The 50,333-nt window shown below is 58.4% G+C and carries 54 protein-coding genes (1 of these 54 only partly in view); 15 read left to right on the top strand and 39 right to left on the bottom strand.

Annotated elements, in window-relative coordinates; all coding sequences use genetic code 11:
* The coding region (locus ACYVIA_RS17940) for a transposase (RefSeq protein ID WP_460839700.1) at positions 1-103 on the bottom strand (103 nt) is incomplete at its 3' end.
* On the opposite strand from ACYVIA_RS17940, the gene ACYVIA_RS17935 reads away from it, so the two are divergent.
* From ACYVIA_RS17935 to ACYVIA_RS17925, 3 genes are read left to right on the top strand one after another with little or no spacing between them, the layout of a single operon-like run.
* Positions 103-1,185, top strand: coding sequence for a hypothetical protein (locus ACYVIA_RS17935; protein WP_460843209.1), 1,083 nt, complete (start codon positions 103-105; stop codon positions 1,183-1,185). The two genes, ACYVIA_RS17940 and ACYVIA_RS17935, sit on opposite strands and share 1 nt — an antisense overlap.
* Before the next feature lie 2 nt (positions 1,186-1,187).
* Positions 1,188-2,132 (top strand): hypothetical protein, encoded by a 945-nt coding sequence (locus tag ACYVIA_RS17930; RefSeq protein WP_460843206.1) that lies wholly within the window; start codon positions 1,188-1,190, stop codon positions 2,130-2,132.
* Positions 2,133-2,176: 44 nt separating this feature from the next.
* Positions 2,177-2,482: a hypothetical protein gene (locus tag ACYVIA_RS17925; RefSeq protein WP_460843204.1), complete on the top strand. Its 306-nt coding sequence runs from the start codon at positions 2,177-2,179 to the stop codon at positions 2,480-2,482.
* A 71-nt stretch (positions 2,483-2,553) separates the two neighbouring features.
* Here the strand turns inward: ACYVIA_RS17925 and ACYVIA_RS17920 are convergent, their stop codons facing one another.
* The 7 genes from ACYVIA_RS17920 to mltG all read right to left on the bottom strand — a co-directional run bounded on the left by ACYVIA_RS17920 (position 2,554) and on the right by mltG (position 7,772).
* Positions 2,554-3,237, bottom strand: coding sequence for an ankyrin repeat domain-containing protein (locus tag ACYVIA_RS17920; RefSeq protein WP_460843202.1), 684 nt, complete (start codon positions 3,235-3,237; stop codon positions 2,554-2,556).
* Complete coding sequence (locus ACYVIA_RS17915; RefSeq protein WP_460843221.1) at positions 3,234-4,016, bottom strand: TatD family hydrolase; 783 nt, start codon at positions 4,014-4,016, stop codon at positions 3,234-3,236. The genes ACYVIA_RS17920 and ACYVIA_RS17915 overlap by 4 nt, the downstream gene beginning before the upstream one ends.
* 133 nt (positions 4,017-4,149) lie before the next feature.
* Positions 4,150-4,647 (bottom strand): GNAT family N-acetyltransferase, encoded by a 498-nt coding sequence (locus tag ACYVIA_RS17910; protein ID WP_460843201.1) that lies wholly within the window; start codon positions 4,645-4,647, stop codon positions 4,150-4,152.
* Positions 4,648-4,665: 18 nt separating this feature from the next.
* Entirely contained in the window at positions 4,666-5,058 is a 393-nt protein-coding gene (locus ACYVIA_RS17905; protein WP_460843199.1) for a PilZ domain-containing protein, read from the bottom strand.
* Positions 5,059-5,084: 26 nt separating this feature from the next.
* Positions 5,085-6,128, bottom strand: coding sequence for a DNA polymerase III subunit delta' (locus tag ACYVIA_RS17900; RefSeq protein ID WP_460843198.1), 1,044 nt, complete (start codon positions 6,126-6,128; stop codon positions 5,085-5,087).
* Positions 6,129-6,147: 19 nt separating this feature from the next.
* Complete coding sequence (tmk, locus tag ACYVIA_RS17895; protein ID WP_460843196.1) at positions 6,148-6,756, bottom strand: dTMP kinase; 609 nt, start codon at positions 6,754-6,756, stop codon at positions 6,148-6,150.
* A 32-nt stretch (positions 6,757-6,788) separates the two neighbouring features.
* Complete coding sequence (gene mltG, locus ACYVIA_RS17890) at positions 6,789-7,772, bottom strand: endolytic transglycosylase MltG (protein WP_460843195.1); 984 nt, start codon at positions 7,770-7,772, stop codon at positions 6,789-6,791.
* A 151-nt stretch (positions 7,773-7,923) separates the two neighbouring features.
* Between mltG and ygfZ the strand changes: the two genes are divergently transcribed.
* The 3 genes from ygfZ to ACYVIA_RS17875 are packed head-to-tail and all read left to right on the top strand — an operon-like array spanning position 7,924 to position 10,030.
* Positions 7,924-8,967 carry a CAF17-like 4Fe-4S cluster assembly/insertion protein YgfZ gene (gene ygfZ / locus ACYVIA_RS17885; RefSeq protein WP_460843193.1) on the top strand — a complete coding sequence of 348 codons (1,044 nt, stop codon included), beginning with the start codon at positions 7,924-7,926 and terminating at the stop codon, positions 8,965-8,967.
* 59 nt (positions 8,968-9,026) lie between these two features.
* Positions 9,027-9,314 (top strand): DUF4936 family protein, encoded by a 288-nt coding sequence (locus ACYVIA_RS17880; RefSeq protein ID WP_460843191.1) that lies wholly within the window; start codon positions 9,027-9,029, stop codon positions 9,312-9,314.
* A complete protein-coding gene (locus ACYVIA_RS17875) occupies positions 9,305-10,030 on the top strand; it encodes an NRDE family protein (protein ID WP_460843189.1) in 726 nt (241 codons plus the stop codon). Before ACYVIA_RS17880 ends, ACYVIA_RS17875 begins: the two co-directional genes overlap by 10 nt.
* On the opposite strand, the gene ACYVIA_RS17870 is transcribed toward ACYVIA_RS17875, so the two are convergent.
* The 9 genes from ACYVIA_RS17870 to ACYVIA_RS17830 form a co-directional block, all read right to left on the bottom strand.
* The gene (locus ACYVIA_RS17870; protein ID WP_460843188.1) at positions 10,027-10,461 is read right to left on the bottom strand and encodes a GNAT family N-acetyltransferase; all 435 of its coding nucleotides are present in this window, start codon (positions 10,459-10,461) and stop codon (positions 10,027-10,029) included. The two genes, ACYVIA_RS17875 and ACYVIA_RS17870, sit on opposite strands and share 4 nt — an antisense overlap.
* Positions 10,458-10,898, bottom strand: coding sequence for an acyl-CoA thioesterase (locus ACYVIA_RS17865; protein WP_460843186.1), 441 nt, complete (start codon positions 10,896-10,898; stop codon positions 10,458-10,460). The genes ACYVIA_RS17870 and ACYVIA_RS17865 overlap by 4 nt, the downstream gene beginning before the upstream one ends.
* A gap of 77 nt (positions 10,899-10,975) precedes the next feature.
* A complete protein-coding gene (locus tag ACYVIA_RS17860; RefSeq protein ID WP_460843185.1) occupies positions 10,976-11,872 on the bottom strand; it encodes an alpha/beta fold hydrolase in 897 nt (298 codons plus the stop codon).
* A gap of 43 nt (positions 11,873-11,915) precedes the next feature.
* A complete protein-coding gene (locus ACYVIA_RS17855) occupies positions 11,916-12,821 on the bottom strand; it encodes an SDR family oxidoreductase (protein ID WP_460843183.1) in 906 nt (301 codons plus the stop codon).
* Between the two features lie 54 nt (positions 12,822-12,875).
* Positions 12,876-13,871 carry an NADP-dependent oxidoreductase gene (locus tag ACYVIA_RS17850; RefSeq protein WP_460843181.1) on the bottom strand — a complete coding sequence of 332 codons (996 nt, stop codon included), beginning with the start codon at positions 13,869-13,871 and terminating at the stop codon, positions 12,876-12,878.
* 96 nt (positions 13,872-13,967) lie between these two features.
* A complete protein-coding gene (locus ACYVIA_RS17845) occupies positions 13,968-14,402 on the bottom strand; it encodes a PaaI family thioesterase (protein ID WP_460843179.1) in 435 nt (144 codons plus the stop codon).
* Complete coding sequence (locus ACYVIA_RS17840) at positions 14,402-15,187, bottom strand: SDR family oxidoreductase (RefSeq protein ID WP_460843177.1); 786 nt, start codon at positions 15,185-15,187, stop codon at positions 14,402-14,404. The genes ACYVIA_RS17845 and ACYVIA_RS17840 overlap by 1 nt, the downstream gene beginning before the upstream one ends.
* Positions 15,188-15,228: 41 nt before the next feature.
* The gene (locus ACYVIA_RS17835; RefSeq protein ID WP_460843175.1) at positions 15,229-17,043 is read right to left on the bottom strand and encodes an acyl-CoA dehydrogenase; all 1,815 of its coding nucleotides are present in this window, start codon (positions 17,041-17,043) and stop codon (positions 15,229-15,231) included.
* Positions 17,044-17,176: 133 nt separating this feature from the next.
* Positions 17,177-18,355, bottom strand: coding sequence for an acetyl-CoA C-acyltransferase (locus ACYVIA_RS17830; protein ID WP_460843172.1), 1,179 nt, complete (start codon positions 18,353-18,355; stop codon positions 17,177-17,179).
* A gap of 343 nt (positions 18,356-18,698) precedes the next feature.
* Here ACYVIA_RS17830 and ACYVIA_RS17825 point away from each other — a divergent pair, with 343 nt between their 5' ends.
* Both ACYVIA_RS17825 and purT read left to right on the top strand, forming a co-directional pair.
* The gene (locus ACYVIA_RS17825) at positions 18,699-20,363 is read left to right on the top strand and encodes an MFS transporter (protein ID WP_460843170.1); all 1,665 of its coding nucleotides are present in this window, start codon (positions 18,699-18,701) and stop codon (positions 20,361-20,363) included.
* A gap of 184 nt (positions 20,364-20,547) precedes the next feature.
* The gene (purT, locus tag ACYVIA_RS17820; RefSeq protein ID WP_460843167.1) at positions 20,548-21,759 is read left to right on the top strand and encodes a formate-dependent phosphoribosylglycinamide formyltransferase; all 1,212 of its coding nucleotides are present in this window, start codon (positions 20,548-20,550) and stop codon (positions 21,757-21,759) included.
* 23 nt (positions 21,760-21,782) lie between these two features.
* On the opposite strand, the gene ACYVIA_RS17815 is transcribed toward purT, so the two are convergent.
* Positions 21,783-24,209 carry a penicillin acylase family protein gene (locus ACYVIA_RS17815; RefSeq protein ID WP_460843165.1) on the bottom strand — a complete coding sequence of 809 codons (2,427 nt, stop codon included), beginning with the start codon at positions 24,207-24,209 and terminating at the stop codon, positions 21,783-21,785.
* A gap of 110 nt (positions 24,210-24,319) precedes the next feature.
* On the opposite strand from ACYVIA_RS17815, the gene nadB reads away from it, so the two are divergent.
* Positions 24,320-25,921, top strand: coding sequence for an L-aspartate oxidase (gene nadB, locus ACYVIA_RS17810; RefSeq protein WP_460843163.1), 1,602 nt, complete (start codon positions 24,320-24,322; stop codon positions 25,919-25,921).
* Between the two features lie 75 nt (positions 25,922-25,996).
* On the opposite strand, the gene nadC is transcribed toward nadB, so the two are convergent.
* The 3 genes from nadC to ACYVIA_RS17795 all read right to left on the bottom strand — a co-directional run bounded on the left by nadC (position 25,997) and on the right by ACYVIA_RS17795 (position 28,516).
* Positions 25,997-26,863 (bottom strand): carboxylating nicotinate-nucleotide diphosphorylase, encoded by an 867-nt coding sequence (nadC, locus tag ACYVIA_RS17805; RefSeq protein ID WP_460843161.1) that lies wholly within the window; start codon positions 26,861-26,863, stop codon positions 25,997-25,999.
* Entirely contained in the window at positions 26,860-27,999 is a 1,140-nt protein-coding gene (gene nadA, locus ACYVIA_RS17800) for a quinolinate synthase NadA (protein WP_460843160.1), read from the bottom strand. The genes nadC and nadA overlap by 4 nt, the downstream gene beginning before the upstream one ends.
* A gap of 184 nt (positions 28,000-28,183) precedes the next feature.
* Entirely contained in the window at positions 28,184-28,516 is a 333-nt protein-coding gene (locus ACYVIA_RS17795) for a hypothetical protein (RefSeq protein WP_460843158.1), read from the bottom strand.
* Here ACYVIA_RS17795 and ACYVIA_RS17790 point away from each other — a divergent pair.
* The gene (locus ACYVIA_RS17790) at positions 28,499-28,909 is read left to right on the top strand and encodes a hypothetical protein (protein WP_460843156.1); all 411 of its coding nucleotides are present in this window, start codon (positions 28,499-28,501) and stop codon (positions 28,907-28,909) included. The two genes, ACYVIA_RS17795 and ACYVIA_RS17790, sit on opposite strands and share 18 nt — an antisense overlap.
* Positions 28,910-29,013: 104 nt before the next feature.
* Here ACYVIA_RS17790 and ACYVIA_RS17785 read toward each other — a convergent pair whose 3' ends face one another.
* From ACYVIA_RS17785 to ACYVIA_RS17770, 4 genes are all read right to left on the bottom strand, one after another.
* Positions 29,014-30,612 (bottom strand): ABC-F family ATPase, encoded by a 1,599-nt coding sequence (locus tag ACYVIA_RS17785; RefSeq protein WP_460843154.1) that lies wholly within the window; start codon positions 30,610-30,612, stop codon positions 29,014-29,016.
* Positions 30,613-30,708: 96 nt separating this feature from the next.
* A complete protein-coding gene (locus tag ACYVIA_RS17780) occupies positions 30,709-31,338 on the bottom strand; it encodes a 2-dehydro-3-deoxy-6-phosphogalactonate aldolase (protein WP_460843151.1) in 630 nt (209 codons plus the stop codon).
* Between the two features lie 9 nt (positions 31,339-31,347).
* Complete coding sequence (locus ACYVIA_RS17775) at positions 31,348-32,256, bottom strand: 2-dehydro-3-deoxygalactonokinase (RefSeq protein WP_460843149.1); 909 nt, start codon at positions 32,254-32,256, stop codon at positions 31,348-31,350.
* Positions 32,257-32,368: 112 nt separating this feature from the next.
* Positions 32,369-33,145, bottom strand: coding sequence for an SDR family NAD(P)-dependent oxidoreductase (locus ACYVIA_RS17770; RefSeq protein ID WP_460843148.1), 777 nt, complete (start codon positions 33,143-33,145; stop codon positions 32,369-32,371).
* Positions 33,146-33,249: 104 nt separating this feature from the next.
* Here ACYVIA_RS17770 and ACYVIA_RS17765 point away from each other — a divergent pair, with 104 nt between their 5' ends.
* The 3 genes from ACYVIA_RS17765 (at position 33,250) to ACYVIA_RS17755 (ending at position 36,848) form a co-directional block, all read left to right on the top strand.
* Positions 33,250-34,971, top strand: coding sequence for an IlvD/Edd family dehydratase (locus tag ACYVIA_RS17765; protein ID WP_460843146.1), 1,722 nt, complete (start codon positions 33,250-33,252; stop codon positions 34,969-34,971).
* A 73-nt stretch (positions 34,972-35,044) separates the two neighbouring features.
* Positions 35,045-35,941 (top strand): SMP-30/gluconolactonase/LRE family protein, encoded by an 897-nt coding sequence (locus ACYVIA_RS17760; RefSeq protein ID WP_460843144.1) that lies wholly within the window; start codon positions 35,045-35,047, stop codon positions 35,939-35,941.
* 10 nt (positions 35,942-35,951) lie between these two features.
* Positions 35,952-36,848 (top strand): aldose 1-epimerase, encoded by an 897-nt coding sequence (locus ACYVIA_RS17755; RefSeq protein WP_460843142.1) that lies wholly within the window; start codon positions 35,952-35,954, stop codon positions 36,846-36,848.
* Here the strand turns inward: ACYVIA_RS17755 and ldcA are convergent.
* The 9 genes from ldcA to guaB form a co-directional block, all read right to left on the bottom strand.
* A complete protein-coding gene (gene ldcA / locus ACYVIA_RS17750) occupies positions 36,831-37,772 on the bottom strand; it encodes a muramoyltetrapeptide carboxypeptidase (RefSeq protein ID WP_460843141.1) in 942 nt (313 codons plus the stop codon). The two genes, ACYVIA_RS17755 and ldcA, sit on opposite strands and share 18 nt — an antisense overlap.
* A gap of 211 nt (positions 37,773-37,983) precedes the next feature.
* A complete protein-coding gene (locus ACYVIA_RS17745; protein ID WP_460843139.1) occupies positions 37,984-38,796 on the bottom strand; it encodes an esterase/lipase family protein in 813 nt (270 codons plus the stop codon).
* A 44-nt stretch (positions 38,797-38,840) separates the two neighbouring features.
* Positions 38,841-39,752: an alpha/beta fold hydrolase gene (locus ACYVIA_RS17740; RefSeq protein ID WP_460843137.1), complete on the bottom strand. Its 912-nt coding sequence runs from the start codon at positions 39,750-39,752 to the stop codon at positions 38,841-38,843.
* A 514-nt stretch (positions 39,753-40,266) separates the two neighbouring features.
* Positions 40,267-40,755 carry a tRNA adenosine(34) deaminase TadA gene (gene tadA, locus ACYVIA_RS17735; protein ID WP_460843136.1) on the bottom strand — a complete coding sequence of 163 codons (489 nt, stop codon included), beginning with the start codon at positions 40,753-40,755 and terminating at the stop codon, positions 40,267-40,269.
* Positions 40,756-40,760: 5 nt separating this feature from the next.
* Positions 40,761-41,210, bottom strand: coding sequence for a 6-carboxytetrahydropterin synthase QueD (gene queD, locus ACYVIA_RS17730; protein ID WP_460843133.1), 450 nt, complete (start codon positions 41,208-41,210; stop codon positions 40,761-40,763).
* A 5-nt stretch (positions 41,211-41,215) separates the two neighbouring features.
* The gene (queE, locus tag ACYVIA_RS17725; RefSeq protein ID WP_460843132.1) at positions 41,216-41,851 is read right to left on the bottom strand and encodes a 7-carboxy-7-deazaguanine synthase; all 636 of its coding nucleotides are present in this window, start codon (positions 41,849-41,851) and stop codon (positions 41,216-41,218) included.
* Positions 41,852-43,432: a glutamine-hydrolyzing GMP synthase gene (gene guaA, locus ACYVIA_RS17720; protein ID WP_460843130.1), complete on the bottom strand. Its 1,581-nt coding sequence runs from the start codon at positions 43,430-43,432 to the stop codon at positions 41,852-41,854. It abuts the gene before it with no gap.
* A gap of 19 nt (positions 43,433-43,451) precedes the next feature.
* Positions 43,452-44,486 carry a GGDEF domain-containing protein gene (locus ACYVIA_RS17715; protein WP_460843128.1) on the bottom strand — a complete coding sequence of 345 codons (1,035 nt, stop codon included), beginning with the start codon at positions 44,484-44,486 and terminating at the stop codon, positions 43,452-43,454.
* A gap of 28 nt (positions 44,487-44,514) precedes the next feature.
* Positions 44,515-45,975, bottom strand: coding sequence for an IMP dehydrogenase (guaB, locus tag ACYVIA_RS17710; protein ID WP_460843126.1), 1,461 nt, complete (start codon positions 45,973-45,975; stop codon positions 44,515-44,517).
* A gap of 164 nt (positions 45,976-46,139) precedes the next feature.
* On the opposite strand from guaB, the gene ACYVIA_RS17705 reads away from it, so the two are divergent.
* Positions 46,140-46,631: a DUF4124 domain-containing protein gene (locus ACYVIA_RS17705; RefSeq protein WP_460843124.1), complete on the top strand. Its 492-nt coding sequence runs from the start codon at positions 46,140-46,142 to the stop codon at positions 46,629-46,631.
* Positions 46,632-46,658: 27 nt separating this feature from the next.
* Here ACYVIA_RS17705 and ACYVIA_RS17700 read toward each other — a convergent pair whose 3' ends face one another.
* Together ACYVIA_RS17700 and ACYVIA_RS17695 are read right to left on the bottom strand one after the other, a co-directional pair.
* Positions 46,659-46,955: an RnfH family protein gene (locus ACYVIA_RS17700; protein WP_460843123.1), complete on the bottom strand. Its 297-nt coding sequence runs from the start codon at positions 46,953-46,955 to the stop codon at positions 46,659-46,661.
* Entirely contained in the window at positions 46,948-47,379 is a 432-nt protein-coding gene (locus ACYVIA_RS17695) for a type II toxin-antitoxin system RatA family toxin (RefSeq protein ID WP_460843121.1), read from the bottom strand. Before ACYVIA_RS17695 ends, ACYVIA_RS17700 begins: the two co-directional genes overlap by 8 nt.
* 67 nt (positions 47,380-47,446) lie before the next feature.
* Between ACYVIA_RS17695 and smpB the strand changes: the two genes are divergently transcribed.
* On the top strand, positions 47,447-47,896 hold the full coding sequence (smpB, locus tag ACYVIA_RS17690) for an SsrA-binding protein SmpB (protein ID WP_460843120.1): 450 nt from the start codon (positions 47,447-47,449) through the stop codon (positions 47,894-47,896).
* 40 nt (positions 47,897-47,936) lie between these two features.
* Here smpB and ACYVIA_RS17685 read toward each other — a convergent pair whose 3' ends face one another.
* From ACYVIA_RS17685 to ppsA, 3 genes are all read right to left on the bottom strand, one after another.
* Entirely contained in the window at positions 47,937-48,863 is a 927-nt protein-coding gene (locus tag ACYVIA_RS17685) for an SPFH domain-containing protein (protein WP_460843118.1), read from the bottom strand.
* Between the two features lie 20 nt (positions 48,864-48,883).
* On the bottom strand, positions 48,884-49,330 hold the full coding sequence (locus ACYVIA_RS17680) for an NfeD family protein (RefSeq protein ID WP_460843116.1): 447 nt from the start codon (positions 49,328-49,330) through the stop codon (positions 48,884-48,886).
* Positions 49,331-49,594: 264 nt separating this feature from the next.
* A protein-coding gene (gene ppsA / locus ACYVIA_RS17675) for a phosphoenolpyruvate synthase (protein WP_460843114.1) crosses the window boundary here: on the bottom strand, positions 49,595-50,333 show its end. Its footprint extends 1,619 nt past the window's final position; 739 of the gene's 2,358 nt are visible here — the last part of the coding sequence; its start codon lies off the right edge, out of view; the stop codon is at positions 49,595-49,597.

Here is a 50,333-nt window from a genome sequence, read left to right as displayed (position 1 = left end):
GCTCGCTCACGCCGTGGCGCTTGGCTACCTCGGCAATCGGGGCCTTGTCGGCTTCCCGCAAAATCCGGACGATTTGCTCGTCACTGTATCGGCTCTTCTTCATTGCTCCCTTTCGTTTGGGAGCTATTTTCTCAAATTTGCCGTGGCCCGAAAATCTCGGGTCAGGTCATCGCCAAGCTCAATGCCTTTCTCGACCGCCCTGAAGTGCGGAAAACGCTGAAAGCGCTGCATTGGGATAACCCATACAAATATCTCGCCGAGCAAATGCGGGCATTACGCGGTCAGCTTATCGTAGGCAAACTGCTGACTGCATTTGACAAGGCCATTGCCGCGCTAAAGGAATTACTGGCGATCGTGCAGAATTGGGGTGGCGGCAAGCTCGGACAACAGGCCGCCGACCTGCTCGAACTGGTCTCCGGCGTGCGCAAGAAGGCCGACTCGATGCTAGGTAAAGTGCTAAAGCCGGTGCAGGATTGGCTGAACAGGATTGCGCGAAGACTGGATATTGAAGCGGATAATCAGTATCGCGCGTATGTCAAGGCCACCAATACACATGGCTTTACCCGGCCAAGGGCGGAGGCGGAGATCACGTCGTTTGAGAAGGAAAAGCCGAAGTGGGTAGATAAGACGGCTAGAGTAGCGCATCCCGCTTCGGAAGAAGCTCCATTCAAACCAGGCTGGCCAGACCTTGATCCCAAGGTTAAACCGGGCGAAAGGCATCCATTGGCAAAGGCCTATAAGACCTTTGAAGATGGCCCCATCACACCAGTGACCATTCCGCCGGGCGAAATCTTATACCGGGTTATAGATCCTGGTAGCGGCGACAACAGCATCTGCTGGATGCACAGGTCCGAGTTCGACAAACTGAAAAGCAAGGATGACTGGCGCAGGAAGTTTGCGGTATGGGCAAGCTGGAACAGTAATGGCGAGTTTGTGACGTATACCGTCCCACCGGGGAAAGGGCTGAATGTATGGGAAGGCGTCGTCGGAACGCAAAGACATGAAGCTAATAACGCCTACAAACTGGAAGGAGGAGCTATACAGATCGTGCTTGACCCAAGCGACTTGAAGAAGGAATGTTTGGGAAAACGACAGCCTACCAACTGGGGCTACAGCAGCTTTGGGGAAACGACTGACATGACCGGCTTGCCGGTCCTCACCAACAGCTGGTTTGAAAAGAAATAATCATGGGAACACCGCTGATACCGCAGGAAATCTATCTTCTCGAACGATACTGTTCGCTCGAACGCTACGGCGAAATGCGCGATGCGTGGGAAGCGATGCTGAACCATGCGGAAGCCATGCTTGAGCGCTTCATGCGCAATCTGCCGCCACGTTACCGCAGTCGGCCATTGTCGGAACAGCCGGATATTGTCTGGGGAGAACGGGTGCTACCGAATTTCAGGGATACCATGCGGCTGCTGAATGATGGTTACATCAAACTGTCGCACGGAGATTACGGAGCGCTCGGCCGTGCTTGCGGCGTTTCCGGCGGCATGCGTGGCCAGCGCGATTTCTGGTCTGGCTGGATGAACGAGGTCGAACCGGGTGCGGAAGCGAAATACTATGAGTTGCTATATGAAGCCAGCGGATTGGCTGATCCAATTGATCGAACCTCCAGTGGCATCTGGAGTCCCGGCGCATTGACAACGCGCTATGAGAGAGTAGTCAAGGAACCCCTCAACCCTCCTCCGGCATGGCCAACTTATCGTTTGAATCGACAAGTCACAGTAAAGAGTGGCGACCGCGTCCCTCAAACCGGCATCTACCTTCCCGACGTTGATCATGGATTCCCGACACTTTTGATCAAGTCGGATGATCCGATAGAGGGCGAAGCGAACGAAGCATCCGTCGTGCTGGATCCCGCTGTCGGTCCGAAAAAAGGGTATCGCCCCACCCTATGGACTCTCGTCGAACGCGTAGCCGACACCAGCGATCATCCTGCCCAGTCTCTGCTTGGTCCCTCAATGGCCTTGCGTGCAGAAGGAGGCCAACCTTGCCCGCAGACCGGCTACTGGTTCACGCCGGCCAAGCTCAACTCCCGTCGCTATTTCAACGAGAGAGAAATCATGCCGGCCTTCCAAGTTGACTATGGCGCCACCATCTGGCAGTGGGACTCGAATCAAGGCTAATTGCATGACTGAGGTGCTACCCAAGATAACTTCGGATGCCGTGAGTGGACCTGTCAACTATATGGCCGGTTCAAGAGTATCCTTTCATCGACATGACCTCATATCAGAGGGACGGCACCTACATTAAGGAACTCATCGGCTGGACGCGTTTCGAGGATTCGCCCAAACCGGTAATCGGCAAAAGTACAAAAATCTGGGTTTGCCTGCACGATTGCCCTACTGGTGAAGCACCTGGCATCATTCTGAATATCAAAGCGCGGGCCAAGAAACACGGATTTCCCTTGCCAAAGCGACCTAAGAAGCAACCTATGTTTACAAATGAGGATTTCGCACACAGTTACGGTGATTGATCATTTCTGGCTTTTGGGAACTTTGACGGCATGACGGCGGGCGCACCGCACAACGCGCCACTGCCCAGCGTTTAACGTCTCCCCGCCTTCTTCAACCGATACGCCAACCCTTCCGCGATATCCTTGTGATTGTGCTTCTCTGCGAAGTCGATCGCGGACATTCCCAGCTCGTTTCTCAGCGTCGCATCTGCGCCTTCGTCGAGCAGCAGTTTGACGGTCATGATGTGTCCGCCGCGCGCGGCCATCATGATCGGAGTCGTTTTGTTGGGCGATTCAGCGTCGATGTATGCCGATCGGTCCAGCAGCGTTTGAACGATCATGTTGTGTCCAGAAGCCGCTGCGTAGTGCAGCGGTGTCCAGCCGGTGCGGTTGACCTGGGCACCTTTTGTAAGCAAGGCCTCCACGGCCCTTTGATTACCCTTATAGCAGGCAATCATCAGCGCGTTATCTCCGTTACGCGAGGTCAGTTCCAGGTCAATATCCTTGGCTTCCAACAGGGTGTCGAACACGCGCATCGAGTCCTCGCGCAATGCGAGGATCAACCCTGAATCGCCCCGCTCGGGTTCGATGGTGTTGGGATCGAATCCGCGATCGAGCAATGACCTGACCGTCGATGCATCGTCTCGATTTACCGCAAGAAAATAGTCGTCGTAGGCGCCGGCAATGGCGACACGTGGCATCCAGAACATAACGACACTGGCCGCCAGCGCACCCAGGCTCAGTCTTCGTTGATTGGAGCAGCCCGGCTCCGTCATCGGTTCGCGGTCTTGAACAGGTTGAAGAAATTTTCTGTGGTTTGCTGTGCGACACGCTCGAGCGAGACATTCTTCAGCTGGGCGATGTACTCCGCAACATGCCGCACCAGTCCCGGCTCGTTCATTTTCCCGCGATACGGTACCGGTGCGAGATAAGGCGCGTCGGTTTCAATCAGCATCCGCTCCAGCGGAACGGCGCGTGCGACGGCCTGAAGTTCTTTGGCATTCTTGAATGTGACGATGCCGGAAAAGGAAATGTAGAACCCCATTTCCATCGCCGCTTCCGCTACTTGCAGCGATTCGGTGAAACAATGCATGACGCCCCCGGCACCGCCGCCAGCGGGCCCGGCACCCTCTTCGCGCATGATCCTGATCGTGTCTTCGGAGGCAGCGCGCGTATGAATGATCAGCGGCTTTCCAGTAGCGCGCGAGGCGCGGATATGCGTGCGAAAGCGCTCGCGCTGCCACTCGAGATCGCCTTCCAGCCGATAATAGTCGAGCCCTGTCTCCCCGATACCGACAATTTTCGGATGATCCGCCAAGCGCACCAATTCTTCGACGCTGGGTTCCGGCGTGTCTTCATAATCCGGATGGACGCCGACCGACGCGTAGACATTGGGGTACTTCTCGGCGAGCTCCAGCACGCGGGGAAAGTCAGGCAGATCGACGGAGATGCACAGCGCATGGCTGACGCGGTTCTCGTCCATCTTCGCAAGAATTTCGGGAAGCCGGGCAGACAGCTCCGGGAAATCAATATGGCAATGAGAATCGATAAACATGCCGTGCATTTTACGCTCTCGGGCGTAAGTCCGTATTGAAGCGACAAGAGCGGGTTGGCGTGAAGTCAGTATGCCTGCGGCTGGAATGATGCGAGGAAATGTGGCGCCCTACACGCCTGGCCGGATACTTCGGTCAGGCGACCCGTTTACCGAGGATGTCGAGGTCGCGCTCGATGCCATCAAGATTTGCGACGCGGGGCATGTGCGCCCAACGCTCGAAGCCGAAAGCTTCAAAGAGCTTCAGGCTGGGCAAATTGTGGCCGAATATAAAACCAAGCAAGGTGTGCACTCCGATATTCGGCGCAAACTCAATCGCTTGTGCGAGGAAGTAACGTCCCAGTCCTTTGCCACGCATCTTCTCGTGAATATAGATCGACAATTCTGCCGTCCCGGAATAAGCCGGACGCCCATAGAAATTCGAATACGACAACCACCCGACGACCTGGCCATCCTGCTCCGCGATCCATAACGGACGCTTTTCGGGAGTGTGCTCGGCGAACCAGGCCTGGCGCGACGCAACGGTAATCGGCTCGGTGTCGGCGGTGACCTGACGGGAAGGAATGGTGCTGTTGTAGATAGCGACGATGGCCGGTAGATCCTCGAGACGGGCCAGCCGGTGCAAATAAGGCATGAATGGAAAATCTTGTTGTTACAGAGTGTGTGTGGCGCGGGACGAACGCAATGCCGCACCCAGCAATTCTTCAATCCGGAGCTTGACGCGCTGGCCGCTGTCGTCGGCCGAGAAGTGAACGCCAATGCCTTGCGCCTTGTTGTTGTTGGCCCCGGCCGGCGTCACCCAGGCGACTTTGCCTGCGATCGGATATTTGGTGGGATCGTCCATCAGCGTGAGGATGAGGTAGATTTCATCCCCGATCTTGTACGACTTGTTGGTCGGCACGAAGATGCCGCCATTGGTAAGGAAGGGCATGTAGGCTGCGTACAGCGCGGCTTTTTCCTTGATCGGCAATGACAAAACCGAGGGACGCGCAACCGCTCCCGCACTGCCGGCACCAGGTTGCGTGTTCACATTCAAATCGGCCATGACTGTCCTTCAGGCGTTGTGAAGCGCTACGCTGAAAAGAGCGAAGCGTAATCCAATAACATGTCTTCAATAAAAAGCCGGGCCGACAACGGATGCTCCGCAACCGCACGCCGGTCCTTTGCCGCTTTCAGCGCACGCAGCAAGTCGTCTACTTGCACCTGCTGGGCGAGCGCCGCCAGCTCCTTCCGATACCGCGGATAATACCGAATTCTGCCCGAAAGTTTGAGCGAAAACACGTCATACAGCCAGCGTTGCAACCACGCCACCAAATCCACGACAGGAGATTTTTGCAGCTTTTCGGCGGTTTTCAGTGCGTTCTCAACACCGGGTCTGGCCAATGACCGCAGGAAATCATCCATGGTCTCCCGCACTTCGGACTGCGCCACGGCGTGCGCGGCAAGCGGCGCGCCGCCCTGCTCTGCCAGCCAGATATCGGCATCATCAACGCCCTGCTGCTGCAGCCACGCCAGCGCCTCCTCCTGTAACGGCATCGCCAGTGCAAACTTGCGGCAACGCGACAAAATTGTCGGCAGCAATCGTTCCAGACTGTTGGAAACCAGTAGAAACATGGTATTCGGCGGCGGCTCTTCCAAGGTTTTCAGCAGCGCGTTTGCGGCAGCCGTGTTCAATGCCTCCGCCGGGTACATGAGGATCACACGCATGCCTTGCCGATGCGTCGACACATTCATGAAATCGGCCAGCGCACGTATCTGGTCGATCTTGATTTCCTTTGACGGTGTTTTGGCGGCTTTTGCCGACTTTTTGCCATCGGCGGTATCTCCCGCCTCTTCACCTTCAGCAACGTCACCCTCCTCGAGAGCCTCGGGTCTGACGCGACGATAATCGGGATGGTTGTATTGCGCGAACCATCCGCAGGATGCGCATTGTCCACAAGGATGCCCGTCGGCACCTGGCGATTCGCACAGCAACGCCTGCGCGAATCGCTCGGCAAATGCTGTCTTTCCGATTCCTTGCGGGCCATGAAACAGGATGGCGTGCGGCAAACGCTCCCGCAACTGCTGAAGCTGTTGCCAGGCGTGCGACTGCCAAGGGTAAAGCGCTGTAGTCATGACAGTTCAACAAGCAGAATCATAGGGAAGCGAGAATCGTCTCAAGTTCTGCCTGGATCTCGGTAATTGTCCTTGTGGAGTCAATCAGCCGGAAACGCTGCGGAAACTGCGCTGCACGGCGCAGGTATTCCTGCCGCGTCGCCTCGAAAAAATCCGCTTTTTCGCGCTCGAATTTATCCAGTTCACGCGTGGCGTCGAGCCGCGCGCGCGCCACCTCAAGCGGTACGTCGAACAATAACGTGAGATCCGGCTGAAGATGCGGATGAACCCACTGTTCAAGCGCTTCGAGTTTCGCGCGGTCGAGCTTGCGGCCGCCGCCCTGGTAGGCAAACGTCGCATCCGTAAAGCGGTCGGAAATCACCCAGTCGCCACGTGAAAGGGCCGGTTCGATCACTTGCGCCAGATGCTCGCGACGCGAAGCGAACATGAGCAAGGCTTCGGTCTCAAGGTGCATTTTTTCGTGGAGCACCAATTCCCGCAGCTTTTCCCCCAAGGGCGTGCCGCCCGGTTCGCGGGTGGTGACAACGCGTTTGCCTTCCTCGGCAAGCCGTCGCGCGACGAATTCGAGGTGCGTGGACTTTCCCGCGCCGTCGATTCCCTCAAAAGTAATGAATTTGCCAACAGTCATGATGGGTGTTTTTCTTCTCTGTTCACCCGGCATTATCGCTGGTATTTATCTACGGCACGATTGTGCTCGCTAAGGTTCTTTGAAAAATGACTGGAGCCATTGCCTTTCGACACAAAATACAGCACGTCGGAATTGGCAGGGTTGAGCGCCGCTGCCAAGGATTCTGCCCCGGGCAGTGCGATCGGCGTTGGCGGAAGTCCTTTGCGCGTATAGGTGTTGTAGGGCGTATCGGTTTCAAGGTCGCGCTTGCGAATATTTCCCTGGAATTTTTCGCCCATCCCGTAGATCACCGTCGGATCCGTCTGCAGCAGCATGCCGCGCTTGAGCCGGTTCACGAAGACAGCGGCGATCATGTTGCGCTCGGATTTCAGGCCGGTCTCCTTCTCGATGATCGACGCCATGATGAGCGCCTCATACGGCGATTTGTAGGGCAAAGACGGATCACGCCGTGCCCATGCTTCCTCCAGGCGCTTTAAAAGCAAGGCATGGGCTTGACGGTAGATCTGAAGGTCGCTCGCGCCCTTGGCAAAGAGATAGGTGTCGGGGAAAAACAGCCCTTCCGGCTGTTTATAGTCGCCGGTGATCCTGGCCAGCAATTCATTGTCGGACAAGGCGAGGGTATCGTGCTTCAATGCAGGATGGTTGGCGATCGCCTGTCGCATCTGCCTGAAGGTCCAACCTTCAATGACGACGAGAGACTCCTGCGCAAACTCGCCGCGCACCAGTTGGTCGATCAGGGCCAGCGGACTGGTTCCCGGCTTCAATTCGTAATGCCCTGCCTTCAGCTTCGTGCTCTTGCCTGTCAACTGTGCGAGGACGCTCAGCAGGAGCGGATTGACGGGAACACCCGCCTTCTCAATCTGGCGCATGCTGCTCCTGACGCCACTGCCCGGCTGGATCGAAAATTCGATGGCCTGTTCACTGGCACCGATGATGGGCCGCTTCGACCAAAAAGCCATGCCGGCAGCGGCTGCCATCGACAGGACGACGACAAGAAGAAGAAATTTCCTTATCAAAATTGTGCCTTTAATAAATTCGCAAATTGGGCTGCCATAATTACAGGCTCATTCAAGAAAGCCTGTAGCCGGCTCCCGACGCATTTTTGAGACGTCACTATAATCAAGCCATGATGATAATGGCTATCAATTCATTTCTATGACTGACTTTATGAACGCATGGTTGCAGTTTTTGACACGGAATGGTGCGCACGTCGACGACTCGTCTCATCCAGAGGTTCTCGGGTTTGAGGGACAGGCTGCAGAGAAGGCCATTCCACCCAATTTCATTTCGCCCTTGACCGACCTGGGCCTGATTGCGGCATCCGGTGACGAAGCCGCCCATTTCCTGCATAACCAGCTCACCAACGACGTGGAACACTTGACGGCGAATGAGGCGCGCCTGGTGGGGTACTGTTCGCCCAAAGGCCGCATGCTCGCGAGTTTCCTGATGTGGAAATCCGGCGACACTTTCATGCTGCAAGTCCCGCGCGCGATCCAGCCGGCGGTACAAAAGCGCTTGCAAATGTTCATATTGCGCGCGAAGGTAAAGCTGGCTGATGCCACCGACAACCATGCCGTTCTCGGACTTGCCGGTGCTGCGGTTGGCGCAGCCATTGCACAGTGGTTCCCTTCCATGCCTGCGACGACCTACGCAAAAGTGGATACGGACGCAGGCAGCCTGATCCGTGTTGCCGACGCGTTTGGCGTGCCGCGTTACCAGTGGATAGCTCCGTTGCCGGTCGCAGAGGAGGTCTGGCCGGAGCTGGTCAGGACGCTGACTCCGGTGGGCACGCATGCCTGGCGACTTGCAAACATCCATGCTGGTGTGCCGCAGATTACCCAGGCAACGCAGGAGCAGTTTGTGCCGCAAATGGTCAATTTCGAACTGATCGGCGGTGTCAATTTCAAGAAGGGCTGCTATCCGGGGCAGGAGATCGTTGCGCGCAGCCAGTATCTTGGCAAGCTCAAGAGGCGCATGCTCCTTGCCTCTATCGCGGCTGCTGATGTCAAAGCCGGCATGGAAGTATTCTCCAGCACGGACCCCGACCAACCCTGCGGAATGGTGGTGAATGCCGAACCGAATCCGCAAGCCGGAATCGACTGCCTCGTTGAACTGAAAGTGGCAGCCCTTGACGAAGGCACAATCCACCTCGGCTCGGCACAAGGTCCGCAACTGGTGTTCGGCACACTCCCGTATACCCTGCCCGTCTAGCTCAATCAGCTAACCAGCGCATTTATTACAACAGCATGCACTGCTGATGTCGATCAGGCATGGACTTATACATCTACTATCGCGCGAGATGTGAAAACGCGGATGCGCTCTGCACGCAAGCGCGAGCCATGCAACAATGCCTTTCGCGCGAATATGGTATCGTCACCGGACTCAAGCGCCGCCCGGAAGCAAAGGACGGCCAGCATACCTGGATGGAAATCTACCAGAATGTTCCGGCCAATTTTGTGGACGCGCTCGAGAGCGCCGTTGTACAGGCGGGCTTGCCCGCTCTGATCGACGGCCAACGCAATATCGAATACTTTTTGGATGTATCTTCATGTGCCTGATCGTTTTCGCCTGGCAGGTTATTCCGGGCATTCCACTGGTTGCTGCCGCTAACCGCGATGAGTTTTACAGTCGCCCGGCGGCTCCTGCCGACTGGTGGGCCGATCATCCCCAAGTCTACGCTGGCCGTGATTTGCAAGGGGGTGGCACGTGGATGGGGGTGACGCGCGAGGGTCGTTTTGCCGCGATCACGAACGTCCGCGCTCCCGATGAGAAGCGTGACGGCGCGCCCTCACGTGGCAGACTGGTTGCGGATTACCTTGCGGGACAAGCTGCACCGGAAATCTATATCGAAGAGATTGCATCGCGCGTTGCACAATTCAACGGATTCAACTTGCTGGTCGGAGATCAGCACAAGATGATCTGGTTTTCCAATCGCGCAAACGACGATGCCCGCAACGGCAAGCCGCTCCCGCCGGGCATTTACGGACTTTCAAATGGCACGCTGGATACGCCGTGGCCGAAAGTCGTCCGGACGAAGGCGCAGTTCGCAAGCCTGCTGTGCCAGGGTGCACCGGAAGAAGCCTTCTTCGAGATGTTGACCGACACGGCGCGCGCGTCCGATTGCCGGCTGCCGCGCACCGGTGTCAGCATGGAGTGGGAGCGTATCCTCTCCTCGGTCTGCATCGAGTCACCGGAGTACGGCACCCGAACCTCAACCACGGCACGACTGTATGCGAACGGCACGGCGGCACTGGACGAGCGGATAATCCGCTAGTTCATTCCATTGAACACATGCCGCATCTGGATATGCGGTATCCCGGCCTCCATGAACTCCTCGCCTTCGCGCATGAAGCCGAAACGCGCATAGAAACACTCTGCATGAGTTTGTGCGTTCAACATGACTGCCGAATCACCACGCCGCTTCGCCTCATCCATCAATACCGTTAGGATCGCGCCGCCGACACCTTGCCCGCGCACCTCGGCACGGACCGCCATGCGCCCGATATGGCCGTCCGGCAGGAGGCGGCCCGTAGCGATTGACCTGCCGTTGCTATCGTACGCGACCACATGCAGTGACCTGGGGTCCATCTCGTCCCATTCCATTTCAAGCGGAACCTTCTGTTCCACCACAAAAACGTCGTAACGCACCGGCTGCGCATCAGCTCGCAACGCATCCCAGTCGCCGGCGACTACGCGAATGCTCATGACAAAGCCGCTGGAGGAATCTTTTCGAAGCGAGTCAGCACGGATCGCCATTCATCGGGTAGCGGGACGCCCTTGCGTGCCGACGTGTCCGCGTACACGTACACCAGCTCGCCGGATATCAGGTGCTGCTCTCCATGGTAAATCTCGAGCACGAATCGCACCGACGTGCGTCCGAAACCGGCGCAACGGACGCCGATGTCGAGCACATCGTCAAAGCGAGCCGGAGCCTGGTACTCAATGGTCGCCTTGCGCGCAAACATTTCCCGTCCGTCTCGGGCCTGTTCCAATACGTTTGGCAAGCCGGTTTCGCGCCAGTACTCCGTGAAGGCGACATCAAAATACGTGAGGTAATGGCCGTTAAATACGATGCCCTGCATGTCGACCTCAGCCCAGCGAACGCGCAGAGAATGAAAGAAGGAAAAGTCTTCGCGTGCCATATTGTCTGTATAGATTCAGCAACCTCAACTCGCCGCGACAAGGCCGGTTTAACCGGCCATGCTGCCGCGCTATCCTGCTAATCCGCCAGAAATCCGCGTATCAGCTGATTCACACGTTCCGGCTGCTCGTGGACCACCCAGTGCGTCCCTTCAGGGATGCGCTCGAGATTCAAGTCGTCGACAAAATCACCGAGCCCATCGACCAGCGATTTCGGCAACGCGATATCCTGCTCCCCCCATATGACACGCGTCGGCACCTTCACGCGGAAATCTTCCGGATTCAGCGCCAGCTTCAACGGCCCCGGTTGATCCTCGGTCGGCGGATGCAAGGGCGACGCGCGGTAATAATTGACGCCGCCGGTCAATCCCCGCGACCAGCATGCATGATATTTCGCGCGCACTTCCTCGGTAAACCACGGAGTCGGCGATTTGCCCATCCCGCTCAACAGCCCTTCAAGCAGCGCGAAGTTGTCCTTCGCCAGCGCTTTTTCCGAGCCTTCAGCGCGCAGCCAGTTCATGTACTCGCTGGCTGATTTCTGTGCCGGATCGGTGGCCAGTGCCTTCATGAACAGGTAGGGATGCGGCGCATTAACGATGATGAGTTTGTGCAGCAGATGCGGCAGCGCGATCGCGAAGTTCCACGCAACCGCCCCGCCCCAGTCATGCGCCACCAGCACGAACTTTTCATAGCCGAGATGCGCGGCAAGCAGGCGCAGGTCTTCGACGATGTACTTTGCCTTGTACGCAGAAGCCTCAGCAGGCATGTCCGACAGGTTGAAGCCCCGCAAGTCGGGCGCGACTGCAAAATAGTCGCCGCCGAACTCGGCAAGTTGCGCCTCCCATTCGTACCAGAATTCCGGAAAGCCATGCACGAACAGGATCAGCGGCTTGCCCTTGTCACCGGCACTTGCGTAATGCAGGCGCGTGCCGTTTTGCAGTACGGCGAACTGGTTGTCTTGAATTGCTGCGCTCATTGCTCACCTCCTCGGTTGATGGAATGGCCGAAACAGCATGCGATCATTTCACATTCATTTTTGCCTGCAGCATCTCGCGTACCTGCGGCGTTGCGGCATATGGATCGCTTGGATTGCGGGTGAGGAGGATGTCTTCCATCCTTGTCTGCACGTTGCCCAATGCTTGCGGGTGGGAATAGATATAAAACTGGCCGTCCTTGATCGCGTTGAAGGTGCGCTCTGCGACTTCCGCCGCAGTGACTTTGCCGGACGACACGGCCTTCTCCGAGACCACCTGCGCAACCATCTGGCTGGTGGTCGGGCCGGCGCTCATCTTCACATCTTCCGGACGGTTGCGATGCGACTGGCTGATCCCGGTCGGGACGAAATACGGACACAGCACGGATGCGCCGATGGGAGCCTTGATCAACTGGAGATCCTGATACAGCGTTTCCGATAGCGATACCACGGCATGCTTCGAGACGTTGTACACACCCATGTTCGGCGCATTCAACAAACCGGCCATCGATGCGGTGTTGACGATATGCCCTTCATAATCGGCCTCTTTCTTGGCACATTCGAGCATCAGCGGTGTAAACACGCGCACACCATGGATCACGCCCCACAGGTTGACGCCGAGCACCCACTCCCAGTCGGCGATGGAGTTTTCCCAGATCAGTCCGCCGGACGCGACGCCGGCATTGTTGAACACGAGATGGACCGCACCGAACTTTTCCATCGTCGCATCGGCAAGCGCCTGCACCTGCTCGGCCTTGCGTACGTCGCACCACACGGCGAGCACCTGCGCGCCCTGCTCTTCCAGTTCCGCCTTTGTCTTGTCCAATGCGTCCTGCTGCACGTCGGCCAGCACGAGCTTCATGCCGAGGCGCGCGCTAATGATGGCGAACTCCCGCCCGAAGCCACTGGCGCCGCCGGTAATCACCGCGACCTTGTTCTGGAAATTCTTCATGTTGTCTCCTGTTTGTATATTTGATACCTGTGCTGAGCGACGTTCGGTCGCGGCTTACACCAGCTTTACCAATTGTTTGCCGAAGTTCTTGCCCTTGAGCATGCCGATGAATGCCTGCGGCGCCGCTTCCAGTCCTTGCGCAACCGATTCCCGGAACTTGAGCTTGCCGGTAGCAACCAGCGCCCCCAGCTCTTTCAATCCCTGCGGCCAAAGATCCATGTGCTCGGACACGATGAAGCCGCGCATCGTCAGGCGCATCGTGAGGAAAGCGCGCACGTTATTGATCGGCATCGGCTCGCCGTCGTAGCCGGCAATCAGGCCGCACAGTGCGATACGGCCGAACGGATTCATGCGTGCCAGGCTGGCATCGAAGATTTCGCCGCCAACGTTCTCGAACACGGCATCGATGCCGTTCGGAGTAGCGGCAGCGAGGTCGGCGGCAAGATTGCCTGCCTTGTAGTCGATGCACGCGTCGAAGCCCAGTTCCGTCGTGACGTAGTCGCACTTTTCCTTGCCGCCGGCGATGCCCACGGCACGGCAACCGCGCAGCTTTGCCAGCTGGCCGACCACGCTGCCCACGGCACCGCTCGCCGCCGACACCACAATCGTCTCCCCTTCCTTCGGCTGCATGATCTGCGTGAGGCCGTACCACGCCGTCATGCCCGGCATGCCGACTGCGCCCAGATAGGCGGACAGCGGAATGTGCGTGGTATCCAGCCTGCGCAGCAACGCGCCGTCGGACACGCCCATTTCCGACCACCCGAGCATGCCTTGCACCTTGTCGCCGACAGCAAACTTCGGGTTCTTCGACTCGACCACCTCGCCGACCGTGCCGCCGATCATCGTTTCACCGATTGGCTGCGGTGCGGCATAGCTCTTCACGTCTTCCATGCGCATCCGCATATAAGGGTCGAGTGAAAGGTAGTGATTTCGGATCAGGATCTCGCCATCCTTGATCGCAGGAACCAGCGCTTCTTCGAGGCGGAAATTGTCGGGCGAAACTTCGCCCTTGGGGCGGGATGCAAGCACAATGCGTTTGTACGTAGTCACGGTATCCTCGTTCTCTTCTTGATTGAATTGATTGAATCAAGCGCCAGCGGTGCGCCGAATGCCGCATAGTGTCCGCTGGACAGCTCCTTACAGGTGCTACTCGTGTTCCAGTTTCCTGGCGACATCCAGCCGCTTGAGATACTTGAACGTGCCGGTCGCCTTCGCCACCAGCTTGTCGTCGTACCACAGCTCCCCCTCGCAAAAACAGATCGTGGTGGAGCGGTGAAGTGCCTTGCCTTTTGCAACAACGCGTCCGCCGGCGTGGCCGCACGGCTGCAGGAAACTGGTCTTCATCTCGATCGTGACGCCGCCGCGCGCATCCGGATCCAGCGAGCGGCCCGCCATCGACATGGCCACGTCCAGCAGCGTCATCGTAATGCCGCCATGCGTGACCATCCAGCTGTTCATGTGACGCTGTTCCAGTGTGAGGGCAACCTGCGCCTCGCCGCCAGCCATGCCGAGGAACTCGACGCCGAGATCGTGCAGGAACGGGATCTCGACCGGGAAAGCCTGGGATTTGCTGGTATCCATCAGTGAACCGCAGAAACACCGCCATCCACTGCAAGGATCTGGCCGGTAATGTGTTTGCCTGCATCCGACGCGAACAGGAGTGCTGCGCCCTTGAGATCTTCGTCGTCGCCGATACGTTGCAGCGGCGCGCGTCTGGCGAGGTTGTCCGCACCAAAATTCTCGAGCACGCCCTTGGTCATCTTGGACGGGAAGAATCCCGGCGCCAGCGCATTGACGGTAATGCCATGACGCCCCCACTCGCCCGCCAGCGTGCGGGTGAAGTTCACGACCGCACCTTTGGACGTGTTATACGCGATGGTTTGCATTGAGTCTGGCCCGTTGCCGGACAGGCCGGCGATCGATGCCACGTTGATGATGCGTCCGTACTTGCGCGGAATCATCGATTGCTTGCCGACTGCTTGCGACAGCAGGAAGATGCTGCGGATGTTGAGGTTCATGACCTTATCCCATGCTTCCGTCGGGTAATCCTCTGCTGGCGCGCCCCAGGTCGCCCCGGCATTGTTGACCAAAATGTCGATATGGCCGAGGCGCTTCATCGCTTCGGCAACTAGCGGCGCCACCGCAGATTCCTGCGACAGGTCGGCCGCAATGGCGCTCGCTTCGATGCCGCGCTCCTTCAGGTGGGTGACAGCTTCATCCAGATCCGTCTGTTTGCGCGAGGACAGGACGATTTTTGCGCCCTGTTCGCCAAGTGCTTCGGCAATCTGCAACCCAAGCCCGCGCGAGCCGCCAGTCACGAGTGCAGTCTTGCCCTTCAGGTCAAATAGTTGTTGTACGGTTTTCATCTTGTCTCCTTATGTTCAGGTCAATCTTCAGATCAATGCGCTTAAAACCATGCGTCCTGCATGTCGAGCGTGGTGGTGTCGATGCTTTCAAGTAGATCGAGCTGTGGCTGTACCTTCGGCAGCTCCCACTTGAAGAAGTAGGCACAGGTCTGCAGCTTCCCCTTGTAGAAGTCCGCATCATGTCCGCTCTTGCCGACCGAGAGTAATGCCTGCTGCAGCCAGATCCATGCCACGACAGTATGGCCGAACGCTTCAAGATACGCCGAAGCATTGGCCAGCGTCTTGTTCAGGTCGCCGGCGGCGTAAAGTGCCTGCGTCACTTTTTCAATACGTTGCAGCACTGTGCCGAGTGATTTTGCGTAGCCGGCAAGCTCGGGCACCTCGGCCGCCTTGCTGATGGTCTTCATGACCTCGACGCCGAGGGCCTTGAATGCCGCGCCGTTCTGCATCGTCACCTTGCGCCCAAGCAGATCGAGGCCCTGGATGCCGTGCGTTCCCTCGTGGATGGGATTGAGGCGGTTGTCGCGGTAGAACTGCTCAACGTTGTACTCGCGGGTATAACCATAGCCGCCATGCACCTGGATCGCGAGGCTGTTCGCCTCGAGGCACCACTGCGACGGCCAGGACTTCGCGATCGGCGTGAGGATATCGAGGAGCAAGGTTGCATGCTTGCGCGTTTCTTCGGATTCCGCCGTACGCTCATCGTCCACCAGTCGTGCGCAGTACAGATTGAGCGCGAGGCCACCTTCGACATAGGCCTTTTGTGCCAGCAGCATGCGTTTCACATCCGTGTGCTGGATGATCGGGATCTGCGGCTGGGCGGCATCCTTGTTCAGCGGATGGCGTCCCTGCGGACGCTCGCGCGCATACTCCAGTGCATGCAGGTAACCGGTATAGCCGAGCATGACCGCACCGAGTCCGACGCCGATACGCGCCTCATTCATCATGTGGAACATGTTCGCCAAGCCCTTGTGCTGCTCGCCGACGAGATAGCCGACCGCGCCGGCCATTCCGCCCGGCTTGAACTTGCCTTCGCCGAAGTTCAGCAGGCAGTTGGTCGTGCCGCGATACCCCATCTTATGGTTCAGGCCGGCCAACACGACGTCATTGCGTTCACCCAGCGAGCCGTCCGCATTGACCAGTTTCTTCGGCACGATGAACAGTGAAATGCCCTTGACACCCGGGATCAGCTTGCCATTCTCGTCCGGCACTTTTGCCAGCACCAGGTGCACGATGTTTTCGGACAGCTCGTGCTCGCCGGCAGAGATCCACATCTTGTTGCCCGTGAGGCGATAGGTGCCGTCCGGCTGCGGCTCCGCGCGCGTCACAATATCAGAGAGCGACGACCCGGCCTGCGGCTCGGACAGGCACATCGTGCCGAAGAACCGCCCCTCCATCATCGGCTTGACGAAGGTTTGGATCTGTTCCGGCGTGCCGCACTTGAGCAGCGTGTTGGCATTGCCGATCGTCAGGAACGGATAGGACGATGTGCCGACGTTGGCGCCCTTGAAGTAGGCGAAGCCGGCTTTTTCGATCACGCAAGGCAGCTGCATGCCGCCGAAGTCGTAGTCCTGGCCGGCCGCCATCAGGCCCGCATCGCAGAACGCCTTCAGCGCAGTCTTTACCTCGGGGATGATATGGACGGTCTCGCCGTCGAAATGCGGTTCTTCCTGGTCGTTCTTCTTGTTGTGCGGCGCGAACAGGTCGGTGGCGATCTGCTCGCAGGTGTCCATCGCAGCGCTGAAGGTTTCGCGCGAATGGTCGGCGTAGCGTGCACGCGTGGTCAGCTCCTCGGCATTGAGCATTTCATACAGCACAAACTCCAAGTCACGGCGGGATACGATTTTCGATTGCATGATTATCAACCTCCGCGCGCGCTCCTCATGATCATGGCGCGCGCATACGAGCATTGTCGGGATGCGGGTGCCATTCGTTCAACGGACACCCAATGCAAACATGGGCGCCGTAGCGCCCATGCAGAGTTGTCGGTTATACGACTTCGAACAGGCCGGCGGCGCCTTGTCCGCCGCCGATGCACATCGTCACGACGACATACTTTGCGCCGCGGCGCTTGCCTTCGATCAGCGCATGGCCGGTCAGGCGGGCACCGGAGACGCCATAGGGATGGCCGACGGCGATTGCACCACCGTTGACGTTCAGGCGGTCCATCGGAATGCCGAGCTTGTCGGCGCAATACAGCACCTGCACGGCGAATGCCTCGTTCAACTCCCACAGGCCGATGTCTTCCATCTTCACGCCGGTCTTCTTCAGCAGTTTCGGAATCGCAAAGACGGGGCCGATGCCCATTTCGTCCGGCTCGCAGCCGGCGACAGCAAAGCCGCGGAAAATGCCGAGCGGCTGCAGGCCCTTCTGCTCTGCCACCTTGCTGTTCATGACGATGGTGCAGGCCGCACCGTCGGAATACTGGCTAGCGTTGCCTGCCGTAATGACACCGCCGGGGATCGCGGTGCGGATTTTCGATACGCCTTCGAGCGTCGTGTCGGCGCGGATGCCTTCGTCGGCGGAAATCGTGACTTCGCGCGTAACCAGCATGCCGCTTTCCTTGTCGGCGACACCCATGATGGTGGTCATCGGCACGATCTCGTCGTTGAACTTGCCGGCGGCCTGCGCAGCGGCTGCGCGTTGCTGGCTCTGCACGCCATACTCGTCCTGGCGCTCCTTGCTGATGTTATAGCGCTTGGCGACGTTTTCTGCCGTTTGCAGCATCGGCCAGTAGATTTCCGGCTTGTTCTGCTTGAGCCAGGTGTCCATGATCATGTGCATGTTCATTTCCTGCTGCACGCAGGAGATGGATTCGACCCCGCCGGCCGCGAAGATGTCGCCTTCGCCGGCGATCACGCGTTGCGCCGCCGTGGCAATGGTCTGCAGGCCGGAGGAGCAGAAACGGTTGATCGTCATGCCGGGAACCGTCACCGGGCAGCCGGCGCGCAGAGCGATCTGGCGCGCGATGTTGCTGCCGGTTGCGCCTTCCGGATTGGCACAGCCCATGAGAACGTCCTCCACCTCGCCCGCATCGATCTTCGCGCGCTCGATGGCCGCCTTGAGAACATGGCCGCCCAGCGTCGCGCCGTGGGTCATGTTGAACGCCCCCTTCCAGGATTTGGCCAGGCCGGTGCGGGCGGTGGATACGATGACGGCGTCAGTCATTTGAGGCTCCTTGAGTGAATTGGTGAATGTCCGGATCGGTGTCCGGACAAGTGTTGTATGGGCAGATCAAAAAAGTGCGAAATGAGAATATCACATTTTTAGCACGATCGTTCGCAAAAATATGAAGCTGCCGAGAATCATCAAAACGGCTGCGTTCAAAGGCTCCTTTTACGAGTGAAAAAGGGCGGAAATCCGCATCCGTTTACCTCCTTTAATCCGTGTCCACGTCGTAAGGTTTCTGTAAGTTTGAAGCAAGCATCGCGTAAGGTTTGCGTGGCACGCTGCGTAGCAATGGGCAAAGAATATTTGCACATTAATTAAAAATTTATTAAGGAGACATAGCATGGCGACAGTTCAGACAACTGCTGACCGCGGCATGACAGCAGAGGAGCGGAAAGTCATTTTCGCTTCCTCGCTCGGAACCGTGTTCGAGTGGTACGACTTTTATCTATACGGCTCACTGGCAGCAATTATTGCGAAGCAGTTCTTCGCCGGTACCGATCCCAATACCGCGTTCATTTTCGCACTCTTGGCGTTTGCGGCAGGCTTCCTTGTCCGCCCGTTCGGTGCGCTGGTATTCGGCCGTCTCGGCGACATGATCGGTCGTAAGTACACCTTCCTGGTGACGATCCTTATCATGGGTATCTCCACGTTTATCGTGGGTCTGTTGCCTAACTATGCCTCCATTGGTATCGCGGCACCGATCATCCTGATCTCGCTGCGTATTCTGCAAGGTCTGGCGCTGGGCGGCGAGTATGGTGGCGCGGCGACATACGTTGCAGAACACGCACCTCATGGCAAGCGCGGCGCCTACACCGCCTGGATCCAGACCACTGCAACGCTGGGTCTGTTCTTGTCGCTGATGGTGATTCTCGGTACCCGTACCGCAGTCGGCGAAGAGGCCTTTGCGGATTGGGGCTGGCGTGTCCCGTTCCTGGTCTCCGTGTTCCTGCTGGCAATTTCAGTGTGGATCCGCCTGTCCATGAACGAATCCCCGGCATTCGCCAAGATGAAGGCTGAGGGCAAGACCTCCAAGGCGCCGATTTCCGAGTCCTTCGGCCAGTGGAAGAACCTGAAGATCGTCATCCTGGCACTGGTTGGCCTGACTGCCGGCCAAGCTGTCGTCTGGTACACGGGTCAGTTCTACGCCCTGTTCTTCCTGACGCAGACACTGAAGGTCGACGGCGCAACGGCTAACCTGCTGATCGCTGCTTCGCTGGTTATCGGTACGCCGTTCTTCATCGTGTTCGGTGCGCTGTCCGACAAGATCGGCCGCAAGCCGATCATCATGGGTGGCTGCCTGATCGCTGCGCTTACCTACTTCCCGATTTTCTCGGCAATGACCCACTATGCGAATCCGCAGCTGGAAGCCGCTCTGAAGAACGCTCCGGTGGTGGTGACTGCTGATCCGGCCGACTGCCAATTCCAGTTCAACCCGACCGGCACCAAGAAGTTCACCTCTTCTTGCGATATCGTGAAGGCGAAACTGGCTGCCGCTTCGGTGAACTACTCCAACGCCGAGGCAGCACCGGGTACGGTTGCCACCGTCAAGGTCGGCGACACGGAAATCACCTCGTACAACGCCGCCGGCCTGTCGAAGGAAGAGGCTGCTGCGAAGGAAAAAGCTTTCGCGAAGGAACTGTCTGACGCCATCAAGGCTGCAGGCTATCCGGCCAAGGCTGATCCGGCCCAGATGAACAAGGGCATGGTTCTGTTGCTCCTCGTCATTCTGGTTATTTATGTGACCATGGTGTACGGCCCGATCGCTGCAATGCTGGTAGAAATGTTCCCGACCCGCATCCGCTACACCTCCATGTCGCTGCCGTATCACATCGGTAACGGCTGGTTCGGCGGCCTGCTCCCGACGACGTCGTTCGCGTTGGTTGCTTACAAGGGCGACATCTACTACGGCCTCTGGTATCCGATCATCATTGCCCTGATGACTTTCGTCATCGGCGTGCTGTTCGTGAAGGAAACCAAGGACAAGGACATCTACGCTGGAGATTAAACGTCTAATCGTCCCAGGCGCATCTTCGGATGTTCCTGGTTTCAAAGCCGCCAGTACTCCTGGCGGCTTTTTTTATGCAGACCCGGATTTGGCACAATGGAGCGCTCTGCTAACATGGCGGCTTGAATCTGGGGCCCGAACGCCCTCCTGCTGAAACCTTTGCTGAACTCCCACCTTACTCTCCATGAAGACACCGCCCCGCCTCGGCACTCCGCTGTCCTCCACCGCCGTCAAAGTCATGCTGCTGGGTTCCGGCGAACTCGGAAAGGAAGTCATCATTTCCCTGCAGCGTCTGGGTGTCGAGGTGATTGCGGTGGACCGCTACCCCAACGCTCCCGGACACCAGGTCGCGCATCGCGCGCAAGTGATCGACATGACGGACGGCGCAGCGCTCGCGGCACTAATCGAGCAAGAACAGCCCGACCTTGTCGTACCCGAGATCGAGGCGATCGCGACGCCGACGCTGGTCGAACTGGAAAAAGCCGGCAAGGCGACCGTGATCCCCACCGCGCGCGCAGCCTGGCTCACCATGAATCGTGAGGGCATTCGCCGCCTGGCGGCGGAGGAACTCGGCCTGCCGACCTCACCGTACCGCTTCGCAGACAGTCTGGACGCACTTAAGGCCGCATGTGACGCCGTCGGCTTCCCCTGTGTGGTGAAGCCTGTCATGTCCTCCTCCGGCAAGGGCCAGTCAAAGGTGGATGCGCCGGATGAGGTGGAGGCCGCCTGGAACTACGCGGCATCGGGCAGCAGGGTCGATGCAGGGCGGGTGATTGTCGAAGGCTTTATCGATTTCGATTACGAAATCACGCAACTGACCGTCCGTGCAAGCAATGGCAAAGGTGATGTCATCACCCATTTTTGCGAGCCGATCGGCCATGTGCAGGTCAAGGGGGATTACGTGGAATCCTGGCAGCCGCATCCGATGCCGGAAGCGGCCCTCGTCAGGGCGCGCGACATCGCGAAGAAAATCACTGACAACCTCGGCGGCCTCGGTATCTTCGGCGTCGAACTCTTCGTCAAGGACGACATGGTGTGGTTCTCTGAGGTGAGCCCGCGCCCGCACGATACCGGCATGGTGACCATGGCCAGCCAGTGGCAGAGCGAATTCGAGATTCATGCGAAGGCAATCCTCGGTTTGCCGGTCAACGTCGCAGTGAAGGCGCCGGCCGCTTCGGCAGTGATCTACGGCCAGCATGAGGCCAGGGCAATCGCTTTCGATGGTGTCGCCGATGCGCTTGCCGTGCCCGGTGCAGATATCCGGCTGTTCGGCAAACCGGAAGCGTTTGCGCGCCGCCGCATGGGCGTGGCGCTGGCGACCGCCGACGATGTAGAGACTGCACGTTGCCGTGCCAAGGAAGCGGCGTCGAAGGTCAAGCCGGTGTTGCCGGAATAAGCCCGCGAGGCTCGCTTGCGACGTCAGGGTTGAAGTGTCAGGACGCCGAGGCGGCCCTTCTCCACCTCTTCTCGGTGGGTTTTCATCGGGATGTATTCGACCCTCGCCCAGCGTTCATTCAAGTTGCGATACAGCGGCGACAGGACATTGCCTGATTGCCCGGTCGAATGCATGAAGCGCGAGTTCTCCAGGTCCGACAAATCGTAAATTGCACGCAGGCTCGCCGCATGCCGGTTGGCAAAAGGCGCCTTTTCGTCGCGCAGGTTATGGCGACCGACATTCACGGTAAAGGTATCGCCCGGCGTCGGAACCGCAATATCAAACATCCATGCCAAGGCCTCCTTCCGCGCGAACGGGCGGTGCTCCGAGTGCGCCATGTGCGCTTCACCCCAGCGCCATGCATCCATGTCCGAACCGTAGCGATCAACGAGGTCATCGAGGGCCGTCTCCAATGACGACGACAGCAGCTCGGCACAGGTCTGCACCTTGCCTGCGTTCCCTGCGTCGGCACACCATCTGCCCTGCCCGTCCTTGTTCTGCAAGACATTCACTGTCGAGCGATGGACGTTGCGCTGCTCCCAGTAATCCTTCATCAAGGCTTCGCCGAGTTCATCCTGAAAGATTGCCCGCGAGGCGGCCCGCATCCAGGCCGTAAAGACAAGCGGCTCCGGGCGGTCGGCGTCCATCGAACCATTCCATGCCGCCAGCATCGCGATCGCCTTTTTCGCACGTTCCGACTGCGGCACGGCGTCGCGTAATAACGGCAGGGCTTCCTGTGCCGCGAGCGAAACATGGTCCTTCTGGATCGCGGCAAAACTCTCCATGCTGTGTTTGTCACGCGCATCGAGCAGCGCGTCGATGCGGTTGGCACGATACGGCAGCGTCCATTCGCTGGTAAGGAAATGCGGATAATCCGCGCCGACGAACTTGTGGTTGGCCGTCATCAGCCGGTGCGACGCCGGGTTGTAAACACGCGGCAGCTCGTCGAAGGGAATGAAACCAGTCCAGTCATAGCGCGCATCCCACCCGGGCGCCGGCGCGAGTCCCTTGAGGTCGTTCTCTGCCGAGCGAACCGGCACGCGCGCCGGCGCAATCAGGCCGATATTGCCGTCGACATCCGCATACGCAATGCTCTGCTGCGGCGCATGGAACTCTTTTGCCGCATCGAGGAACTGCGGCCAGTTCTGGGCGCGGTTGAGCTTCATGCCTGCCTGCAAGGTGGTATCGTCGGGCTGCAATGCGGTCCATGCGAAGGCAATGACGTGTTTCGTCGCATCCAGTGCCGCCTTCTCAAGGATGGGCAGCGCGCCGCTGATCACGGGACCGTGCCGCGTTTCCCGCACCTGCAGAGTCACATCGTCCTGCCCTTTCACCTTGATCGTTTCCTCGCGTATCTGGAAATTCGCCCAGCCGTCAGGCGTCTGGTATTGGGCGCTGTTTTCCGGATTGATCCGCTCGATGTACAGATCCTGCACGTCCGGTGCCGTGTTCGTGAAGCCCCACGCAATGCGGTCGTTACGGCCGAGCACAATGGCCGGAATGCCTGGCAACGATGCCCCGATCACATTCAGGCCGGGTGCGGAGAGATGCGCGAAGTACCACAACGCAGGTACGTACAAGCCGAGGTGCGGATCGTTCGCCAGCAGCGGTTTGCCGGTTTCCGACAATGCGCCACTGACTACCCATTCGTTCGACCCCATTCCGTCGACATAGGATGAAGGCGCGATTGCCGCCACCGCAGCGAGCTGTTCGGTCGTGCCGGCCAGTTCGCGGTACAACTTGGTGTAGTCCTGTGTCGCTAGCACCGGGTCTCTTGGATACGGCGCGAGGAATTCATTGATCTGCGCGAGCGACAGGCGTTGCGACATGCGCATGCGCAGCAGTTCCTGGGTCCAGTTCGCACCGAGATCCCATGCCATCATGGTTTGCCAGCCCACGGAGTCAACCGGCTCCCAAGGTGCCGGTGCCGGTGCGCCGGTCAGGATGAATTCCGGCGGCAAAGGCCCTTTACGGTGCGCGAGATAGGCATTTACGCCACGCGCATACGCTTCCAGCGACGTCCGGGTCTCGATTGAAAGGCGCGCCAGGATTTTCTCTGCATTGCGACGCACGCCGAGGGTGCGCAGGAAGCGATCGGTATCCACTGCCGCCGGTCCGAGGATCTCTGCCAGCGTACCGGCGGGGATACGGCGGTTGAGTTCGAGTTGCCACAAGCGGTCTTGCGCATGGACAAAACCGAGCGCGAAATAGGCATCGTTGGCCGACTTCGCGTAGATATGCGGCACGCCTTCGGCATCGCGCACGATGTCTACCGGTGCGGAGATACCAGCCAGACGAAGGGTGCCGTCGATTTGCGGCTGGCTTGCCCCGCGATACCAAATGACGGTGGCTGTGATCGCCAGCAGCAATACGGCGAGTGTCGCCGCAACTTTTTTAAATAATCCAGTCATATTGTTAATGTCTCACTCCACGGCCGCGTGAGAGCGTATCACAGGCTTCGTACAGACGATTTCCAAATGGTAAGATGTCGCATTCCTCGCAGCGAACTCCCAACTATCTTATGAAATTCGATGTCGCCATCGTCGGAAGCGGGCTGGCCGGCTTGTCGGTCGCCCTGCATCTTGCGCAGACCCGCAAAGTAGTGATCGTCTCCAAACGCAGCTTGCTCGACGGCGCCAGCAACTGGGCACAAGGCGGCATCGCGGCAGTACTCGACTCGCACGACAGCCATGAGCAGCATATCGCAGACACCCTCGTCGCCGGCGCCGGCCTGTGCGACGAAGGGGCTACGCGTTACATCATTGAACATGGTCGTGAAGCAATCGAGTGGCTGATCGCGCAGGGAGTTCCCTTCACGCGCGACCCGTCCGCGGAGCTGGGCTTCCACCTCACGCGCGAAGGCGGACACAGCCAGCGACGCATCATCCACGCTGCGGATGCGACCGGGCACGCTGTGCAGGTCACGCTGGAACAAAAGGCGCGCTCCCATCCGAACATTACGGTTCTCGAAGACCATTTCGCCATCGACGTCATCAAGTCAGACAAGCTGGGAACGGGCGAAGGACAACCCTATTGCGTCGGCTTGTATGTCCAGGATGTCAACACCGGCAAGGTGATGACGCTCGCCGCCGATCAAACGGTGCTTGCGACCGGCGGCGCCGGCAAGGTGTACCTGTACACCACCAATCCGGATACCGCGACCGGTGACGGGATCGCGATGGCGTGGCGCGCAGGGTGCCGCGTGGCCAACATGGAGTTCATCCAGTTCCATCCGACCTGCCTGTACCATCCCTACGCAAAATCCTTCCTCATCAGCGAGGCCGTGCGCGGTGAAGGCGGCGTGCTGAAGCTGCCGGCCGAAGCCGGCACCGCAGCCGGACAGCGCTTCATGCCGTGGCACGACGAACGCGCCGAGCTTGCACCACGCGACATCGTCGCGCGCGCAATCGACTTCGAAATGAAAAAGCGCGGCCTCGATTACGTCGATCTCGACATCAGCCATCAGCCGCCGGAGTTCCTGAAAGAGCATTTCCCGACGATCTACGCACGCTGCCTGGAGCTGGGCATCGATATCACCAAACAACCGATTCCGGTGGTGCCTGCGGTGCACTTCACCTGTGGCGGCGTGGTGACCGACATGGTCGGCCGCACCGACCTGCCCGGCCTGTATGCGGTAGGAGAAACGGCTTACACCGGCCTGCACGGCGCCAATCGCCTTGCGAGCAATTCACTGCTGGAATGCCTGGTTGTCGGCCGCGCAGCGGCAAAAGATATCGAGCAGCAGCCCAAGCCGAAGACCATCGCCCTGCCCGCCTGGGACGAGAGCCGTGTTACCGACGCCGATGAAGAAGTCGTCATTGCGCACAACTGGGATGAGCTGCGCCGCTTCATGTGGAACTACGTCGGCATCGTGCGCACCACCAAGCGCCTCGAGCGCGCGCAACACCGCATCAGACTGTTGCGCGAAGAGATCTACGAGTACTACTCGCATTTCCGTATCACGCGCGACCTGCTGGAGCTGCGTAACCTGGTTGATGTCGCGTCCATGATCGTCGACAGCGCACTGTCACGCCGTGAAAGCCGGGGATTGCATTACAGCCAGGACTACCCGCAAACATTGCCCAAGGCATTGCCCACCGTACTCTCGCCGGAACGCCGTTAACTTGTGCGCGCGGAAACCGGGCGCACATAAAAAAACCGGCCTCAAAGGCCGGTTACGGGGAGTTCTCAGCAACGCTTACTCAACAATTCGCAGCGAGTAATCGGTTGCCCGCACGTCCTTCGTCAGGCTGCCGATCGAGATGCGGTCCACGCCGGTCTCTGCGATGGCCCGTACCGACGACATGTTCACGCCACCGGACGCTTCCAGCAGCGCCCGGCCGTTTGTGAGCTTCACCGCGTCACGCATCATGTCCAGCGAAAAATTATCGAGCAACACGGAGCTTGCACCTGCAGCCAGTGCCTCCTCCAGCTCGGCCAGGTTTTCCACTTCGATCTGAATCGACACGCCAGCATTGAGTGCCTGTGCTGCGCGCATCGCTGCAGTAACGCCGCCCGCCGCCGCAATATGGTTTTCCTTGATCAGGATGCCGTCATACAGCGCCATCCGCTGGTTCTTGCCGCCGCCCACGCGCACTGCATACTTCTGCGCAAGCCGCAATCCCGGCAGGGTCTTGCGGGTATCGAGAATCGCTGCGCGCGTTCCTTGGATGACATCGACATACTGACGAGTGGCCGTCGCCACACCGGACAGCAGCTGCAGGAAATTCAGCGCGGTGCGCTCGGCAGTCAGCAGTGCGCGTGCGGGAGCCTGGATGGCACAGACCTCGGTGTCCGCTTCCATCATCGCACCTTCGGCATAGCACCATTCGATGCGGATGCGTGCGTCGAGCTGCTTCATCACACCCTCGAACCACGGCGCACCGCACAGGACGGCTGCCTCGCGCACGATGACACGGGCTTTCACCCATTCATTTTCCGGCACCAGTTTGCCGGTCACATCACCGGTGCCGACGTCTTCCGCCAGTGCGGCCTGGATATTCGCTTCAAATGCGGCAACCAACGCCGAATCGAACGGCGCAAACGGATTATTCAATGTGCTCATGCGGGCCCAATCCCTGCAAACAGTTTCTGTTCTTTTGCCAGGTCGCTGCCGGGGCGAACGCTGGCTTTATGCTGCGCGGCGAAAGCCAGCATGCGGTCGATGCAGACATAGGCCTTGCGTCCGATCTCCGGATCGACATGGATTTCGTTCTTGCCCGACTCCAGGACATCGGCGAGGTTCTGCAAGCCGTTCATTGCCATCCAAGGGCAATGTGCACAGCTCTTGCAGGTGGCGCTGTTGCCTGCGGTCGGCGCATCGATGAAGCGCTTGCCCGGTGCTGCCATGCGCATTTTGTGCAGGATGCCGTTGTCGGTGGCGACGATGAATTCTTCCGCATCGAGCGTCTGCGCCGCCGCGATCAGTTGCGAAGTGGAGCCCACCACATCTGCTTGCGCGACAACCGATTCCGGCGACTCCGGATGCACCAGAATCTTCGCCTTCGGGTGTTCCTTCTTCAGGAGTTCCAGCTCGAGGCCTTTGAATTCATCGTGCACGATGCAGGAACCCTGCCACAGGAGCATGTCGGCACCGGTCTTCTTCTGGATATAGCTGCCGAGGTGCTTGTCCGGGGCCCACAGGATTTTCTTGCCCTGCGCATGCAGGTGCTCAACGATCTGCAGGCCGATCGACGACGTCACCATCCAGTCAGCACGTGCCTTGACCGCTGCGCTGGTATTCGCATACACCACGACGGTGCGGTCCGGATGGGCATCGCAAAAGGCTGCAAATTCGTCCGCCGGGCAGCCAAGATCGAGCGAACAGGTCGCATCGAGATCCGGCATCAGGATCGTTTTGTCCGGGCTGAGGATCTTTGCGGTTTCGCCCATGAACTTCACGCCCGCGACTACAAGCGTCTTGGCCGGATGATCGCGACCGAAACGCGCCATCTCGAGCGAATCGGAGACGCAGCCGCCGGTTTCCTCAGCCAGGTCTTGCAGGTCGGCATCCACATAATAATGTGCTACCAGCACCGCCTCTTTTTCCTTCAGCAGGCGCTTGATGCGATCCTTGAGCGCAGCCTTTTCGGCAGGAGCAAGTGCGACCGGCACGCGTGCCCAGGCATTTGCGGTGCAACTCGTGCCCACGTCCATTTGCGGGCGTTCAAATTCGACGGTTTTGATAGGTTGAATCTGCATGGTATTGGAGCGGTAAGTTTGGCGCGACATCTGGCGCGAAACGGCAAAACGTGAAGTATGCCCGATATCGGGCAACTGAGGGTCGCAGTCGCATTTTCAAGCGAAACTCACGCGAAGCGCTACAAAAATGCTGAATCTTTAGCCTTTGTGAAATCATCTCTCATCATCCGGCAGGCAACGTGGTTTATCTGTTTTGCAATCCACCATAGTTGTTTACGCGCGCAAGAATCGGCTGCATACTAATGTTGACTACAATCAATAAAAAAGCGGTCAGCTTCGACAAAACATATAAAACGGCGGCTTGAGGATCGACGGCTTCGTCCCGGAGCACCTCAATAAGTTGCGAAGCTCCTGATTCACGATACGAAAATGTCATTGCATTTTCGCTGGAGGAAAGACAACCATGGCAACAATTATTTTTGACAAAACTGACAAGGGCCGGGAAGAAATCGCAACACGCAAATTTCAACTCGCCCCCAAGATGCGCACGCTGCTTGTCATGATCGACGGCAAGCAAAGTGTTGACGAACTCATGCAGAAAATCGGCGGGCTCGGCTTTACCCCCGAAAGCCTCAATGAGCTCATAGTCAACGGATTCATCCATCAGGTTGCGGCCATCGAGACGCCTGCCGAGGCACCTGCACCTGTACCGGAACCAACTCCCGTCGCTGCAGGACCGACCGCAGCACAGGCGAATCAATTCCAGGCGCTCTATCACTTCTACACGGAAACGATCAAGAGCACGATCGGCTTGCGTGGTTATGGTCTGCAGCTGAAAGTCGAAAAAGCTTCTTCGATTGATGAGCTGCGCGAGTTGCGCGAGCCTTACCTCGAAGCAGTGCTCAAGTCGAAGGGCAAGGAGATGGCACAAAGTCTTCGTGGTCGACTGGATGAACTGCTGAACGCATAAGGGCTCGACCCTGCCACCACTTCAGTCTTCAGCGCAACGCGACACCAATTCATCCAGATCCAGTCAGAAAAACGGCCAAGGAGTTCCTTGGCCGTATTCATTTGTTACTCGATGCCTTGACTTGCGAGGTATTCCTCGTAGCCACCGTGGAAGTCGATGACCTCTCCATCCTTCACTTCCAGGATGCGCGTCGCCAATGACGAGACGAATTCGCGGTCATGCGACACAAAGATCAGCGTGCCCTTGTACTTGTCGAGCGCGATGTTGAGCGACTCGATCGACTCCATGTCCATGTGGTTGGTTGGCTCGTCCATCAGCAGGACATTGTGGCGTCCCAGCATCAGCTTGCCGTACATCATCCGGCCCTTTTCCCCGCCAGATAGTACCTTGACCGATTTCTTCACATCGTCCCCGGAAAACAGCAAGCGTCCGAGGATAGAGCGTATAGCCTGGTCGTCGTCACCTTCCTTGGTCCACTGGCCCATCCAGTCTGTCAGGCTCTTGTCGGCAGCAAACTCCTCCGTCGGATCCTGCGGCATGTAGCCGACGTTCGCGTTCTCCGCCCATTTCGCGATGCCTCCGTCAGGCTGCATGTCGCAAACTTCACCACCAATGCAGCGTAGCAGCGTGGTCTTACCGGCGCCGTTGGCACCGATGATCGCGATCTTCTCGCCCGCTTCAACCATGATGTTGAAGTTCTTGAAAATCGTGCGGTCATAGGACTTCGTCAGGTTCTGTGTCTCGACGGCCAAACGATGCAGCTTCTTCTCGCCTTCGAAGCGGATGAACGGTTCCTGGCGGCTGGACGGCTTGATGTCCTCGACCTTGATCTTGTCGATCTGCTTCAAGCGGGAAGTTGCCTGGCGTGCCTTGGACTTGTTGGCCGAAAAACGGCGCACGAATTCCTGCAGTTCCGCCACGCGCTCCTTGGCCTTCGCATTCGACGCCATCTGCTGCGCGCGCGCCTGCGATGATGCCAGCATGTAGTCGTCGTAGTTGCCCGGATAGATCTTCAGCGTGCCGTAGTCAATGTCCGCCATGTGCGTGCACACCTGGTTCAGGAAGTGGCGGTCGTGCGAGATGATGATCATCGTGGAGTTGCGCGCGTTGAGCACATCTTCCAGCCAGCGGATGGTATTGATGTCAAGGTTGTTGGTCGGCTCGTCCAGCAGCAGGATGTCCGGATTGGAGAACAGTGCCTGCGCCAGCAGCACGCGCAGCTTCCAGCCGGGCGCGACATTGCTCATCGGGCCGTTGTGTTGTTCCAGCGGAACACCGACGCCGAGCAGCAGTTCGCCGGCACGCGCTTCGGCGGTGTAGCCGTCGTACTCGGCGAACTTCGCCTCGAGATCCGCTGCGCGCATGTAGTCATCGTCCGTGGCGTCCGGGTTGGCGTAAATCGCATCGCGCTCGGTCATCGCCGCCCACATCTCGGTATGCCCCATCATGACCACATCAAGTACGCGTTTATCCTCAAAGGCGAACTGGTCCTGGCGCAGTTTGCCAAGGCGCTCGTTCGGATCGAGCATCACCGTGCCGGAGCTCGGCTCGAGATCGCCGCCGAGAATCTTCATGAAAGTCGACTTGCCGCAGCCGTTCGCGCCGATCAGGCCGTAACGGTTGCCGTCGCCGAATTTGACGGAGATATTTTCAAACAGCGGCTTGGGGCCGAACTGCATCGTGATGTTTGCGGTGGAAAGCACTGGGTAAAACCTCTTGCGGGATGATTGCGAAAACCCGCCATTTTATCATTCCACGCAACCGGGGCCTGCATTATGTGCGGTTCCGCCTGTGTCGCATCAAGATGCGTGCAGGAGCGTCTCCCGGGCCGCCATGAAAGCAGCGGCAGATTGCTTGAGCGTCTCTGCATCGACACCGGGCTTGTACAACTGTCCACCAATTCCGAAGCCGGTTGCGCCGGCCGCCACGTAGGCCGCCATGCTGTGCGGCTGGATGCCGCCAACCGGGAAGAGCGGCGTATCGGCCGGCAAAATCGAGCGTATCGCCTTGACTGCCGGCGGGGGAATCATTTCTGCCGGAAACAGCTTGAGTCCGTGCGCCCCAGCCTGCAAGGCGTGGTATGCCTCTGTTGGCGTTGTCACCCCGGGCAATGCGACCATGTTGTGGCGTGCCGCATGGGCGATCACATCGGTCGCGCAGTGCGGGGAGACGATCAGGCGGCCGCCCGCTTCCTTTACCGCATCCACGTCCTTGACGGTAAGCACGGTACCCGCGCCGATCAGTGCATCATCGGGTGCGATGCGTACCAGCGCGCCGATGGCCTCGATCGCACCCGGCCGGTTCAACGGCACCTCGAGCATGCGAAAGCCTGCATCGAGCAGGATACGCCCGACGACGGGCGCTTCGGCCGGCGACAGTCCGCGCAGGATTGCGACGAGCGGGCATGGGGAGGGATGAAACAAGTCCATGATGCTTTCTTAACCTTTCATGCCGAACAAGGCCTTCAGGGCCGCGACATAGATGCTGTCCGGTTGCCAGACACGGGCCTGGACGCCAACCAGTTCCAGTGCGCTGACATAGCGAGACGTCAAAGAGGGGCTGCCGATCACCTGCACCGGGCTGCGGATGTCGTCACCAGCCTTCCTGAGGATCTCGTGCAGCTCAGTGCCGATCAACAGACCGGACAAATAGGACGATGTGTGTTGCGCCGGCATCTGGTCGGTCACGACCAGCGCGCGGCAGCAAAAGGCAGTGTGAGTAAAGCCGCCGTAGCGCGACGCGCGGACACCCGCAGCAAAGGCATCGGGTACGGAGCGCTGCTCGCTCATGAGGCTTGCCAGCGTGCCATGCTGCGACATCAGCGAGAACAGTTCACCGGTCATGAAAGTCACCAGGTCGGTGATTTTTCCATTCTCCACCTGCACCCATTTACTGTGTGTGCCCGGCAGAAGGAACCAGCCACCTGTCGCGCCGGATTCCAGTGCGCCCAGAACCTGCGTTTCCTCGCCGCGCATCACATCCGGCAGTCCGTGCATGTCGATAAAACGGTAGCCCGGCGCGATGCGGCAACGCACACCGGGAAGCGTGGTATCCACTTCGGTCAAGGCGCTGCGCAGACTAGTCACCGGCTCGTCCACCGGCAGGTAAGGCACCTGCCGCCAGCCGTTACGGCTGCCGACCATGCCGGACATGACGACATCGGCCTTGTCCAGGCGAAGTGTATGCAGAAGCGCCCCCAAGGAGCCTTCGAAATCGCCATCGACATGCAGAATGCCGAATTCATCGCTATGCTGGCGCACCAGGTCGCCTTGCTCGTTCAGTACGTAGGCACGCCGGTTGCTCGTGCCCCAGTCGATGCCCACGCGCGTCGTGCCTGGTTCAATCATGCATGCTCCCGTGAAGGTTCGAAAAACGCATTGTGCCTTTCGTTACGAACGTCGTTGATTGCGGGTAGACACGGAACCGCACGTTTTGTTCGGCACAGTCCGCAAGCCGCCATCAGGACCAGCCGCCATCGACGATGAATTCCTGCGCGGTGCACATCGCGGAGTCATCCGACGCAAGAAACAGCACCATGCGCGCGACATGCCACGGCATTACCCGGCCCTTCAGGCATTGGCTCTGGTCAATCAGCTTCTCGCTCTCGGCATCGACCCACAGCTTCAGCTGCCGCTCCGTCATCACCCAGCCTGGCGTCACCGTATTGACGCGAATGTTGTATGGCCCGAGGTCACGCGCCAGACCGCGGGTGAGGCCGCTGACGGCGGCCTTGGTCGTCGTGTAGACCGGATAGCCACCATTAGCGATGTGCCAGCTGGTGGAGCCGAGGTTGATGATGGAGCCGCCACCCTTTCTCTTCATCCCTTCGATCACTGCCTGGCAGGTGAAGAACATCGGGCGCTGGTTGATGGCAATGCAGTTGTTCCAGAAGTCGACAGTGACTTCCTCCGGCTTGTGCCGCTGGTCATTGCCGGCATTGTTGACCAGCACATCGAAATCGCCGACCTCCGCAGCCAGCGAACGCATCACGTTTTGCAGCGCAGGAATATCGCGAATATCACACTGCCGGAATACCGGTTTCTCATGACCGGCCACGGCCAGACGCTCGCACAGTGCGAGGCTGGGTTCGACGGCGATATCGATGAACGCCACCTTGGCACCCTGCTCAGCAAAAGCAGCGACGATGCCCTCGCCGATACCCGAGCCGCCCCCGGTCACGAATACCCGTTTTCCCTTCAGGCTTCCGAAGGTCGCCAACTCGCCCGTTGCCGCCATGACTATCTCCTGAACTTTCGATCCAACCCTTAATCAATACGGATGCCGAGTCGAAACCTCTTCCCTGCATCTTCTCGTCGATCAACTCATCCCGCGAGAATCCTATGAGCACCAACATTCCGAAACGTCGCAGTCAGGCATGGTTCGAAAAGCAGGACCGCGATGGTTTTGTTCACCGCAGCTGGACCCAGAAGCCCGGCTATCCGTCCGACGCCTTCGACGGACGTCCGATCATCGGCATCTGCAATACCTGGTCTGAATTAACCCCTTGCAACAGCCACTTCCGTGAACTGGCGGAATTCGTCAAACGCGGTGTACTTGAGGCAGGAGGATTCCCGCTGGAGTTCCCGGTCATGTCACTTGGGGAAACGCAGCTGCGGCCAACGGCAATGCTGTTCCGCAATCTTGCGAGCATGGATGTGGAGGAATCGATCCGAGGCAATCCGATCGACGGTGTCGTGCTGCTGATGGGATGCGACAAGACGACGCCGGCCCTGCTGATGGGCGCAGCGAGTTGCGGCCTCCCTACCGTCGGCATTTCTGGCGGCCCGATGCTTAACGGCAAATTTCGCGGCAAGGACATCGGTTCCGGCACGGGCGTCTGGATGATGTCGGAAATGGTCCGCGCCGGCGTAATGACGCAAGACGAGTTCACCGAAGCCGAGGCTTGCATGAATCGCTCATCCGGCCACTGCATGACGATGGGCACGGCTTCGTCCATGGCCTGCATGGTCGAAGCGTTGGGCATGTCGCTGCCCGGCAATGCAGCCATTCCGGCACCGGACACCCGGCGTAATCGTCTTGCGCAATTGAGCGGACGGCGCATTGTGCAGATGGTGGAAGAAGACCTCGTCATGGACAAGATCCTCACGCGCGAGGCATTCGAGAACGCGATCCGCGTCAACGCCGCCGTCGGCGGCTCCACCAACGCCGTTATCCACCTTCTGGCGATTGCTGGCCGCATGGGGGTCGACCTGAAGCTGGAAGACTGGGACCGCATCGGGCGCGACATGCCTTGCCTGGTAAATCTGCAGCCTTCCGGGCATTACCTGATGGAGGATTTTTATTACTCCGGCGGCCTGCCTGCGGTGCTTCGCGAGATTCTCCACCTGCTGCACGGGAACGCCTTGACGGTGAATGGCAGAACGCTCGCGCAGAACGTCGAGAATGCGCCCTGCTACAACCGGGATGTCATCAAGAGCATCGACGAACCTTTCAAGGAGAAGGCCGGCATCGCTATACTGAAAGGCAATCTCGCCCCGGATGGTGCCGTGATCAAGCCTTCTGCCGCCTCGCCTCACCTTCTCAAGCACCGCGGACGCGCTGTGGTGTTCGAATCAATCGAAGACTTCCGCGAGCGCATCGACGATCCCGCGCTCGACATCGACGAGCACTGCATCATGGTGCTCAAGAACTGCGGCCCCTGCGGCTATCCGGGCATGGCCGAAGTCGGCAACATGCCCTTGCCACGCAAGATCCTGCAGAAAGGCATCACCGACATGGTTCGCATCTCGGATGCGCGCATGAGCGGCACGGCATACGGAACCGTGGTCCTGCACACGTCGCCGGAGGCAGCTGTCGGCGGCCCGCTGGCACTGGTCAAGAGCGGCGACATGATTGCACTCGATGTCGGCGAGCGCAGCCTGCATCTCGAAGTGAGCGACGAAGAACTGCAGCGCCGCAAGGCCGACTGGGTGCCGCCCGAGATGCCGACGCGCGGCTATGCCAAGCTGTACGTGGACCACGTACAGCAGGCGCACCTTGGCGCGGACCTGGACTTTCTCGTTGGCCGCAGCGGTGCACCGGTGCCGCGCGAGTCGCATTAGAGCCGCGGCCAGTCAGGGGAAAAATGCTCTAGCCGCGCAGCTCATACCAACACCATCACGCAGGAGGACCTGCATGAATACAAGCGAATGCGCAACAGAATGCGTTCCGACATGCATCTGGGACGCGCATGCAGCACTTGGCGAAGGACCGCTGTGGTCCGTGAAGGAACAGGCCTTGTACTGGGTCGACATCCTAAACCATCGACTGCACCGCCATTCGCCGACCGAGGGACAGCGAAGCTGGCAGTTCGAACAGGAAATCTCTGCACTGGCAGAGCGCGCGGATGCCGATGGACTCGTGATTACGCAGCGGCACGGCTTTGCGACCTTCGATCCTGCAACGGGACAACTGAGCCCGTTACTGCAGGTGGAGGCAGATATCCCCGGCAACCGGTTCAACGATGGCAAATGCGACGCACGCGGCCGCTTCTGGGCCGGGACGATGGACTTTGACGGGAAGCAGCCTAGCGGATCGCTGTACCGTTTCTCACTCAATCGCGAATGCAGTCGGATCGATACCGGATACATCGTGACCAACGGTCCTGCATGGTCGGCCGATTACCGCACGATGTACCACAACGACAGCGTCAACGGCCGCGTCTATGCCTTCGACTTCGACCTTGAGACCGGCGATACCAGCAACAAGCGCCTGTTCCTCCAATTTACGGAAGAAGAAGGCTCGCCGGATGGCATGTGCACCGACGCCGAGGGCGGACTGTGGATCGCGCATTGGGGAGCAAGCTGCCTGACCCGGCATGATGCAAGGGGGAATGTCCTCCGCCGGATTGATCTGCCTTGCAGCCAGGTCAGCAGTTGCGCATTCGGCGGACCACACTTCACCACGCTGTTCATTACCACCGCTTCGGTCGGCCTGTCAGCAGAGCAACTGGAACGCGAACCGACGGCAGGCGGTCTATTTGCGCTGGATATCGACATTGCCGGTGTGCCGGCCAATCTTTTCCGTGGATGACAAGCCCGCCATGACAGCCGACATCATCTCGCTTGAGTCTGACTCGCAAAGACTGGCGTTGTCCCCTGAAATGGGCGGCAGCGTTACCGCCTGGGACTGGAAACTTGACCAAGGCACCATTCCGCTTTTCCGCCCCTGGGACGGCGTTTCGGGCGACCGTTATACGCTCGCATGCTTTCCGCTCGTGCCCTGGTCCAACCGGATCACGCAGGGTGGTTTTGAGTATGAAGGCAACTTCTACCAGATCCACGCCAACCGGACGGAAGAACACTATCCGATCCATGGCGACGGCTGGCTGCAATCGTGGAAGGTCGCCGAGCAGGGCAGCGACCGCATCAAGCTGTCGCTTGATTCCCGCGGTTTCGACGGCAGCCCCTATCACTATCGCAGCACGCAGACTTTCCTGCTGCTGCCCGATGGCTTGCAGATCGACCTGACCGTCACGAACATGGGGCAAAAATCCCTGCCCTACGGCCTCGGCCTGCACCCCTACTTCGTGCGCAATGCCGCGACGCGGCTGCAGTTCAAATCGGAGGGTGTCTGGCTCGCAGGGGAAGACCCGATTCCGGTGGAGCACACTACCAACTTTCCGCCCGGGTGGGACTACAACGCCCCGTCACCGCTGGACGGTGCGATGATCGACAACTGCTACACCGGCTGGAACGGGAAGGCTCTGATCGATTATCCGGATCGCGGCATTTCAATCACGATGGTCATGCCGGACTGCAACGGCTACACCTTGTTCTATCGGCCACCGCAACGCGATTTTTTCTGCATCGAGCCGATCACGCATCCGATCGACGCCTTCCACATGCCGAACCAGCCGGGCCTCGCTTATCTGTCGCACGGCGACAGCCTCGCATTGCGCGCAAAGTTCCTGGTCGGCCCTTCAGCGCAGGCGCGCTGATGCAGACAGCGAGGGATAGCCGCTCATCACCAGTTCGGCAGACCTTCCGTCGGATCTGAGCGTTGCCTGTGCGCCGACGACAAGGGTGGCCTTGTCCGGTGTATGCCCAAATGGCAGCCCAGTCAGGACCGGTACCTGAAGACGCTTGCGCAAATAATCGAGCATCACGGAGAAATCGTAGCCGTTGTCGTATGGCGTGAGCCGATAGCTTGAAAAATCCCCGAGAAGAATCGCCTTTTGCTTGAGTAGTCCGGCGTACTGCAATTGCAGCAGCATCCGCTCCACTCTGTACGGATGCTCGTTCACATCCTCGAGAAACAGGATGCCGCCCTCCACTTTCGGCATGTAGGGCGTGCCGGCAAGATGGGTGAGCATCGTCAGGTTGCCGCCCCACAGAACACCGGATACATCGACTTCGGGATTCTCGCTCGCCTGGAACGTGATCGTATGCGACGGTCCTTTCATGCACTGCCAGAACTGCTGCGTCGTGAATTCGCTCTGCACTTCGCGCGTGAAGTCATCGCAGATCATCGGCCCGGCAAAGCTGATCGCCGCTTCCTGCGCCAGCAGGGCCATCTGCAGCGCGGTGAAGTCGCTATGCCCGACAAACAGCTTCCCGCTTTCCGCCAATAGTTTCAGATCGAGCTCGCAAAGGATGCGCGACATGCCATAACCACCGCGCAGTGCCAGGACGATCTGTACATCGGGATTGGTCGCGGCGGCATGGAGCTGCGCAGCGCGACTGTCGTCAGTTCCGCCGAAACGCTGGTGCTTCCTCGACGGATCGTAATAATTGTGGACCCGGCAGCCCTGTGCCTGCAGGCGCTTCACCGCGCGTTCCAGCGCCGGTTCATCCTGCGCGTAGCCGCCCGGCGCGACAATCGCCACGCCGACATCGGCGTGCGTATCCAAAGGATTGGTCATCTTTGCATGAAGGGATTGGTTCAGCGAGAAGGTATTCTAGACCACCGTCCCCGCGCATAGGGCGACAAGAAAGAGGTTTCGCTGCGATGTGCATCCGGCGCCGATTTGCATGGCGTTGGACTTCGACGCACAACCACGCACGTCGCAGCACCCCGTCATGCAGCCGCGTACAAGGAGCAGCGGTGATCAGTCGCTCCGGGTTTGCCCAGATTCAGAAAATACCGAAACGCGGGTTTCGCTGCGGGTCGCGGTACAGCAGCTTCTTCAATCCGCCCAAGCCTTCACGGTCAAAGCGTTGCCATTCCCCCTCCGGCTGTGCGAGACGATCGGCAACCGCATACAAAGCCATCGGGTTCATGCCCATGCCGATATGGCTTGCATGAACTTCAATATTCTCGGTCCTCTCGGTTTCCTCCTGCACGCTGCACTGCCATGCAACGACGCCGTCCGTACGGCTGAATATCGACGTTGTCGGGACCGGCGGCGGCGCCGGAAGATCGACCTGGGAAGTATCGTCTTCAATGCGACGACCGCTGGCCAGCTCGTACAGGCGCCAGGCGTTGGTCGCTTTTGGATGGCCGGCAAACGGCGTGCCCAGCGTGATCACCACGCGCACATGGTCGGGAACCAGCTTTGCGATCTCGCGCGCGTACACCCCGCCGAGGCTCCAGCCCACCAGGCTCACGGTGCGGCCATGCTCTGACCGCAACTGCTGCACACGCTCCAGGCATGCCTCGATGACGCCGGGGCGCGGCCCCCGGTTCAGGCCCAGCTCCCATGCGTAGGGAACATAGCCGCGTGACTTCAGGAAGTTGCGCAACACGAGCGTCGTGACGTCGCCTGTGGCCAGACCGGGAAAGACCAGTACCGGATGGCCATCACCTTCCGGCGCATTCTTCAGGACAGGCAAGGCAACCAGCGACGCCCAAAGCTCCCATGGTGCACGCCCTTCCAGAGCCAGCTTGAACCAGCCCGGCGCCTTGACGTTCTCCACGTTGTGCAGTGCAGATTTTCTGTTCTTCATTTACGTCTCCAACTCAATCATCATGCCGGCATCCCGGCTCCCGTCTATGCAGTACGCGCGCGAGGAGCGAGGGTCCCACTGCAATGCGCAGCGATCAGCCCGGACAAGAGCTCATCCAGTGCCGGGGGGAAATCGTGCCCCATGCCTTCGACCTCATGCAGGATCGCGTTCGAAATCATTCGCGCGGTATCGCGGCCGCATGCGATCGGCACCAGTGGATCGTCGGTTCCATGAATGACGAGTGCCGGCAACCGGATCGTACGCAGTTGGGCCACGAGGTCACCCGTCGAAGCGACCGCCATGACCTGGCGCGCAGTGCCGCGCGCACAAACATTTCGCCGCACGCTGCGTGCCACACGCTGGCGCAGCTCGGCATCCGGCGTCGGATAGGCCGGACTGCCGATAACGCGGAACAAGTGGACGAAGTGCTCGATGACGCAGTCCATGTCGCGCGGATTAGAGGGACGCGAAAACATGGCATTGCTCGCGGCCAGGCTCGGTCCAGGCAGGCCTGGCCGTCCGCTGGTAGACATGATGGATGTCAGCGTGAGGGCACGATGCGGATAACGCGCGGCGATAATCTGCGCAATCATCCCGCCCATCGAAGCGCCGACAATATGGGCCTTGTCGATGTCCAGGGCGTCCAGCAGGCCAACCGCATCGCGCGCCATGTCATACAGCGTGTAGCCGCTGAACAGCGGCATGTGAAACAAGGTCTTGAAGAACGCAAGATGCAGGTTCGGCCTGCCGAAATGATCCATCTTGCTCGACAATCCGCTATCCCGATTGTCGAAGCGAATCACACGAAATCCCTGGTCGGTCAGTCCCTTGCAAAATGCATCCGGCCACGAGATAAGCTGCAGGCCGAGGCCCGCGAGGAGCAGGATCGGCTCGCCGCGCGGATCACCCTGCTCGTCGTAGGCAATCTGGATACCGTTTGTTTCGATAATAGGCAAAAGGACTTCCCTTTTTTAAAAAGCGTTACGCTGCATTTCCAGTGCCGCTGTGTCACCGGTTCACACTGTCACAATGTCACTGCGCCATTTAGGGACATGGCCTGCAAGCATTTGCACATAACGCATATCTTGTATGCACCGCGCGGATTCGATTGAGCAAACGCCATGCCACAGTCTGAAAGGCTGCCGATTCCCGACGAACCACGACTTACCATGCACGTACGCACACGTAATTCGGAAATTCATACTCCGGCAGGTATAGGGTCACCACAGCAACTGCGCCGGCACGGAATATTGCAGTGCAATGTAAATCCGGCGTCCAAGCGTGGAAAATTCTTCCTTGCTTAAACTGAAACAGCGGGATGCGTTCCCTTGCTGGAGGGACGTCTAAGGAACAGCGACCACGGCCATGTTCACGGCAAATAAGTTTCCTTATTGCACTTTCGTTGACTGAGGAACAGGCCTGAAGTTCCTTCAAGCAAGATGAAATGCCTGTATCGGCGCGAGGAAGGGGCTATTCCGCTTCGGACAACGTCCCGACGGAACGCTGTGCGGCCCGACGGCGCTCGGCAAAAAAATCCTTGAGCAGTGCGCCACATTCTTCAGCGAGTACACCACCCACCACGTCGGTATGGTGGTTGAGCTTTTCCTGATCAAACAGGTTGACGATGGAGCCGCAGGCGCCCGTTTTCGGGTCAGAAGCACCGAAGACAACGCGCGACAGCCGAGCATGCATCATCGCTCCCGCGCACATGACGCAGGGCTCGAGCGTGACGTAAAGCTCGCAGCCCGGCAGGCGGTAATTTCCAAGGATGGTGGCAGCAGCACGCAACGCCATGATTTCGGCATGCGCAGTCGGGTCATGCGTCCCGATCGGCTGGTTAAATCCGGTCGCAACCACTTGGCCGTCCTTGACAACGACGGCACCGACCGGCACTTCGCCCAGTGCCCAGGCATTGTGCGCCTGCGACAGCGCCTGCTGCATGAAGATGGAATCCTGCATGGATCTTAGTCGTCCGAGGTCACTTCAGCCCAGCAATTCGGGGTCTCGTGCAAAACTAGTCGCTTCAGGCGCAGGCCCGTCCCATAACGGTCCTTATATGCCGCGTTCAGGATATTGAAGGCTGTCTGCGCCAGGTTCTCCACGGTTGGGATGCTATCGATGATGACGGTCTTGTGTCCGGGCAGACTGTCGAGGAATTCGCGCACTGCCGTGTCTTTCTCGTACGCAATGAACGCATGATCCCAGACATCAACCAGATGCTGTTTTGCGAGCGCCTTCACATCGGAAAAGTCCATGATCATCCCGTTATCGGAGCTTCCCTCCTCCTGGATGACCGCACCGGTCAGCGTGACTTCGAGCGTGTAGCGATGGCCGTGCAGGTTGCGGCACTGGCTCTTGTGGTCAGGAATCCGGTGACCTGCATCGAATTCGAGCTTGCGGGTAATCGTTAACATAATTTCTAGGGTATTTGCAGAAGCTTGTGCGTCTGCAGGCTCAGCTTCCACCTGGGATTTTTCTTGCAAATCTCAATGGCAAGCTTTGTGTTCTTTTCGGCCGACAGGCCATCCATCGGCTGGACGTAAAAGTGGTCGAAGTCCAACGCCTCGTAGTCCGCCAGCAATTGTCCTTCCTGCGGAATGACGACCTTCAGCTCATTCCCTTTGCGTACCTGGAGCTCGGAACCCACCTTGGGGCTGACGCACACCCAGTCCACGCCCTCGGGAACCGGCAAGGTGCCGTTGGTTTCGATCGCGATCTCGAATCCGCGGCGATGCATGCTGTCGATCAGCGCCGCATTCAATTGCAACAGCGGTTCGCCGCCGGTGAACACGACATACTTGCTGGCCGTGTATGTCTTTGGCCAAAGCGAATCCACCGTCTGCGCGAGGCATTCACTGTCGACATACTTGCCTCCCAGTTCACCATCAGTGCCGACAAAGTCGGTATCGCAGAACTTGCACACGGCGCTGGCGCGATCGCTCTCCCTGCCGCTCCACAGGTTGCAGCCCGAAAAGCGGCAGAACACCGCAGGACGTCCGGCATGCGTGCCCTCGCCCTGCAGTGTGTAAAAGATTTCCTTAACGCTGTAAGTCAATTATTCCCACTCGATCGTCGCTGGCGGTTTGCCCGAAATGTCATAGACCACACGGTTCAATCCGCGCACTTCATTGATGATGCGGTTCGATACCCGTCCCAGCAGGTCGTGCGGCAGGTGCGCCCAGTGTGCGGTCATGAAGTCCTGCGTCTGCACTGCACGCAGCGCAACAACGTATTCGTACGTGCGGCCATCGCCCATCACACCGACCGACTTAACCGGCAGGAACACGGCAAATGCCTGGCTCGTCTTGTCATACCATGAGCGCCCCTCGTCATCGACCGTCGCGCGCAACTCCTCGATGAAGATGGCATCTGCACGACGCAACAAATCCGCGTATTCCTTCTTCACTTCACCAAGGATACGGACACCGAGTCCCGGTCCCGGGAACGGATGGCGATACACCATGTCGTGCGGCAGGCCGAGTGCCACGCCCAGTTCACGAACCTCATCCTTGAACAGCTCGCGCAATGGTTCCAGCAGCTTCAGGTTGAGCGTCTCCGGCAGACCGCCGACGTTGTGATGGCTCTTGATTGTGTGCGCTGTCTTCTTGCCCTTGCCTGCGCTCTCGATGACGTCGGGGTAAATCGTTCCCTGCGCCAGCCACTTTGCATTCTTCAGCTTGCCTGCCTCTGCCTGGAATACTTCCACAAACTCGCGCCCGATGATCTTGCGCTTGGCTTCCGGATCGGTGACGCCGGCCAGCTTGCCCATGAACTGTTCTGTTGCATCGACATGGATGACTTTCACGCCCAGGTTCTTGCCGAACATGTTCATCACCATCTCGCCCTCGTTCAGGCGCAGAAGACCATGGTCGACGAAAACGCAGGTCAGCTGGTCGCCGATCGCACGATGGATCAAGGCAGCGGCCACGCTGCTGTCAACGCCGCCCGACAGGCCCAGAATGACTTCATCATCGCCAACCTGCTTGCGGATGGCTTCCACAGCTTCGGAAATATAGTCGGGCATGTTCCAGTCGGATTTGCATCCGCAGATCTCATGCACGAAGCGTCCGAGAATGGCCTTGCCCTGCACGGTGTGCGTCACTTCAGGATGGAACTGCACCGCATACAGCTTGCGCTCTTCGTTCGCCATGGCGGCGATCGGGCAATTGTCGGTCGATGCCATCAACTTGAAGCCAGGTGGCATCTCGATAATCTTGTCACCGTGGCTCATCCATACCTTCAACATCCCGTGGCCTTCGTCCGTGACGAAGTCGGCAATGCCAGTCAACAGCGCCGTATGTCCACGTGCACGCACTTCGGCGTAACCGAATTCGCGGACCTTGCCACACTCGACCTTGCCACCGAGCTGTTCGGCCATCGTCTGCATGCCATAGCAAATGCCCAGCACCGGTACACCCGCTTCGAATACGGCCTTGGGCGCACGCGGCGTGTCGCCCTCGGTGACGGAGTTCGGCCCACCGGAGAGGATGATGCCCGCCGCGCCATAATTGCGGACGAACTCATCACTGACATCGTACGGATAGACCTCCGAAAACACACCCGCCTCGCGCACGCGACGCGCAATCAACTGCGTAACCTGGGAGCCGAAATCGAGAATGAGAATTTTTGAGTGCATGAAAATTGCCAAGTTAATATCAGGATAAATCTGGTGTTGCCTTTACCACTCGGTTGCGCCCCGCGTCCTTTGCCGCATACAGGGCCATATCCGCCCGGCTGATCAATTCTTCCGTGGTCGCTGTCGGAAACATATCGGTCGACGCCACGCCGGCGCTGATGGTCAGGTTAAGGGCCGTCGTGCCGACTGTCTCCGGCTGCGCCGCAATGGCTAGCCGCATCCGTTCAGCCACTGCCATTGCCGTGTCGTGCGATGAACCCGGCAGCACGATCAGGAATTCCTCGCCACCATAACGGCCGAGTGCCTCCTGGGGCCGGATGCAGGAACGCAAACGGCTCGCCACCTTGACCAGGACTGTGTCGCCCACTGGATGGCCGTAAGAGTCATTGATCCTCTTGAAATAATCAATGTCGGCAACGATCAGCGAAAGCGGCACGCCCGCCTTGTCACAACGTGCTGCTTCAATGGTCAGGATGCGCATGATCGCACCGCGATTCCACGTGCCGATCAACGGATCGATGAGCGACTTCCGGCGCAGGTTCTTGTTCTTCTTCTGAAGTTCCAGCTGCTGCGCATTGACTAACCGCAGATCGAGCTCACGCTCCACCAAGGCAGCCAAATCGGCCAGCATCTGCCTGTCGCCGTTCCGGAAGAACGGCCTGGGAAGATAATCAACCAGATTGACACTCCCCAAGAGCGCTTTGTCCGGCCCGAATACGGGATGCGATGCAAAGAACCGGATCGGTGGTTCGCCAAGGTTCCAAGGGTTCTGCAATAACGCAAGGTGGTTCAGTGTATCCGCAATCACCTTGGGCTGACCTGACGCTGGCATGGCGACACAAAACGCGACATCATGCTCGACAGCGGCAATGCTTTGCGCCGGCTCCGAAGTTTTCTCCGCAAGCACTATGACGCAATTCGCCACATCGAAGAGTCTTCTTCCAATGCGGCGAATCCGTTCCAGCTGCGGATCGACACCGCCCGAGGCAGTCTCGGCCTGATCTGCACCGGTTGGCGGTGTCTCGCTGTGCATAGCGCTTACCGGGCTGTCCATGGTGTCTTTGCGTTGACGCCGTCAGCCGTCAGTCTGCACGGTAGTTTGGCGCTTCCTTCGTAATCTGTACGTCATGAACATGCGACTCGCGCATTCCTGCCGAGGTGATTTCGACAAACTCGGCCTTTTCACGGAACTGATCAATCGTCGCACAACCGCAATAGCCCATGGAGGAACGAACCCCACCGACCAGCTGGTACAGGATCGCAAGCACGCTTCCCTTGTATGGCACGCGTCCTTCAATACCTTCAGGCACGAGCTTGTCCGCATTATTGGCAGCATCCTGAAAATAGCGATCGGCAGATCCTTCAGACATTGCGCCCAAACTGCCCATGCCACGATATGACTTGTAGCTGCGTCCCTGGAACAGGATGACTTCTCCCGGCGCCTCTTCGGTGCCGGCAAACATGCTACCCATCATCACGCTCGATGCACCGGCAGCCAACGCCTTGGCGATATCGCCGGAATAGCGGATGCCGCCATCGGCGATGCAGGGGATGCCGACGTCCTTGAGCGCTTCAGACACGTTTGAAATTGCGGTAATCTGCGGCACACCAACACCGGCAACGATACGCGTGGTGCAGATGGAGCCAGGACCGATGCCGACTTTCACGCCATCGGCTCCGTGTTCAGCCAGCGCCACGGCTGCCGCCGCCGTTGCAATATTGCCACCGATGACATCCACCTGCGGGTAATGCGTCTTCACCCACTTGACCCGATCCAATACGCCTTTCGAATGCCCGTGCGCCGTATCCACCACGATGACGTCCACCCCCGCTTTTACCAGCAGGTCGATGCGCTCATCATTATCGGGACCGACACCCACTGCAGCACCAACACGCAGCTTTCCGTGCTCGTCCTTGCATGCGTTCGGATGCTCGGTCGCCTTCTGGATGTCCTTCACGGTAATCAGGCCGCGCAATTCGAATGCATCATTGACGACAATGACGCGCTCGAGGCGGAACTTGTTCATCAGGCGCTTTGCCTCGGACAGGTCAGCACCTTCCTTCACATACACCAGCTTCTCGCGCGGCGTCATCTTGGCGCGAACTTCAGCGTCCAGTTCCTCCTCGAATCGCAAGTCGCGGTTAGTGATGATGCCTACGACCGTCTTGCCCTCCACTACCGGAAAGCCGCTGATGCCATGCTGCGCCGACAGCGCCATCACATCGCGAATGCGCATCGTCGGCGGAATCGTGATCGGGTCGCGCACTACGCCAGACTCGAAGCGCTTCACCTTTGCAACCTCACGCGCCTGATCCTTCGGCTTCAGATTCTTGTGAATGATGCCGATGCCACCCTCTTGGGCCATCGCGATTGCGAGGCGCGCTTCCGTGACGGTATCCATTGCAGCCGACAGCAGCGGAATATTCAGCGTAATGTTGCGCGTCAAGCGCGTTTTCAGGGAAGTATCTTTGGGGAGGATGTCCGAATGTGCGGGGACGAGGAGCACGTCATCGAATGTGAGTGCTTTCTGGAGTAGACGCATAGTGATTCCTATAGGCGCAAAAGCGAATTATACAGAAATCCACCATATGCGTCGTTTTTCTGTCCGTTTTCGATATAAGAAAAGCATGCCTTCGTTGACATGCCGGGTAAAGCGTGGCGAAATCCTCCATAGTTTCACGCTCGGCTTCACACACAGGGAGTTAAATGAAAAACTTTCATTTCAAGCATCTGGCAACCACCACCGCCGTCGTCATTGCACTGGCACTGTCCGGCACGGCCTTCGCGCAATATGTATGGCTGGATGAAAAAGGGGTCAAGCAGTATTCAGACATGCCGCCTCCGGCCTCCGTCCCGGCAAATCGCATTCTCAAGCAGCGCGGCGTAGCGGCAATTCCGTCGCACGAATCCGAAACAGCAGCGCCCGCCAAAGCGGACCTTACCCTTGCGGAGAAAGAGGCGGAATTCCGCAAACGCCGTGCGGAACAAGCGGAGAAGGACAAGAAGGTTGCGGAACAATCAAAGTATGAAGCCGACAAGGCCAAGCACTGCGAACGTGCGCGCGAATACAATCGCGCACTCGAATCGGGTCAACGTATTGCACGCACCGACAAGAACGGAGAGCGCGCATTCTTGACGGATGAGCAACGCGCCCAGGAACTCCGCGACTCGCGGCGCGCACTGGAAGACTGCAAGTAGCGCCCCATTCGCAAAAAAGCCCGATTGTCATCGGGCTTTTTTTTCATCCTTTTTCACCGCTCGTTTGCGTCGGGACTCCTTCGGGTCGGCGATCAGGCGGCGATAAATCTCGACTCGGTCGTGATCGCGCAGCACCGTTTCCGGAGTTCTCAACTTGCCATAAACGCCAAGACGAAAGACTGCGAGATCAATTTCCGGGAAATCGCTCAACACGCCACTTTGATCGACTGCAGCCCGCAACGTTGTCCCTGCCGGCAAAATCAACTCACGCAGATACTGCACGTCTGGCCGCGCATAACAAACCTGAACGCGAATCTCATCCATATACGGTCTCAGCCCGCTTGCAGAACGAGTCCACAAAGCTGTTGGCAATCATGTTGAAGACAGGGCCGATAAGTTGTTCCAGCACCCTGCTCGAAAACTCGTATCGCAAATCGAACTCAACCTTGCATGCGTCCGCCCGCAAAGGGATGAAATTCCAGGTGCCGTTCAAATGCTTGAATGGCCCTTCGATGAGCTCCATGTTCATCGAAGTGGGAGGCGTATTCGTGTTTTCGGTTGAAAAGGTTTGCTTCACGCCATGGTAGTTGATCATCAGCGTAGCCACCACTTTGTTGCCCTCACGCGTCTTCACCTCCGTGCCGCCGCACCATGGCAAGAAATTGGGGTAATCCTCGATACGGTCAACAAGTGCGAACATCTGTTCGGCGCTATACGCAAGTAATACGGATTTGTGCACGACTGCCATTGCGAATGGACCGTTTGATAAAATAGAACCTCAGAATTTTAACCGAGTCGCCTCATTCCCCGCATTCATGAGCATTGTTGATAACAAAAAAGCCTTCCACGATTACTTCATCGAGGAAAAGTACGAGGCAGGCATGGTGCTGGAAGGCTGGGAAGTCAAGTCCATCCGCGCCGGACGCGTTCAACTGAAGGAAGCTTATGTCATCGTGCGCAAGGGCGAAGTGTTCCTCTTTGGCGCGCACATCAGCCCCCTGCCCACTGCTTCCACCCATATCAATCCGGATCCCGTACGCACTCGCAAGCTTTTGTTAAACGCGGACGAAATCAATAAGCTGATCGGCAAGGTCGAACGTGCCGGCTACACGCTGGTACCACTCAATCTTCACTACACGAAGGGCCGGATCAAATGCGAGATCGGCCTTGCCAAAGGCAAGAAGCAGCACGACAAGCGCGAAAGCGAGAAACAGCGCGACTGGCAGCGTGAACAACAGTCGATCATGAAACAACACCGACGCTAGATCTGCTTCACCCCAGCGGCGCTGTCCTACTTTTCCCCGATCAGGCTTTTTCCTGCGACTTCATCACCTGCATTGCACCAGCAATCAGGCCACTGATGTCGCTCATGTTGGCTGGAACGATCAGAGAATTATTCGTCTTTGCAAGTTGCGAGAATGCATTCACGTATTGCTCTGCCACTTTCAGGTTGACCGCATCGGCACCGCCAGGTTCGCGAATCGCCGCAGCAGTTTTACGCAAGGCTTCGGCACTCGCATCCGCAATAGCCAGGATTGCGGCCGCCTGTCCCTGTGCGCGATTGATTGCGGCTTGCTTGTCTCCCTCGGATTTTGCGATTGCCGCCTCACGCTCACCGCTGGCAATGTTGATCTGTTCCTGCTTGCGTCCTTCCGAGGCAGCAATCAATGCACGCTTTTCCCGCTCCGCTGTAATCTGCGCCTGCATCGCGTGCAGGATTTCCTTTGGCGGCGTGAGATCCTTAATCTCGTAGCGCAACACCTTCACGCCCCAGTTCGCCGCCGATTCATCGATTGCACTCACAATGGCTTTGTTGATGTGGTCTCGCTCTTCAAACGTCTTGTCGAGCTCCATCCGTCCGATAACAGAACGCAGAGTGGTCTGGGCCAGTTGCGTAATTGCTGCAATGTAGTTCGACGAACCGTAGGAAGCACGCATTGCGTCGGTGACCTGGAAGTACAGAATGCCGTCCACCTGCAGCTGTGTGTTGTCCTTGGTAATGCACACCTGGCTGGGTACATCGAGTGGAATCTCCTTCAGCGAATGCTTGTAAGCGACGCGGTCAATAAAGGGCAGCACAATGTTCAGGCCGGGCCCGAGCGTAGCGTGATACTTGCCCAGGCGTTCCACCACCCAAGCGTGCTGCTGCGGCACCACATTGATCGTCTTGAAGACGAACACGATTGCAACAATGAATAAAATCAGGCTCACGTTTCCGATGCCGATTTCCATGATGATTCCTTTCTTCTTACTTATCTTGAACCGCTATTGGTGACGATCAGGCGACTACCCCGCACTTCGCGGATCACGAACGTACCTGCCCGCGCAATCCCCCTTTTATCTAACTCGACGTCCCATAAGGCACCGCGATACATTGCCCGTGCAGTCCTGGTTTCGCCCTCTGTACCACTCCATGCGTCGACAACAAGCACCTGTCCAATATCAAGATTTACGTTCGGATCACTGGCCGCATCTGGCCGCGGACTCCTTCCCCATTTGCTCCGTCGAAGGCCATACGTGGCGACAACGCCGACAGCACCGGCAATTATCAATTGCACTGCAGGTCCCGCTCCGCTTAACGCCGCAAGACCACCAGCAGTGAAACCGAAACCGATCATCAGCAGGTAAAACGTCCCGGTGAACATCTCCAGAACCACGAGCAGTCCAGCAATACCGAACCAGCCCATCCAATCTGTCATTTCGCCTCCCTGTCATACCGTTGGCTACTTCTGAAACAAAAACCCCCGTTACCCAATGGGTGACGGGGGTGCAATATACCAAGTACTGCTGTTTTTCTTGGTTGTTGTTCGTTAACAAAGTGGCCCTAGTCTAATCCAAAATAGCGCCAGACGAAATGGATTTCCCGCCACTATTTGTCCACCTGCAACAGATTGTTGACGAAAAAAACGCGAACGTTTCCGCCCGCGTTTTTATGAGACAAAAGCTTACACGACGAAGAAAAATCAGCTGACCGATGCCAGCTTTTGCCAGGTATCGATGACCGTATCCGGATTGAGCGAGATAGATGCAATCCCCTCCTTCATCAACCACTCGGCGAAGTCCGGATGATCCGACGGTCCCTGGCCGCAAATACCAATGTATTTGCCCTGAGCACGGCAAGCGGCGATCGCCTTCGAAAGCAAGGCGCGCACGGCAGCATCACGCTCGTCGAAATCAGCTGCCAGCAACTCCATGCCAGAATCACGATCCAGGCCCAGCGTAAGCTGGGTCAGATCGTTGGAGCCAATTGAGAATCCATCGAAGTATTCGAGGAACTGCTCGGCCAGGATCGCATTGGACGGCACTTCACACATCATGATCAGACGCAGTCCGTTTTCACCGCGCCTGAGGCCATTCTTCCCAAGCAGATCAACTACTTTCTCTGCCTGGCCGAGCGTACGCACGAATGGCACCATGATTTCTACGTTGGTGAGACCCATGTCGTTGCGGACGCGCTTCATTGCCTGGCATTCCATCTCGAACGCTTCTGCGAAGTCCGCAGCGAGATAACGTGCGGCACCACGGAAGCCCAGCATCGGGTTTTCCTCGTCCGGCTCGTATCGGGAACCACCGATCAGCTTCTTGTACTCGTTCGACTTGAAATCGGACAGGCGCACGATTACCGGCTTTGGCCAGAACGCGGCTGCAATCGTCGCGACACCCTCAGCGAGCTTGTCTACATAGAACGCCTTCGGCGACGCG

Source organism: Noviherbaspirillum agri (assembly GCF_054780595.1).
This window is presented reverse-complemented; position numbering and strand designations above follow the sequence as displayed.

What these genes read in the sequence shown, in the direction of transcription:
- ACYVIA_RS17865 (WP_460843186.1), bottom strand. Translation starts at nt 10,898, where the DNA reads ATGGCACGCGAAGACTTTTCCTTCTTTCATTCTCTGCGCGTTCGCTGG.
- ACYVIA_RS17905 (WP_460843199.1), bottom strand. Translation starts at nt 5,058, where the DNA reads ATGGCCGATTTGAATGTGAACACGCAACCTGGTGCCGGCAGTGCGGGA.
- ACYVIA_RS17790 (WP_460843156.1), top strand. Translation starts at nt 28,499, where the DNA reads ATGATCGACGGCAAGCAAAGTGTTGACGAACTCATGCAGAAAATCGGC.
- guaA (WP_460843130.1), bottom strand. Translation starts at nt 43,432, where the DNA reads ATGCACTCAAAAATTCTCATTCTCGATTTCGGCTCCCAGGTTACGCAG.
- ACYVIA_RS17855 (WP_460843183.1), bottom strand. Translation starts at nt 12,821, where the DNA reads ATGAAGAATTTCCAGAACAAGGTCGCGGTGATTACCGGCGGCGCCAGT.
- ACYVIA_RS17780 (WP_460843151.1), bottom strand. Translation starts at nt 31,338, where the DNA reads ATGGACTTGTTTCATCCCTCCCCATGCCCGCTCGTCGCAATCCTGCGC.
- ACYVIA_RS17765 (WP_460843146.1), top strand. Translation starts at nt 33,250, where the DNA reads ATGAGCACCAACATTCCGAAACGTCGCAGTCAGGCATGGTTCGAAAAG.
- ACYVIA_RS17755 (WP_460843142.1), top strand. Translation starts at nt 35,952, where the DNA reads ATGACAGCCGACATCATCTCGCTTGAGTCTGACTCGCAAAGACTGGCG.
- ACYVIA_RS17920 (WP_460843202.1), bottom strand. Translation starts at nt 3,237, where the DNA reads ATGACGGAGCCGGGCTGCTCCAATCAACGAAGACTGAGCCTGGGTGCG.
- ACYVIA_RS17680 (WP_460843116.1), bottom strand. Translation starts at nt 49,330, where the DNA reads ATGACAGATTGGATGGGCTGGTTCGGTATTGCTGGACTGCTCGTGGTT.
- ACYVIA_RS17770 (WP_460843148.1), bottom strand. Translation starts at nt 33,145, where the DNA reads ATGGCGGCAACGGGCGAGTTGGCGACCTTCGGAAGCCTGAAGGGAAAA.
- ACYVIA_RS17715 (WP_460843128.1), bottom strand. Translation starts at nt 44,486, where the DNA reads ATGGACAGCCCGGTAAGCGCTATGCACAGCGAGACACCGCCAACCGGT.
- ACYVIA_RS17880 (WP_460843191.1), top strand. Translation starts at nt 9,027, where the DNA reads ATGGACTTATACATCTACTATCGCGCGAGATGTGAAAACGCGGATGCG.
- ACYVIA_RS17705 (WP_460843124.1), top strand. Translation starts at nt 46,140, where the DNA reads ATGAAAAACTTTCATTTCAAGCATCTGGCAACCACCACCGCCGTCGTC.
- ACYVIA_RS17840 (WP_460843177.1), bottom strand. Translation starts at nt 15,187, where the DNA reads ATGAAAACCGTACAACAACTATTTGACCTGAAGGGCAAGACTGCACTC.
- ldcA (WP_460843141.1), bottom strand. Translation starts at nt 37,772, where the DNA reads ATGACCAATCCTTTGGATACGCACGCCGATGTCGGCGTGGCGATTGTC.
- purT (WP_460843167.1), top strand. Translation starts at nt 20,548, where the DNA reads ATGAAGACACCGCCCCGCCTCGGCACTCCGCTGTCCTCCACCGCCGTC.
- ACYVIA_RS17830 (WP_460843172.1), bottom strand. Translation starts at nt 18,355, where the DNA reads ATGACTGACGCCGTCATCGTATCCACCGCCCGCACCGGCCTGGCCAAA.
- ACYVIA_RS17745 (WP_460843139.1), bottom strand. Translation starts at nt 38,796, where the DNA reads ATGAAGAACAGAAAATCTGCACTGCACAACGTGGAGAACGTCAAGGCG.
- ACYVIA_RS17845 (WP_460843179.1), bottom strand. Translation starts at nt 14,402, where the DNA reads ATGGATACCAGCAAATCCCAGGCTTTCCCGGTCGAGATCCCGTTCCTG.
- smpB (WP_460843120.1), top strand. Translation starts at nt 47,447, where the DNA reads ATGAGCATTGTTGATAACAAAAAAGCCTTCCACGATTACTTCATCGAG.
- guaB (WP_460843126.1), bottom strand. Translation starts at nt 45,975, where the DNA reads ATGCGTCTACTCCAGAAAGCACTCACATTCGATGACGTGCTCCTCGTC.
- ACYVIA_RS17930 (WP_460843206.1), top strand. Translation starts at nt 1,188, where the DNA reads ATGGGAACACCGCTGATACCGCAGGAAATCTATCTTCTCGAACGATAC.
- ACYVIA_RS17900 (WP_460843198.1), bottom strand. Translation starts at nt 6,128, where the DNA reads ATGACTACAGCGCTTTACCCTTGGCAGTCGCACGCCTGGCAACAGCTT.
- ACYVIA_RS17860 (WP_460843185.1), bottom strand. Translation starts at nt 11,872, where the DNA reads ATGAGCGCAGCAATTCAAGACAACCAGTTCGCCGTACTGCAAAACGGC.
- tmk (WP_460843196.1), bottom strand. Translation starts at nt 6,756, where the DNA reads ATGACTGTTGGCAAATTCATTACTTTTGAGGGAATCGACGGCGCGGGA.
- nadC (WP_460843161.1), bottom strand. Translation starts at nt 26,863, where the DNA reads ATGAGCACATTGAATAATCCGTTTGCGCCGTTCGATTCGGCGTTGGTT.
- ACYVIA_RS17835 (WP_460843175.1), bottom strand. Translation starts at nt 17,043, where the DNA reads ATGCAATCGAAAATCGTATCCCGCCGTGACTTGGAGTTTGTGCTGTAT.
- ACYVIA_RS17825 (WP_460843170.1), top strand. Translation starts at nt 18,699, where the DNA reads ATGGCGACAGTTCAGACAACTGCTGACCGCGGCATGACAGCAGAGGAG.
- queD (WP_460843133.1), bottom strand. Translation starts at nt 41,210, where the DNA reads ATGTTAACGATTACCCGCAAGCTCGAATTCGATGCAGGTCACCGGATT.
- ACYVIA_RS17815 (WP_460843165.1), bottom strand. Translation starts at nt 24,209, where the DNA reads ATGACTGGATTATTTAAAAAAGTTGCGGCGACACTCGCCGTATTGCTG.
- ACYVIA_RS17695 (WP_460843121.1), bottom strand. Translation starts at nt 47,379, where the DNA reads ATGGCAGTCGTGCACAAATCCGTATTACTTGCGTATAGCGCCGAACAG.
- tadA (WP_460843136.1), bottom strand. Translation starts at nt 40,755, where the DNA reads ATGCAGGATTCCATCTTCATGCAGCAGGCGCTGTCGCAGGCGCACAAT.
- ACYVIA_RS17870 (WP_460843188.1), bottom strand. Translation starts at nt 10,461, where the DNA reads ATGAGCATTCGCGTAGTCGCCGGCGACTGGGATGCGTTGCGAGCTGAT.
- ACYVIA_RS17915 (WP_460843221.1), bottom strand. Translation starts at nt 4,016, where the DNA reads ATGTTTATCGATTCTCATTGCCATATTGATTTCCCGGAGCTGTCTGCC.
- ACYVIA_RS17910 (WP_460843201.1), bottom strand. Translation starts at nt 4,647, where the DNA reads ATGCCTTATTTGCACCGGCTGGCCCGTCTCGAGGATCTACCGGCCATC.
- nadB (WP_460843163.1), top strand. Translation starts at nt 24,320, where the DNA reads ATGAAATTCGATGTCGCCATCGTCGGAAGCGGGCTGGCCGGCTTGTCG.
- ACYVIA_RS17875 (WP_460843189.1), top strand. Translation starts at nt 9,305, where the DNA reads ATGTGCCTGATCGTTTTCGCCTGGCAGGTTATTCCGGGCATTCCACTG.
- ACYVIA_RS17685 (WP_460843118.1), bottom strand. Translation starts at nt 48,863, where the DNA reads ATGGAAATCGGCATCGGAAACGTGAGCCTGATTTTATTCATTGTTGCA.
- nadA (WP_460843160.1), bottom strand. Translation starts at nt 27,999, where the DNA reads ATGCAGATTCAACCTATCAAAACCGTCGAATTTGAACGCCCGCAAATG.
- ACYVIA_RS17700 (WP_460843123.1), bottom strand. Translation starts at nt 46,955, where the DNA reads ATGGATGAGATTCGCGTTCAGGTTTGTTATGCGCGGCCAGACGTGCAG.
- ACYVIA_RS17760 (WP_460843144.1), top strand. Translation starts at nt 35,045, where the DNA reads ATGAATACAAGCGAATGCGCAACAGAATGCGTTCCGACATGCATCTGG.
- ygfZ (WP_460843193.1), top strand. Translation starts at nt 7,924, where the DNA reads ATGAACGCATGGTTGCAGTTTTTGACACGGAATGGTGCGCACGTCGAC.
- ACYVIA_RS17775 (WP_460843149.1), bottom strand. Translation starts at nt 32,256, where the DNA reads ATGATTGAACCAGGCACGACGCGCGTGGGCATCGACTGGGGCACGAGC.